Here is a 57,671-nt window from a genome sequence, read left to right as displayed (position 1 = left end):
TTCTCATGAAGCATTCCTTCGGCGTCAAGCCGGTCATTTTCTTGAACAGGCTGTAAAATTGCGATTTTCGAAGCTTACAGAGCTCGAGCCATTGCTCATAAGGCGGATTGATGCCGGGGTATTGTTCCATCAGATCGATAATACGCTGGATGCGGAAATCCGGCATGTTTTCGGCCGCCTTTAGATTCGCCCATTGGAGAAGCCAACTGTAGAGCAGGCTGTTGACGATTTCCGACTTGTACTCGATATCGGTCCGGTTTAGACGAATGATTTGTTTGAAGGTCTGAATCAGCTCGGGATATTGCGATAGCGAAGCGATGCCGGACAAGGGCGTTGGATCGAATCCTTCAGCGACTGAAGTCAGCAGTTCGGGTCGGTAATCCGAAGGCGGATTGAAGCTGAGATGAACATGCGTCGGGATAGGGATATACGGATCGCAGTAGAGATCGTACGCGGAGATCGGCTGATCAACAGATTGACGGAATGAGTGAGTGACGCCGGGCGGGATGAACAACAGCGTTCCCTTTTGGAGCGGGTAGGAGCGCTCGCCGATCACGGCTGCTCCTTCTCCTTTATCGATCAGATGGAAGGCGAAACAATAGCCCTTCCTGTTTTGTTCTTTTGGCGTGCCTGAATATCGGTGATAATGGGCGGCTCTGATCGACGGCTTCATAGAGAGCATTATAGAATAGTCTGTCTTTGGTGTCATAAGGGGGTCACCTGTCTTGTCAGTAAGTATATGAGTTAAGGGTAAACTTGCGTTTTTAGCCTGTCAACGCAGATTGTACGTCCCTATGCGACAGATTTGCCGGAATTCCTTGCAAGGCCCGGAATCGCGGCTAAATACAACAGTCTTTGTTCGATGGAAAATAAGAAAACGAACCGGCACAAGTAGACGAAGGGAAGGCGTATTTTCAAATGGATGAATTAAACTTAATCGACCGGTTGAAGGCAGCCCCGCGCGGCGGCGGTTTTGCCATGGAGGGATACTGGGTCTGGTGCGGATCCGTCGCGCAGGGAGAGGATGGCAGATATCATATGTTCGCTTCAAGGTGGCCCAAGACGCTGCCGATGCACCCCGGTTGGCTCGTTCAATCGGAAATCGTGCGGGCGGTCTCCGACACGCCGGAAGGACCCTATGCGTTTCAGGAGATCGTGCTGCCGGCCAGAGGCGCGGAATATTGGGACGGACGATGTACGCACAACCCGCATATCGTCAAGTTTCAAGATCAGTACCTGCTTTACTATATGGGCACGACGCATCCGTTCGCGGACATCAATCCCGACGATAATCTCACGCTTTCTCGTCCGGAGGTCGTCGTGGCCCGCTCCAACAAGCGGATTGGACTGGCGACTGCATCAAGCGTTAAAGGACCGTGGCGACGGTTGGACTCGCCGATTCTGGGCGTGCGTCCCGGCAGGTTCGACAGCTACCTGACCTCAAATCCCGCGCCATGCATCAATGAGGACGGTTCCGTGCTCCTCATCTACAAGTCGAGGCGATACGAAGGACATCGGTATAGCGATATGTTTCTCGGCGCGGCCTGGGCGGAACGTCCGGAGGGACCGTATCGACCGATGGCCGATGAACCGATTTTCGACCCATCCGAGGTTCATTTGGAAGACCCTTTTATCTGGCGAACGGCCGACGGATACCGCATGATAGCAAAGGATATGGACGGTCGGATCGGCGGCGAGCGTCACGGCGGCATAGCCGCCGTATCGATCGACGGTCTGCACTGGTCAATCTCGAGCGAGGCCAAGTCGTATTCCAGACGGGTCTTATGGGATGACGGCAAGACAGTTACGATGGGCAATTTTGAGCGGCCATTCCTGCTGTTTCAAGACGGGCGTCCGACGCATCTGATTGCGGCGACCGCGGATGGGGAAGGGGAGTTCAGCGGCAGCAATACGTGGAATATGGTCATCCCGTTGCAAACATAGGAACGCCGCGCGGTTATAGGAATGGCATCCAATATTTAGTGTGGGTTTTGAGCGCTTTTTTTAAAATCTGAAGATTGTCCATGCCGAGCTCACAATTTTCCATACTTCCCGATCTGGTTCGACACCTATAATGAGGGCACCAAAGCCAAGGAGGGAAAGTGTGTGAGGAATCGCAAACGGTTATGGCTTCTTGCAATGGCACTCCTGGTATTCGTATCATCCGTGCCGGCATACGCGGCACAAAATGACGGGGAGCGGCGGGCTCCCGTCATTGTATCAAACGAATATGCGGACATCGACTTTAATACGTACACGCCTTCGGTGTCGAACGCTACCTACACGATCGACACGAAGATATTCGGCACAGTTGCGACTGGCGCCGGCAAATACGCCGATCTCGTTCAAGACAGTGAAGCTGGCCGCATTTTTCTAATGGAAGCGATATCATCCGATGTCGACATGTACAAAGGCAGCATTAACCGAACGGAGCGCATAGGCCTGGAAGCCAAGGTGAAGTTCGGCGATACGGGCACGAGGCGAGACTTGTTTGAAGTCAAGAGCATGACGCCGCCTTCGGGAAGTCCGGCCTGGCCGACGCTTATCATTTTTGACCAGGACGGTCAGATCAAAAATTCGCAGAACCAAGCGATCGGCACATACGCGGCCGATCAATGGTACGATGTCATCGTCGATCTGGACACGCCTAATAAGCAGTATAGCGTCTGGATCAACGGAGAGCTGGCGATCGACCGGTTAAGTCTGGGCAATTGGGTCGGATGGACGCAAGGTCGTATCAAGCAAAGAAAAAATGCGGCCAATCAGCTGAGCCAGATGAAGATCGCTCGATTAAAGGCAGGTACCGTCCAAGAGCCGGCAGTTCAATCGGAGTTGACGGGGCTGACCTTGGCGCCCTTGGACACCCCATTGTATGCCGGCCGGACCGCACAACTTCAAGTATCCAAGACACCGTCCGATGCCCCGGACGTCCCGCTGATCTGGACGTCGGACGACGAGCGCATCGTGCAGGTAGATGCGCAAGGGATCGTGACAGGGGTTAGCGCCGGTACTGCCACGGTTACTGTGGCAACTGCGGACGATCTCTCTATCGCGGGGCAGGTCTCGTTGACGGTGCTGCCGAGCGCCAGTCCGCCCATCTTGGTCGGAGGTTCGCTCATCGATATCGACTTCAGCCGATTTACGCTATCTGCGAGCAACAACCGGTATACGATCGACTCCAAGTTCATGGGGTACATCGATATCGTACCTGGTTCAACCTCCGTTGGACTTGCGGATCTGAATGGCGGCAAAGGGCTCTACATGGAGGCGGTCGGCGGCAACGTCGGCGCATATAAAAGCGCGATCAACCGAACCGATCGAATCGGGATTCAGACTCGCGTCCAATTCAGCGATACGGCGACCCGGCGGGACCTGTTCGAGGTCAAGAGCACGACGCCTCCTTCGGGCAGCCCGGCCTGGCCGACGTTGGTCGTTTTCGATCAGGACGGCAGCATTAAAGACTACAAAAACAACGTGCTTGGTGTCTATGAGGCGAATCGCTGGTACGACATCGTGATCGATCTGGATACGCCAAACCATCGGTACAGCGCCTGGATTGACGGTGTGCGGAAGATCGACGATATGGATCTGGGCAATTGGGCGGGGCTTGCCCAGAGCAAGATTACCCAAAGAAAAAACGCCGGCAGTTCTCCAAGCCGGATGACGATGGCCATGATCAGAGCCGGCAATCTATTGACTCCGATCGAATCGCTGACAGTGCCTGGCGATTCGACGCTCGCTCGAGGCGACGCGATCGTGCTGTCGTACGAGACATTGCCGTCGAAAGCTTATGTTGAGCAAGTATCCTGGACCTCTTCCAATCCTGCTGTCGCCAAGATCGTGGGAAGCAACGGACTGTTGGCGACGGGAACGGGGGAAGCGACGATCACGGCATCAGAGGCGGCTTCGGGTCTCAGCCGCTCCTTCGTTGTCACCGTACGGGAGACGGAGCATATTTGGAATTCTCGCGACATCGGCGGCGATCTGGCTTCGGTTTTGAGCTCATCGCTGCGCGCCGAGCTCGGCTACACGGCCGAGCAGTTGAACACGACCGAAATCCAGCATTATATGAGCATGAGCGAGAGCGAGCTGATCGCCGCAGTTCGGGCGGAGACGGCCAAGTTGACGCTGCCCAACACGCACACGCAGTTCGAGACCTATGCCAGAAAAATGGTCCAGCTCTACGACTTGACCGACGACGCGGACTATGCGCGCCGAGCGGCGCTGATCCTCTATCATCTCGCGCAGGATTATCCGCGGCTTGTCGTGAACAAAAGCTACGATTCGTTTAAAGGCGCGGATGAGGTGTTTCCATCTAATGCAATCTACGCCTATGGCAGGTTGATCGAATCGGATATATGGGGACAGCTCGTACCCGGCCTGACTGCCGGAGAGGCGAAGCAGACGATCGAGCGGTTGTGGTTCAGGCCTGCGGCATACGAGAGCATTCGATTCATCAACAGCAAGCGGCTGAACAACATCGATCCGTACGGCGCGCGATCTGCGACCGTGACAGCTATGCTGCTGAACGATCCGAATTTAATCCGTGAAGTCATCAAAATTTTCGACGAGCTGTTCAGCGGCGAATATTACTATCTGGACGGCATGTGGGAAGAGGGCACGGTCGATTACGGCGATCAGGTAACGAATAACGTCAACACCAGCGTCGACGCCTTGAAACGTTGGACCGATCCGGAAGGCTACGCGGATACGGAGCTGGGACTCGTCCTGGACAAGACGGATTTGTCCGGCCGATGGCCCTTGCTGCGGATGAGCACCGGATATGCGAAAAAGCTGATCTACCCCGACGGCGTCAAGGTGCCGGTCAACGACTCGTATGGCCGAACGGGCGATGCTCAGCCGTTGCCGATCGTCGGTCAGGGGCTGAACAACATCGAGACGCCCGGCTTCGGTTACTTCGGACTCGTGCAAGGCGACTTGAGCGACGCTACCCATGCCGGGTTGCTGTATCCTGCGCAATTGCTGGGATTCGAAGGTTCGCACCGGCACGCAGGCTATTTATCGCTGACGCTCTGGGGAGCAGGGACGGAACTGTTGCCCGATACGGGTTATATCAACCGCACGACCTATGCCGACGGTTCCGGCTCGACACTGCGCTACCCATCCATGCGGCCGTACTTCCACAATATGCCCTGGGTATGGAGAGCGGACGGAGCGAACGAACGCGGCACTGGCGATTGGCAAAAGCCCGCGCTGCTGGCCTACGATCCGGGCACAGATCATAACAAGCAGGTACAGGTGCTGGAGGCGTCGAGCCCGGGGCCGGAAGGACTGGGCGCGGAGATGGAACGAAGGCTATTGATGATGATCCGCCTGGACGGTAACCGCAGCTATACATTCGATCTGACGCGTCTGCAGGGCGGGCAGGCGCATGAGATCTACCAGCGCGGCGAAGAGATCGAGGATATGAGCGTTCAGACGAAAGGTATCGAGCTTACGGCGACCGGCGCCGACAATCTGCAGGCGTATTTGACATCGATTGGGCGTACGGAAGGCTTGTCCGATGACCGCGAGCAGTTGAGGCATCCGAAGGCGGGGTCCGGCTCGAACAGCTTTTCCATGACCCTGACCGGCGAGGCGACGGGTTCATCGATCCGTTCGTTCTATAACGGGATTGAAGGATCTGACGTATTTCTTTCGGAGCTGCCGACTGCGCGCAGAGTCACGACCAAGGCGGAAGAGACGCAGTACACGACGCCGCAGCTCGTCCGCAGAAAAATCGTCGCGGACAGCGGCGAGATTACACAGTTTGGCGCGGTGCACGAGACATACCGAGCAGGACAAGAGGGCGGAGTTCAAAGCGTTCGGTGGTCTAAGCCCGATGACGGGGATCCGATGACGAGCATAGCGGTCGTGACCAGCGAAGCATACAAGGATATTATTTATTCGAGCGGCGACCTGAAGGCGCGAAACTTCGATGGATTCACCTTCGTCGGCCGGATCGCGTTGGTTCGCGAAAATGCGAAGACGGGTGAGTTGATCTACAGTTACGTGTACGGCCAAGGAAGCGTAAAACGTCAGGGCGAGGCACTGACGGAAGCCGGCACGCAGACGCTGGCAATCACGGACACGACGACAGCTTCGGTCAACCTGGCGCTAGATCCGATCGCAAGAGAAAACACCATTACCGTACAAGGCGCGGTCTATCATCCCGAAGCGACGGTCGGACATTGGTTGAAGGTCCGGTTCGGGGACGGATCCGGATACGGACTTAAGGTAAAGGATGCGCGGACGAGCGGCGGAAGTACCGTCTTCACCGTGGAGCAATACACCCCGTTCAGACTGACAGACGGGGGCGTACAACTGTTATTCAGTCCGAATATCGAGATCTCCGGAAGTGCCTATGTCGAGCTGGATACATCCGCTTTTGCGCTTGCACAGGCCAGTGGCGGGGACGAAGATTCGAGCGGCAGCGGGAACGACGGGGATACCGGGGGCACCGGTAATACTGATGGCAATACCGGAGAGAACGAAGATCCATCCGATAACGAAAATACCGATAACGGTAACGTTACGGAAATCGATGGTACACCGGGTGATGCGGTCGGCGGCGAGTCTGTCGTCGCCGTGCTGCCGGCGTCCGTGACAATCGATGTCTCGGCTGCGGATCTTGTCGGGCAGCCGGACGGATCAGTAGTCATCTCCTTGCCTAAAAGCGCCGAACAGATGGAGATTCCGGCAGCGGTAGCGATGCGGCTAGCGAATCGTGCGCTAACGATTCGCGGCGATGGGCTGTCGTTGGACATTCCGCAGCGGACGATGGATCAATTGCTGCAGCTGGTCGATTCCACGGCGGGAGAAGACGGCAAGCTTATATTTGGAATGAACCCATTGCCTGACGAAGAAGCCGCTCTGTTGCTGGGGAGCGGAACGCCGGCGGCGAGGAGCCGGCTGAAGCCTGTAAGCGACGTAATGGAATTTGCGGTGTCGTTCGTCAGTGCGAATGGCGCAAGCAAGGTCAGCCAATTCGTTGAGCCTATCAAGCTTCATATGAAGCTTCGAGCCGGAGCCGACCCGGACCTGACAGGGCTGTATTTTATAGCCGATGATGGCGCTCGCGAATATGTGGGCGGCGCGTACGAAGACGGAATACTGACGGCTGCAGTACGTCACTTCAGCAAGTATGCGGCATTAGAGTCCGACAAGACCTTCGAGGACTTGCCAAAGGCGCACTGGGCCTACGATACGGTGCGGCGCTTGGCGGCCAGGCAGATTGTGTCTGGCGTGGACGAGGTACGCTTCGCGCCAGATCGCAGCGTTACGCGGGCCGAATTCGCAGCGATGATCGTGCTCGCGCTCGGTTTGACGACGGCGGATGCAGGTGCTGCCGCTTCTGCAGACGTTGCACCCGCTGCTTGGTACGCCGAGTCGATGTCGATCGCAGCGGCGGCAGGGATCGTCACGGGCCGCGGCGGAGGCATATTCGATCCGGGCGGGCAGATTACGCGGGAGGAAATGACCGCCATGACAATGCGTGCCTACGCTGCCGCAGGCGGCAGGATGTCCGAAGCTGCCGGACCCGGCGTTTATCGGGATGCAGCCGATATCTCTCAATGGGCGAGATCGGCAATCGACTCAGCTACGTCGCTTGGCATCGTCTCGGGCAGGGGCGGCGCCTTCGCTCCGCATGATCGATCGACGAGAGCGGATGCGGCGATGATCGTCGGCAATCTTCTCCGGAAAATATAATCTTTAGACAGGGTCAGCTCGTAAGAGCTGGCTCTTTTTTACCCTAAAACAAAGTAAGCGCTTAAAGCTTACATAGTATTCGCATTCCATTAAAGCGAGCCATCTTAAAATTCTCCATACGGTATTCTTAAACGCTTCCATACTCGGATAAGTTAGATTACCTTACAATTAAAACAACGGAGGCCGTTACAAAGAAAGGGGATTATCGCGATGTCGCTAATCAAATCGGGGATCGCACAGGCGTCGCCGATGCCGGGAGAAGCATCCAATAAAAAACTTCGGGTATTAAAAAAACATATATGGGCTGCCAGATACCTTTATGTGTTATTGATGCCTTTGTTGGCGTATCTGATTTTATTTCAGTACGTGCCCATGTATGGCTTGATTCTTTCGTTCAAGGAATTCGATTACCACTCCGTGACCGGCAGTCCGTGGGTAGGGCTGCAGCATTTCCGCGAGATGTTCGAGCTGCCGGATTTCCAGCGGGTATTCACGAATACGCTCGTGATTGCAATGGGCCGGCTCATCTTCGAATTTCCGGTGCCGATCTTGTTCGCGCTTCTCATCAATGAAGTGCGCAAGAAGAGGAGTCGTACCTTTTATCAAATCGTGTATACATTCCCGCATTTTTTATCTTGGGTCATCATCTCCGGCATCATGATTAATTTTCTTGGCGACATGGGCGTTTTCAATATGATTCTGGATTCGCTCGGCCTGCCGAAAACGGATTTGCTCACCGATGCCGACACGTTCAAGGGCTTGTTATTCGGCACCAGCATCTGGAAGGAAATGGGCTGGGGCACGATCATCTATCTGGCAACGATCTCGGGCATCAATCCGGAGATGTACGAAGCAGCCGAGATAGACGGCGCGGGACGATTCAAAAAAATGACTACCATTACGTGGCCAGCGTTAAAAGGGACCGTGCTTGTCCTGTTCATTCTGGCCCTCGGCAATGTCATGGGCGGCGCGGGCTTCGATCAGATCTTCAACATGGACAATGCCGCCGTCCGGGATTCTTCCGATATTCTGGATACGTACATTTACCGGGCGACCTTCCTGCAGGGCGCGAGCTTCGGCTTCACGACAGCGGTCGGTCTTTTCAAATCCCTGATCAACTGCGCATTGTTGCTCGTCGCGCATTATTCAGTCAAATCGCGGGGGCATGGGGGACTGTTCTAAATGAGACAAAAGACGACGATCGCCGACTATGCCGTTCATTTCGTTCTGCTGCTGACGGCGCTGATCATGATCTTGCCGTTTTACAACGTCGTGATCCAGTCCTTCGCCACGCCCGCCGCCATCGCAAAACAGCCGCTTTATCTGATCCCCACCGTCGTGGATTTCAGCTCATACAGCTTGATATTTAAAGGCCATGAAGTTTGGGATTCGCTTCAGGTGTCGCTTATTGTCACGCTGGTAGGGACACTGGCGAACATGCTGATCACCGTGACAGGCGCGTATGCCTTGACCAAAAAAAACGTGCCCGGCAACAAAATTTTTATTTTCCTTGTCATCTTCCAAATGCTGTTCCACGGCGGGATCGTGCCGACATATCTGGCCATCAAGGATTATCATTTGCTCGACAATGTATTTGCCATGATCCTGCCCGTCGCGGTCAATACTTATTACCTTATCATCATGATGAGTTATTTTCGCAATGTGCCGGAAGCGCTGGAGGAAGCCGGCCGGATCGACGGGGCGAACGATATACAAATTTTGCTTCGCATCATTTTGCCGATATCGGTCCCTACCTTAGCCGCCATCACCTTGTTCTATGCGGTTGACCGCTGGAACGAATGGTGGAATGCAATGATCTATATCCAGGATTCGGCCAAGTTCCCGTTGCAACTCTTCCTGCGGCAGATGCTGTCGGATGTCAGCCAGGCCATGAACAGCGAGTTGGCGGCTGATTTTACCTCGTCGGCCAACGTATTCACCAACGGCGTCAAGATGGCCATGGTCATTATCTCCGCGGTGCCCATCATGATCGTCTATCCCTGGCTCCAGCGCTACTTTACTTCGGGCGTGATGCTGGGTGCCGTGAAGGAATAATGACTTCGTTTTTAAGGCTTGTCCTTAAAATATAAAAAATGCATCCTAATTCATGGAGGGGTTATCAATGAAAAAAGGCTTGCGTAAAATCACTGCAGTTACATCAGTTCTGGCGGTATCCGGCGCGTTACTGGCCGGTTGCGGCGGCTCCAACGAGTCGTCCGAAAACGGTGGCGCAGCCTCGGCGACCGCGAGTCCGACGGGGGCGGCCGCTTCGGCTTCCGCATCGCCATCGGTCACCGCGGCTTACGATGTATCCGTCGCTCTGTGGGATGTCGGCAAAAACCTGACAGATCCCGCTGCGGACAAGCTGCTCAAGACAGTCGAGGACAAAACGAATCTCACGTTTAAGGCAAAGGCCGTTACATGGAACGATTATAAGGAAAAGTTTAATCTGTGGGCGGCTTCCGGAGAGCTGCCGGATATGTTCGTCACCGACTTCCGTCTAACGCCTACGGTAGATACATGGATCAAGCAAGGACTTATCCGCGCGCTGCCCGACGATCTGAGCGCCTATCCGAACCTGCATAAGGTAATGGAGCTGGAAGACGTCAAGCCGCTGGCGATTGACGGCAAGTTCTACTTCGTCCCGCGTCTTTCCAAGCTGAAGCCGGACGAGTACGCGACCGAGCGCGGATTCATCGTACGCAAAGACTGGATGGACACGCTCGGTATTCAGAAGCCCGCCACGTTTGAACAATACGACGCCATGTTTCAGGCATTCGCGAAGAACGATCCGGACAAGAACGGGAAGAACGATACGATCGGCTTGACGCACAACTTCAACGACGTGCTGGGTACAACCCTGGCGCTTGGGTCCGCCGTACCGAATATCAAAGGCTGGGTGCAGGAGAACGGACAGTGGATACCGTCGTTGGCTTCGCAGGGCATGTACGATTATTTGACCAAGTTCAAAAAGCTGTATGACGATGGCGCACTGGACAAGGACTTCGCGATTCTGAAAACGAACGACGGTTCTGACAAGTTCGCGACGGGCAACGTCGGCGCGCTGGCGATCCAGACCGGCGACAATACGCTGAAGATGGTGAAGGATAAATGGGACAAAGCGAATCCGGGCAAATCGTTCGAAGATTCGATCACGATATTGCCGGTATGGCCCGCCCCGGACGGCAATACGTACCGCTTCTACAGCGCGACCGCCTATTCGGACATTTACTTCAGCGCCAAAGTCGACGATCAAAAAATGGACGCGATTCTGAAGTTCATTGACTTTAACCTTTCGGAAGAAGGAAAAGACTTGTACGCCTACGGCTTCGAAGGCGAGGATTATAAAAAAGAAGGCAACAAGATCGTGCCTGTAGCGGCGACGCGCGTCAATTATCCGTCCTACAACTTCTTCTTCTATTTAAATGGTATCGGACACGGCATGGAGACGGCGCGCGAGGCGAAGTATGCCGTTAACGGTCAGAAGCTGGTCGATATGGCTTATGATAATTACGACAAAATGTTGCAAAACGCAAAACCGATTCCGATCAATTTTGGAGTTGAATTCATCAGCACGCCAGCCAAAAACAAGTTCCAGTCAGTAATCGCTACTTACATGGACGACATCACGAAAATCATCCTCGACAAAGGAGATACGAAAGCGGCTTGGGATAAGCAGATCAAGACATATAAGAGTCTAGGCTTGGACGACGCGATCAAGGAAGTGAATGCAGCGGTTGCCCAACAAGGCATTCAATAACAAGGCAGCCTGTTCGCATAGAAATGCGCGAGCAGGCTAGTTTACTTCTTGCTAGAATGGAGGGAATATAAACGCACAGATGGGGTGGGGAATCTGCTCGCTTTTTTCAGAACCATTGCGATAAAAAACCAGCTGCTGCTCCTGCTGCTTGGAACGATGATCGGCATATTTATACTGGATGCCGTGTTCTTTAATCAGATCTCCCGCATTATTTACAACAAAAACAGCGACTACAAAGCCGAGATCATGACCAATGTCGAGTCCAACATGATCGACCAAATCGATCTCATTAATCGCATTTCTAACGCGGTCGCCTACAGCGACGCTGTCCAGAACTACCTGGTCGAAGAGGATCGGCTGCGGCAATACAAGCTATTCGGCGAGACGACGGCTTACCTGGAAAAAATGAAATCGATCAAACAAGGAATCATCGACTTTACGCTGATCGGAACGAATGGCAGTCGTTTCAATCTGAATTATGATGCGCAGACGGAAGCGACGTATCGTGCGATCATTGAAGATCTGCTTAAGCAAGGCGTCACGGGCACCAACGCTTCCCGCATCGGTTTGCGAAGCATGGCACATGATGGCACTGTGGGCAAGTACGTGGTATCGATCGCGCAAATCCGCGGCATCCAGCCTGGTGCGCACTACGGAGACGTTATCGGTTATTTCTTTATGCTGCTGGATCCTGCGTCGATCAGCTCCCGCGTTGAGGAACTGTCGAAGAAAACGACGGGCTACTTCTATATTCTCGACTCCGATCGTGTCATCCTGGCCAGCAACGAAGCGGGCAGCATCGGCCTGAAAGAAGACGATTTGGATAAAAAGGGATATATTGCGACAGCCAAGCAAATTCCCGAAATCGGCTTTACGTTGCTGAGCTACCTTCCCAAGGATGAATTGTTCAAAGGAATGGACATCGTTCGCACGAACAGTCTGTTCTTGCTCGGCTTGCTGATGGCTATCCTCTTTATGCTTTATTTGGTCATCGCAAGAAATTTGGTTCGGCCTCTCGGGCAGTTGCTCAGCTTCATTAATACGATGAAGGTCAAGCATGAGACGATGTTAACAGAGCGAGTCAATCTTGAGGGATATGCCGAGATCAACATTCTGGCCTCCAAGTTTAATCAGTTGCTTGATGAGATCGCGCTTTTGACGACGGAGCTGGTGGATTCGAACTCACGTATATACGAGCTGCAGCTGCTTCGCAAGCAGGCGGAGATTGCTTTTTTAAACAGCCAGATCAACCCGCATTTCTTGTACAACACGCTGGAGTGCATTCAAGGGATTGCCGCGGCGAGAAACGTAGAAGAGATCAACCGAATGACCGCTGCGCTTAGCCGTATATTTCGTTATAGTATCAAAGAAAAGGAAACGGTGGAGGTCAAGGAAGAGCTGCAGATCGTAAAACATTACTTGGAGATCCAGCAGATTCGTTTCGAGGACCGATTCGAGGTCGAGCTGGATATCGATGAGTCGCTGCTTCATTTGAAGCTGAAGAAGATGCTTGTCCAGCCCATTGTGGAGAATGCGATCTTCCATGGCCTCGAGCTTAAGCTCGAAAAGGGCCACCTGCGGATACGCGTAATGGAAGAGGAAGGGAACCTGCTGATCATCGTTCAAGACGATGGAGCCGGAATCGAGGCAGGCAAGCTTGCGGAGCTGCAGAGGCTGCTGGCCGGAGCCGAGGATAGCCAAAGGGCGAAGGAAGGCGAGGGAGGAATCGGCATTCTGAACGTCAACCGACGGTTGAAAGGTGCGTATGGCGAGCCTTACGGGCTGTTCATCGAGAGCAAAGAAAACCGGGGCACAAAAGTCACCTTGAAATTGCCGGGAAGGGAGGACTCCGATGTTTTCAGTGATGCTGGTTGATGACGAGAAGTGGATCGTGCAAAGCATAATGGCAAAAGGCAAATGGCAGAAGTACGGATTAAATGTCGTCGCCGTCGCATACAACGGACTTGAGGCGTTGGCGAAAATCGAATCCGAGCGCCCGGATGTCGTGCTGACCGATATTCGAATGCCAGGGATGAGCGGGCTTGAGGTGATGGCCCAGGCCAGGGAGAAAGGGCTGCATACCGAGTTTGTCGTCATCAGCGGTTATTCGGATTTCGACTACGTGAAAAAGGCGCTTCAACTGGGCGCCATCGATTATATGCTCAAGTCGGTGGATGAAGAGGAATTGAATGATGTGCTGGCGCGGCTCGCAGACAAGCTGCGCTTGGCCAAGCGTTCATCAGGGCAATATCTGGCTGCCTTGCTGCAGAACGGGTTGCCGGAGGATTGCGCGGAAATCGAAAAAATTTTGCAGCAAAACGGACTGCCTCCCGTCGTCAATCGGCTTTCGGTGCTCTGTGTCATCGGAGACCGCGAAATTCCGCGACTGGCCGATCTTCCGTGTATCGCGATCAAAATAGGCAGTCGAATGCATGCCATGTTCATTCGCGCAGAAGACCAGCCGTCTTGGCTCACGCTCTTGACCGGCGGAGACTTCTCCTGCGACGGCATCGGAATCGGCAAGCCTGCCGAAGAGCTTCATCAACTTGAAGCGGCCATTCAGACTGCGACACTCGCAGCCGCCCGCTTTTTCCTGACCGGAAGAAAAGGAGAGGCGCATGCTTATCGACGCGGCAAGGATACGAGCCACGAACTCCATGCGCGGCTATATGCTTCCATTCATAATCGTAAGTCGCAGGAGACGGCTTATATATTCGCGCGACTGCGGGAGCTTTTGAAGGAGGATGGCGCCGATTTTCGTCAAGCGCTGCAGCTGTATGCGTTCGTCCTCTCCATCGCGCAGCAGGGTACGGATACAGGCGGGGACGTGCCGGCCCAATCACCCTCCGCCTTATTGGCTGCCTTTACGGATGTCGACGGGATGATCGATTATCTTGAAGGGCTAGCAGTCTCCGACATGGAGGAGTCCTCGGAGCCCATGTCCGAAGGGACACGCCACGAGGTATTAAAGCAGATCGTCGCTGATATCGAGACGGACTTCGCGAAGGACTTGTCTCTGCAGACGATCGCCCGGCGGTTTAAACTGCATCCGAATTATGTCAGCCAGCTTTTTCAAAAGGAATTGCGAACGACCTTCACCAAGCTGCTTACAAGCGTCCGGCTCGAGCAGGCGTGCAGCCTGCTCCGCGATACGAATCTGAGCATTAATGAAGTCGCGGAGCGGATCGGCTACTCGGATTATTTTTATTTCGCCAAAGTGTTCAAAAAGCAGTTTGAGGTAACGCCGACGCAGTACCGAATTGCGGAGAAAGGAGAACGATAATGCTGGATCGGCCCCGGATACCGGATCGAACGGCGATCGGAAAGCCAAATTTATTGTTTGTATTTCCCGATCAGTGGCGTAAGCAAGCGATAGGTATACGAGGTGAAGATGCTGTCCTTACTCCTCATATTGACCGATTCGCCACACAGAGCGTTGATTTGCTAAACGCAATCAGCTGTTTTCCGCTCTGCTCCCCCAACCGCTCGGCGATGCTGACAGGGCGCTACCCTTTGTCCACGGGCGTCACGACCAACTGCAAGCTCGGCCTGCCAATCAAGCTGCGAGACGATGAAGTTACGATGGGCAACCTCTTGCAAATGCAGGGCTACCGAACGGGATATATCGGCAAATGGCATTTGGATCTGCCGGAGTTGTCCACGAATCCTGCGCCTGTGTCAGGCGCCGTGCATTGGGACTCGTATATACCGCCCGGACCCCGGCGGTTCGGATTCGACTTCTGGTATGCGTATAATGCGTATGATCGCCATATGGCTCCGCATTATTGGATGGATTCGCACGAGAAAATCGAAATTGACGAATGGTCGACGAAGCACGAAACCGATGTCGCCATTCGTTTTATCACGGAGAGTCGAGACGACCGGCCGTTCTGTCTTTACTTGTCATGGAATCCGCCGCATCAACCGTTCGAAGAAGTTCCGGAAGCCTACAAAGCCGTGTATTCCGGCAAATCTCTCCAAGCGCGGCCCAATGTGACGGGTCGAGGTTTAGAGCAGGCGAAGCGGCATCTGAGCGATTATTACGCCGCAGTGACGGGGACGGATCAAGAGTTCGGAAGGCTGATGTCCGCATTGGAAGAGGCGGGAATTGCCGAGAATACGATCGTAGTATTGACATCCGATCATGGCGAGACTATGGGCGCACACGGATGGATGGAGCATAAAAATATATGGTATGAGGAATCGATAGGAATACCTTGTTTCATCAGATATCCTGGCGTTCTGATACCGCGCCGAGAATCGTTGCTGTTCAATAGCGTCGATCTGGTTCCTACGCTGCTCGGATTGATGGGTATGCCCTTGCCGGACAGTGTCGAAGGCACCGATTTTTCAAGCACCCTTCGCGGCGACGAAGGCAATCATGGAATAGATACTCCTTCGACGTTTATTTGCCATTATCCGGGTGATCTTGAATCGCACGGGCTGGCAGCAGAAGAAGGCTGGGAAATCAACTCGTACGGATGGAGAGGCGTGCGAACGAAGCGCCACACATACGTCGTGCAACGAAATGTTGGAGCTTCAAATCCGATCAGGTTTTTGTACGATCTTGAATCTGACCCTTATCAACTGTCGCCGAAGATCTACGACGAAGCTCCGGGCGATGTTATCGGGTTTGAATTGGAGCGAAAGCTTGCGACATGGCTTAAAAAAATAAACGATCCATTTATCTTATATTAATTCTAGAGGAAGACATGACTAAATGCGGTCATCTCGCATCGGATATGGCCAGCCCCTAGACTACGATACGGGACATTTCCCCGGATCGTTCGATGGCGCTCTTTTGTCGAGACAGAGAAGACCTTCAGATTAAAACAGTTCGCAAGTCGAACTGTTTTTTATTATGGCGTAGTGAATGATCGAATTAGAGGAAGGAAAGGAGGGATGGGGACTCTCTCGTTTTTTACTTTTGGGGTATTTTCTCTTGTCACTAATGAGTATATTTTCTTGTCGTTGTACTAAAAAGTATGAATCGATAAATTAGGCTTGCAAAAACTAATGCAATTAGTTATATTAAAACTAATAAGATTAGTTTACCAAACGGAGGTTAAATACAATGCGAATGACGACGCGCGCGAACGTGCACCAATTATCCTTCATGCCGCGGTTATTTCCGGTTAATGCATACTTGGTGGAGGAGCAGGACGGTCTTACGTTGATCGACGCCGCTCTCCCCTACAGCGCGAAAGGCATGATCGACGCGGCGGCCCGAATCGGCAAGCCGATTCGGCGCATCTTGCTAACGCATGCGCATGGCGACCATATCGGCGCGCTTGACCGGCTGAAGTCGGCGCTGCCCGATGCCGAGGTGCTCATCTCCGCGAGGGATTCCAGGCTGCTCGCCGGAGACAAGACGCTGGATGCGATCGAGATCCAATCTCCCATCCGAGGCGCCGTGCCGAAGCCAGGCGCCATTCGTACCCGGCCGGATACGCTGATCGCCGACGGCGACCGCGTAGGCTCGCTGCTCGCGGTAGCGACGCCCGGGCACACGCCCGGCTCGATGTCTTTTCTCGATACGCGCACGGGCTCGCTGATCGCGGGGGACGCCTTCCAGGTGCGCGGCGGCATGGCCGTGTCCGGGAAGATGCAGCCGCTGTTCCCTTTCCCGGCGATGGCGACTTGGAGCCCTGCCGAGGCGCTCCGTTCGGCCAAGCGGCTAATCGGACTGAAGCCGACGCTTCTCGCGGTCGGGCACGGCCGGATGGTCGCGGACCCGCTCGAGGCGATGACCGCTTCTGCGCGCGACGCGGAGCGCAGCCTGGAATCCCAAGGCAAAGGAGGGGCCAGCCATGTCACCGCGAATCGGCCTTGATCGGGCGACGCTGCTGCAGGCTGCCACGGAGATGGCCGACGAGCACGGCCTGGAGTCCGTGACGTTAGCATCCCTCGCGCAAAAGCTGAAGATTCGTTCGCCTTCCCTTTACAATCACGTGAACGGCCTACCCGATTTGCGGAGGGAGCTGGCGTTGTCCGGCCTCGGCAAAATGGCGGAAAGCTTCGAAGCCGTGCTGGACGAAGCCGAGGGCGACGAGGCGCTGCGCGCCTTCAGCCGCGCGTATCTCGCATTTGCGCGGCTGCACCCGGGATTGTACGAAGCGGTGCAGCGCGCGCCCGATCCCGACGACGCCGTTCTCGCGGAAGCCGGCGGCCGGGTCGTTTCCCTCGTCGTCCGCGTCATCGAGACCTACGGCCTGCGCGGAGACGCGGCCATCCACGCCGTGCGCGGCATTCGCAGCGTTCTGCACGGCTTCGTCTCGATCGAGCGCCAGGGAGGCTTCGGCATGCCGCTGGATCTGGACGTCACGTTTCGTCTGCTGGTGGATACTTTTATTGCCGGCGTCAAAACGTTGAGAGCGCAGGGAGGCGAGCGAGCATGAGCTTTCTAATATTCGTGGCGCTGTTCGCCGGTTTGTGCGGCTGGCTGGATCATCAGGCGCGGCATCGCGCGGGAAAGAGGAGGGGTTAGCATGTTCGCTGGACACTTCGGATTGGCGGCGGCGGTCAAGGGGCGCACGTCGTCGCGCGTGCCGCTCTGGGCGCTGATGTTGGCGACGCAATTGTTGGATATCCTATTCGTGCCCTTGCTGTTGGCCGGCGCGGAGAAGATCGAAGAGATACCGGGAAAAGAAAGCTACGGCGGAGCGCTCATCCACGCGGATTATACGCACTCGCTTGCCGGCGCGCTGCTCGTCGCGGCGATCGCAGGCTGGCTGGCCGGTCGCCGATGGGGGAAAAACGGCGGCTGGACGATCGGAGCGGTCGTTTTCAGCCACTGGCTCCTCGACCTGATCGTTCACAGGCCGGACCTGCCGATTCTGCCGGCGAACGCAGGCGGACTGCCGCTGCTCGGCTTAGGCATGTGGCATTACCCGGCTGTCTGCGCTGGCGTTGAGGCGCTGATCCTCGTCGTAGGCGCGATTTTCTATATCCGATCGCTGCCCCGATCGTCGGTGAACCGGCCGGGCGCGCGATCGGTCGCGGCAGGCGCCGCGATGGTCCTCACGCTGGCTGCATCGCTCGCGACGGATCTGCTCGGCGCTTGACAGACGGTAAGGGATCGGATAAAGTTAGCTTACAAAAAGTAATTTACTTTATATAATGATAGAGAGGACGGTCCTTATGACGCGTTCCATCCATCCCGATACCGATCTCGGCACCGTTTATTTGAAGGTTTCTGAGCTTGATCGTTCCATCCGTTTTTATGAGGAAATCATCGGCCTGAAGCTCATCTCCCGCGAGGGCGCGACGGCTCGCATGGGCGAAGGTGGACCTGCCGCCTTGCTGCAGCTCGAGCAGCTGTCCGAGGGCGCGGTTCCGGCGCCGCGCAGGCGCACGGGCCTTTACCACTTCGCGATTCTCGTGCCGACGCGCGAGGCGCTCGGGCTTGTGGTCCGCAACTTTTTGCTTCGCCGCGTCCCCATCGGACAGGGAGATCATCTCGTCAGCGAGGCAATCTATCTCAGCGATCCCGACGATAACGGCATCGAGGTGTACGCCGACCGTCCGCGGGACACGTGGTCCTATACCCCGCAGGGAGAGGTCGTCATGGCGACGGACCCGGTCGACATCGACGGACTCCTCGCCTTGGCTGGCGACAAGCCTTGGACGGGACTGCCCGCTGGCACCGTCATGGGGCACGTGCATCTGCATGTCCGGGACCTGCAGGAGGCCCGGCGGTTCTACGTGGATACGCTCGGCTTCGATGTCGTCGCCAATTACGGCGGGCAGGCGTTGTTCGTGTCCGCGGGAGGATACCATCACCATGTCGGCTTGAATACGTGGGCCGGCGTAGGCGCGCCTCCGCCACCGGCGAATTCGCCCGGGCTTATTCACTTCACGGTCCGGCTGCCTGACGCCGCGGAGCTCGAACGGATCTTAGCCGAGCTGCGCGAGCAAGGCATTCCGACGGAACCGCACGGGGCCGGCTATCTTGCCGCCGATCCGTCGTCCAACCGCGTGCTGCTGACCGTCCGCGATTGATCCGCTTCCTATTAATGAAGCCTTCGGCAACGCCGCGCGCGGTGCTACCGAAGGCTTTTTCCATTTGACGATATTAATCGTCCTGCGACGTCAGGATGACCGGACCGTCCTTCGTGATCGCGATCGTGTGCTCGAACTGCGCGGACAGCTTGCCGTCCATCGTGCGCGCGGTCCAGCCGTCCTCGTCGATCTTCATTCGCCAGGTTCCTTCGTTGATCATCGGCTCGATCGTGAGGACCATGCCTTCCTTGAATCGGAAGCCTTTGCCGGGGATGCCGACATGAATGAAGCTGGGCTCCTCGTGCAGCTCCCGGCCGATCCCGTGCGCGGCAAGCTCGCGAACGCAAGAGAAGCCGTTCGCCGCCGCATGCTTGTGGAGCGGATACATCGCGTCGCCGATCCGATTGCCGATGACTGCGTGCTGGATGCCGATATCCAGACACTCCTCCGTCACGCGCATCAGCTTCTCCGCCGTCGGCGACAGCTCGCCCACGGCATACGTCCAAGCGGAATCGCCGAGCCAGCCGTTCAGCTCCGCGACCGTGTCGATCGTGACGAGATCCCCGTTTTTAAGCGGCGTATGATTGGGAAAACCGTGCGCGATGACGTCGTTAACGGAAGCGCAGGTCGCGAATTTATAGTCCTTGTACGTCTTCGTGAACGGCCTGGCGCCATAACTCGCCATGACGTCCTCGACGAGCTCTTCGATCTGCCACGTCGTCACGCCCGGACGGATCATCTTGCGGATCTCTTTGTGACAAGCGGCTACGACGGCTCCCGCCGCTCTAATCTGCTCGATCTCCTGCGGAGACTTAAGCGTCACCATGGCTTGCAGGCTCCTCTCTTCTCTACGGTCACGATACACCTTTTAACCGAGGGGCGTCAATTCGCCCGGTATAGGCACAGTATGCGCGAGCAGACGCCGTCGTGCGAAGGACAAAAAATCGAACATCTTTCGCACCAACGATTGAATTGCGCGGGGCGCGCCGGCATGCTAAAGTATTGCACGCGCGGCGTGGCGCCAATTTCGCGCACGTCCGGTATGCCGAAAGCCTTCGACGGCTCTAAGACGGACAGGCCAAGCACGGCAGCTGACGAGCGGATGACAGGAGCGGGATATTCATGCTGAGATGGCTGTTCGTTAATCGGAGCATTCGGACCAAAATCGTATGGAGCAGCGCCGTGATCTCTCTGATTCCGATGCTGATCCTGTCTTTCTTATTCTACCGGTCGAGCACGAGATCGCTGGAGCGGACGCTGGTCAGAAGCGCCGAGCAGAACGCCGATTATATGTACGGCTCGCTCGACGAATATTTTCACAACTTCACGGCTTCGGCCCTGCAGCTCTACGGGAACAGCTTCAGCCGCGTCCTGAATCTGATGGCCCACGGCGCGGATTACAACGACGGCGAGATTCTGTACCTGCGCGAGACGCTCGCGAATTATTACTCGCTCGTCATCAACAAAAACAAAGACATCATCAAGATCATGGTATACGGCGCGGACGACAAGCTGAAGGACTCCTGGTCCCGCGCGACCAGCTACGATGCCATCCGCCTGGGGGCGGGCGAGCCCCATTACCCGGAGCTGCTCGATCTTCCGTTTCAGCATACGCTGATGTTCGCTTACCGGGATCCCGCGATCCAGGAAGAGCTGTTCGCTTACGCGATCGGCATCTACGATCCGTTCTACCGCAAGAAGTTCGGCACGCTCGTGTTCTTCCTGCGGCAGAAGGACCTGGCCAAGGAGATAGAGGCGGTGAACCGGACGCCGAACATTATCGCGCTGCAGAACGCGAACGGGGAAACGTTCTATCGGACGAGCGACGCTTACCCTTATTCGGAAGCCGAGTACCGAAGACCCGAATCGCCGCCCGCGGAGCAGGTTCGCTCCATGAAATTCGCGACGCCGCCCAACCTTCTGGTGAGCACCTCGACGCTCGATAACGCGAATATCGGCATGACGATCCTCTACCCGGCCTCCGAGCTGCAAGAGAACCGGCGGAATACGCTTCAATTGATCGTGGGCGCGATCCTGTTCGTCATGCTCGTCATCGTCGTTTGCTCGTACATGGTTCAGAGGTCGATTACGAAGCCCATTCAATTGCTGGGCAGCGCCATGAAATCCGTGCGCGGGGGCAACTTCCAGGTTACGCTGCGCCCCAGGAGCTATCGGGACGATCTCTCCGAGCTGATGCGCAACTTCAACTTCATGACGGACAAGCTTCGCGAGCTGGTCGAGCTGGAGTACCAGACGCAGCTCCGGAACAAGGAAGCGCAGCTGCTGGCGCTCCAAATGCAGATCAACCCGCATTTCCTGTACAATACGCTTCAGACGATCGGAGGCAAAGCCGTCCTGATCGGGGAATACGAGATTCACGAGATGTGCCGCGCGCTCGCCGATCTGTTCCGCTACAGCTTCTACGAAGGCAATACGGAATCGACGATCGGACAAGAGCTGGTGCACGTGAACAATTATCTCTACATACAGAAGCTGAGATTCGAGGAATCGCTGGCGACGGAGATCGACGTGGACGCCGGCTTCATGAACGTGCCGATCATCCGGTTCGTGCTGCAGCCGATCGTGGAGAACGTAGTCGTGCATGCGCTGGAAAAGAACGAAGGCCGAACGCTTCTCATTCGCGCGAGCGCCTACGAGGAGGGCGAAACGGCGGTGGTCGAACTGAGCGACGACGGACCGGGCATACCGGCGGACAGGCTGGCCGCGATCCGGCAAGGACTGGAGCGGCGGTCGCTGGAGGTGTTCTCCGGGGTGTCGATCGGACTCAAAAACGTGCACGAACGTCTTCGTCTCGTCTACGGGGAGGCGTACGGGCTCGAGATCGACAGCGCGCCGGGCCTCGGGACCGTCATCCGAATCCGAATTCCATACAAGAGGTGAGGCGAAGACGATGCTAAGGGTGATGGTGGTCGACGACGAGGCGCCGGGGCGCAAAGCGATCGTCAAGCTGATCGAGCAGCTGGAGCTGCCGGTCGAGGTCGTCGCGGAGGCGAAGAATGGGGAAGAGGCGCTTGACCTGATCCGGATGAACAAGCCGCATATCGTCGTCACGGACATGTTCATGCCGATCATGAACGGACAGCTGTTCCTGGAGCGTCTGCACCGCGATTACGAGGAGATCAAGGCGATCGTCATCAGCGGCTACTCGCAATTCGACTACCTGAAGGCGGCGCTCAAATATCAGGCCTGCGAATACGTGCTCAAGCCGGTCGCCTTGAGCGAGCTGCGGGAGGCCATGAACAAGGCGATCCGGGCGGTGAACGAGTTCTCGGACCGCCAGTTGGAGAGGAAGTCGTCGCTCGACATGGCGAAGCTCAGGACGGAGGTCTTCCTTCAGCACGTGGCGGAGCGTCGCATCGCGAACGCCGCGGATATCCGCAGGCAAGCCCGCGAGCTGGGGCTGCCCGCCGAGAGCGCCGGCTATCGCGTGGCCGTATGCCGGATTCGGCAATTTCAAGGCATCTCGGCTTCCCAATTTCGGGGCAACGCGGATTTATACATGTTCGGGTTGGAAAATGTGATGCGCGAGGTGCTGCGGGACGAAGGGACGCTGCTGTTCAAGACGGACGACCGGTCCCGCCTGTGCCTGATACTGCCGTGCTCGTCGTACCCGGACCTGCGCGCGGGGGAGGCTCTTGGCGCGTTTCAGCAAGCGGTCGCCCAAACGCTGGGCGGCGACGTCGCCGTCGGCCTCAGTTCCGCATTCGCGGGCTTGGAGGAACTCCCCGATGCGTTCCAGGCCGCCTTGTCCGCATTAAGCCGCTGCGAGTTCGCCTATACGGGGCTCACGATAAGTCCCGCGGACAAGGCGCCCGCCGCGCCGGCCGAGCTGCTGTCGTCGTTCGATTTGCGGCGGCTGTCCCATGCTTTCGGCGCCGGGAATGCCCGCGACGCGGGCCTGACGCTGGACGAGTTTGCCCGGAAGATCGCGAGCCGACCGTCGACGACGATCGGGGACGTCCAGCGGGAGCTGGCCAGGCTGGCGGAGCTCGCCAAGGCGTCGATGCCGGGAATGCCCGCGAAGCATGCGCCGCTGTTCGAAGCGACGGCGATCGGCGGCGTCATGGAAGCGGGAGGGCTGCAGTCGTACTTGAACGGCGTGACGCTTGCCGCGGAGGCGTATGCCGAGAGCCGCCGGGACGCGCCCGAATCCGTACGCACGGTTCAGGATATCGTCCGGTACCTCGACGAGCATTACTTCGAGGATGTCGGCCTGATCGACGTCGCGACCCGTTACCATATCGATCCGAGCTACCTGAGCAAGCTGTTCAAGACGGTGACGCAGGAGAACTTCATCGAATACGTGACCCGCAAACGGATGGAGAAGGCATGCGAGCTGCTGGCCTCGCCGGAGCGGAAGATCAACGAGATCGCCGAGCTGGTCGGCTACGAAAACCAGCGCTACTTCAGCCAAGTATTCAAAAAGCACACCTCGCAAACGCCATCCGAATACCGCGAATCGCTTGGGCATGCTTGATGCATGCCTCTTTGCATACGTTCGATTAACGCTGCGGCGGGCAAAAAAGTGAACACGAGTCCGCCAAATTATTGGATTCCGGGGCCCGCTGCCGGTCGGTAACATGAGAGCAGGAACAGGCCGCTGCCCGGCCGCGTTCGAAAATGACGATAAGGGGTTACAGAACATGAAAAAAGCGATAACGACAGGTATCGGCGCGGCTCTGCTCACGCTCTCGCTGTCCGCGTGCGGCAGCGGCGACAACGCCAAGAACGCGGAAGGCGCTTCAGACGCGGCAGCGTCGCCTACGGGGACGGCGAGCGCATCGGCGAGCGCTTCCGCTAGCGCTCCCGCATCGGAGCCCGCCGCGGACGGCAAGCCGGTGACGATCACGTTCATGCACTTCAAGAGCGACTTCACCGACGGCGTCGCCAAGATCGTCGAGCAGTTCGAGACCGAGAACCCGAACATCAAGGTCGACGTGCAGCCGGTCAAATACGACGATTATTACACGCTGCTCAAGACGAAGATGGCCGGCGGCGACGTCGTGGACGTCTTCACGCTGAACGCCGGCGCGCAGACGAAGCTGTTCGCGGACGGCGGATACCTCGAGGACCTGACCGGCAAGGACTTCCTGTCCGGCTTCGATAAGAGCGTCCTGGACTCGCAGTCGACCGACGGCAAGAACTACATTTTGCCGGTGAACGCGAACCCGATCGCCGTTTTCTACAACAAGAAAATATTCGGCGATCTCGGCATCGAGATCCCGCGGACGTACGACGCGCTGATCGCGGCCGCCAAAAAGATCAAGGACGCCGACAAGACGCCGTTCGCCCTCGGCTGGAAGGATCCATGGACGCTCAGCATGTGGCTCACCCGCGATATGCCGAGCAACTCCGCCCTGGTCTTCGGGCAGCCCGACTTCTTCGAGAAGCTCGAGACGGGAGCGGTTAAGTTCTCGGACAATCCGGCGACCAAGGTCATGATCGAGCACGCGCAGCAATTGTTCGATCTCGGCAACAAGGATCAGCTCGGCGTCGATTACAACGGCGCGGTCGACCTGTTCGCCAAGGGCGACGTCGGCATGATGTACATGGGCACCTGGCCGCTCGTCGACATTCAGAAGAAAAATCCGGAGCTTTACGACAATATGGGCTACTTCCCGTACCCGTTCAGCAACGACGAGAGCCTGAACAAGCTCGAATTCAATCCGGACGCCTCGCTGGCCGTCAGCAGCAAGTCGACGCATAAGGAAGCCGCCGAGAAGTTCCTGGCGTTCTTCGCCAGCAAGGAAGGCGGGGACCTGGTCGTTCAGAACATCAACACACTGAGCTACGTCAAGGGCACCGATACGAACATCGCGCCGGCCGTGAACGATCTGAAGCCGTACTTCGACAACGCCGAGCTCTATAATTCCCAGATGTATCTGGCGAAAACGACGATCGACTGGGGAACGCCGTTCACCCAGGCGCTGCAGAAGCTGTTCTTTAAAAAATCCACCGTCGATCAAGTCGTCAAAGAAATGGACGATTGGATCGCGAAGAACCACAACTAAGCTGCGGCATGACGACACGGCACGGGCCAACTGCCCGTGCCGTTCGTCCGCCGATAGAAAGGACGGCGCAACATGACGAACATAAGGCGACTCGCGCGCGGCGAGGCCTGGTATCTTCTTTTTCTTTTGCCCGCATTGTTCCTGTTCGTGACGGCCGTCGTCATCCCCCTCGCGACGGGCGTGCGCTACTCCTTTTCCGATTGGGACGGCGTGGCGCCGAAGCTGCACTACATTGGATGGGATAACTACGTGAAGGCCCTGCAGGACTCCGACCTGTGGAGCGCGCTGTGGCACACGTTCAAATACGCGATCGCGCTGACGATTCTGGTTAACGCGCTGTCGCTCGCGCTCGCGCTGCTGCTGGATGCGTACCTGCCCGGGCGTCATGCGTTCCGCACGATCTTTTTCCTGCCGAGCGTCATCTCCATCGTGCTGTCGGGATTCATCTGGGGCTACAACTACAGCCAAGGCTTCCCGAACCTGCTGAGCCATTTCGGCCTCGACGTGACCAGCCCGCTCGGCAATCCCGATCAAGCTTTGTACGGTCTCATCGTCGTCGCGGTCTGGCAAGGCATCGGCTCGCCGATGATCATTTACATCGCGGGCCTTCAAGGCATTCCCGGCGAGCTCGCCGAGAGCGCGAAGATCGACGGCGCCGGCGTATGGAAGTCGTTTCGGCATATTACGTTCCCGCTGCTTGCGCCCTCGGTGACGATCAATATGCTGCTCGTGCTGACCGGCGCGCTGAAAGTGTTCGACCTGGTCTACGTCACGACGAAGGGCGGCCCCGCCTTCTCGACCGAGGTGATGTCGACGTATATCTACCGGACATCGTTCGATAACTACAAGGCCGGCTACGGGATGGCGCTGTCGATGATCTTCTTCGTCGTGCTGGTGGTCGTCACGATCGTTCAGATCGGACTGTTCAGAAGACGGGAGGTCGATTTGTAATGAGAACTGCCCGAATCTCGACCTTCGCCGTCGTGACGCTGCTGGCCGTCCTCTTCCTTTTCCCGCTGTACGTCGCGGTGCTGATGGCGTTCAAATCCGCCAAGGAGACGTTCGATTCGTTCTACGCGCTGCCCGCCAGAATAGACTTCGCCAACTTCGTTCACGCCTGGCAGACCTCGGATTATCCGAAGGCGATCCTGAACAGCGCGATCGTCACCGCCCTGTCCGTGGCGCTCATCGTGACCGCGTCCTCGCTGGCCGGCTATGCGATCGCGAGGCGCAACAAGCCGTTCTATAACATCGTTTTTCTGCTGTTCCTCTCGGGCATGATGGTGCCGTTCCAGGTGACGATGCTGCCGCTCTACAAGCTGGGCAAGTCCCTCCACCTGATCAACAGCCACTGGGGCATCGCGCTTGTCTACGGCGGCTTCGGCGTGCAGATGGGCGTCCTGTTTTTCGCCGGCTTCGTTCGGGGCATCTCCCGGGAGATCGAGGAGGCTGCGCGGATCGACGGCTGTACGACCCCCGGCATCTTTTTCCGGATCGTCCTGCCGCTGCTGAAACCGGTGACCGCTACCGTCGCGGTGCTGAACGTGCTCTATATCTGGAACGACTTTCTGCTGCCGCTCCTCTACCTGCAGGACAAAAGCTTCCGGACGATCCCGCTGCAGCAGTATTACTTCTTCGGCCAATACAGCAGCGACCTGAACCTGGCGTTCGCGTACGCGGTCATGGGCATGATCCCGATCGTGGCGTTCTTCCTGTTCATGCAGCGGTTCATCGTCAAAGGGATCGCCGCCGGCGCGATCAAAGGGTAAACGCAAAGGAGACCGAGCAACCATGGCGATCATCTATCACGAAAACAAACGACTGTTCGAAATCCGCACCGCGCGTACGTGCTACCTGTTCGGCGTCAACGACGCAGGCACGCTTCAGCATCTCTATTGGGGCGAGCCGATCGAAGCCGAGGAAGCGGCCGACCTGCTGAAGAGCCGGTCGCACAGCTCCTTCGACGCGGCGGTCGACCGCGAGACCGAGGAGTACGGGGGCTGGGGCGGCGCGGGCTATGCGGAGCCGGGCCTGAAGGCGACGTTCGCGGACGGCGTCCGGGACGTGCGGCTCGTCTACTGCGGCTATACGATCGAAGGCGCGGAGGAGCTTGCCGTCCATCTCAAGGACGCGCATTACGCGCTGAACGTCGAGCTCCGCTACAAGCCGATCCACCGCCACGACCTCATCGAGCGCCGGGCGATCCTGCGGAACGGGGAGACGTCGCCCGTGCGAATCGAGCAGGTTATGGCCGCCCTCTGGTCGGTTGGCGGACTGCCCGACTATCGGCTGACCCATGTGACGGGACGTTGGGCCGGCGAATATCAATTGCGATCCGCCCCGTTGACCGAGGGCAAGAAGGTGCTCGAATCGCGCAGAGGCTTCACGGGCCCGCACGCCAACCCCTGGTTCGCGATCGACGACGGCGGCGCGAACGAGACAGGCGGCCGCGTGTGGTTCGGCGCGCTCGCCTGGAGCGGCAACTGGAAGCTCGTACTTGAGCGCACGACTTTCGGCGGCGTTCGCGTGACCGGCGGCGTGAACGACTTCGACGGCGCGTTCGCGCTCGCCCCCGGCGAGACGTACGAGTCGCCCATCTTCGTCGGCGGCTTCGCGGCAGGCGGCTTCGGCGACATGAGCCGCAAGCTCCATCGCTACCAGCGGGAGGAGATCCTGCCGGGCAGGGCGCCGCGGAAGGTGCTGTACAATTCGTGGGAGGCGACCGAATTCGCGGTGAACGTCCGCGACCAGCTGGCGCTCGCGGAGCGCGCCGCGAAGCTTGGCGTCGAGCGGTTCGTCGTCGACGACGGCTGGTTCGGCGAGCGTCACAGCGACCGGGCGGGCCTGGGCGACTGGCGCGTCAACGCCGATAAATTCCCGAACGGACTCGAGGAATTGATCGGTGCCGTTAAGGCTCGGGGCATGGAATTCGGCTTGTGGGTCGAGCCCGAATCGGTCAATCCGGACAGCGACCTGTTCCGAAGCCATCCGGATTGGATCTATCGCTTCCTTACGAGAGAGGGCACGCAGCTGCGGAACCAGTATCTGCTCAACCTGGGCAAGCCCGAGGTGAAGGCGTTCGTGCTGTCGTTCATGACCGAACTGTTGTCGAAGCACGGGATATCATTTATCAAATGGGACATGAACCGCACCGTCACCGAGCCGGGCGGCGAGTCGCGCGAGGGCGAAGGGAAGTCGGTATGGATCCGTCATGTCGAGCATCTGTACGAGATCTGGGCGGAGCTCCGGTCGCGGTTCCCGCATGTCGAATTCGAGACCTGCGCGGGCGGAGGCGCCCGGATCGACCTGGGCATCTTGAGATACGCAGACCAGGCGTGGATCAGCGACAATACCGACGCGAGGGACCGCTTGAGCATTCAGGAAGGTTTCACTTACGCTTACAGCCCTTCGATTATGATGTGCTGGGTGACGGAAGCGCCGAACGGGTTCAACGGCAGAAGCCTGCCGCTGTCTTACCGGTTCCATAGCGCGATGATGGGCGGACTCGGCATCGGCGCGGACATCGGACGTTGGTCCGACGAGGAGATGGAGGCTGCCGCCCGGTACGTGAGCGTATACAAGGAGATCCGGCATCTGATCGCGGAAGGCGACCTGCACAGGCTGTCGTCGCTGCGCGATGCCAACGTCGCCGCCTGCCAATATGTCGATGCCGAGGGCGGAGAGGCGGTCGTATTCGCCTTCCTCCAGGCGCAGAGCTTCGGCGGAACCGAGCGCAGTCTTCGCCTTCGCGGACTCGTCCCGGACGCGGTCTACGAAGTGCGGAGCGACGACGGATCGCCCGGCTTCGTCCGGCACGGCTCGACGCTGATGCATCTAGGCGTCCCGCTGGCGCTCCGCGGCGACGACGTCAGTTGGCTGCTGCGCGTCAAGCGGGTGGACGCGACCGCCGGCGCGTAAACAGGTCGTTCGCGAAATAGCGAGAGGGCCTGCGGGCTGTTTTCCTTTTGTATGCCGTTCCTAATCCGTCCCGCCCGATTGGTCCGGACGAACAACGATTTCTTCGGCGCATGGCGGCGCGCGCGTCCTTCTATTAGAATAGGGGAAACGCACGTGCCGCTCGTTCGCGTGCAAGACGCGAAAGCCCGTCCGAGGCGACGGGCGCGGCGACGGAGGAGCTGTTCATGATGATCAAGCAACTGGTGGATTTGTTTATCGCGTTCGGAAGGTCGACGATGCTCGGCTACGGCGGAGGTCCTTCGATCATCCCTTTGTATCAGAACGAAGTCGTAAACCGGTATCAGTGGATGGGCAACGAGGATTTCGGCAAGGCGCTGGCGTTCGGCAATGCGCTTCCCGGTCCGATCGCCACTAAGCTGGCGGCCTACATCGGATTCAAGGTCGCCGGCTGGCTGGGCGCGCTCATGGCCGTGACGGCGGTCGTGCTGCCGACCGCGCTGCTCATGGTGCTGCTCGTCGGACTGATGCACAGGCTCGAAGGCAATCCGTATATCAAAGGGATGATCAAAGGCGTACAGCCGGTCATCTTCGTCATGCTCGCGATGCTGGCCTACGACTTCGCCAAGTACGCGTTCCAGCGCAGCGGCGGACCGGTCGTTTTTCTGCCGTTCGCGCTTGCCGCGGTTTACTTTATCATGGTACAGTATCTCAAGATCAATGCGGTGTGGGGCATTCTCGGCGCGCTGGTCATCGGTGCCCTGTTCATGCGGGAAAACGCGGGCTGAAGCGAATAGCCGGGACGACTTGCGGTTCGAGCCGCCTCATCATTCCGTTAGGAAGCGCAGAGCGCTCCGGCATTGGCCGGGGCGCTTTGTCGCTGGCGGGCCTATCATGCGGGGCGATTAGGATCGAGAAGGGGAGTTGAAGATAGCGATGATCAAGGCGGTCGTGTTCGACTTTGACGGGACGATACTGGATACGGAAACCGTGACTTACGAGGCGATGAACGGGATCTTCAGGGAGCGGGGACACGAGCTGCCGATGGATAAATGGGCCGGCGCGATCGGTACGCTGCACGGCTTCGACGCATGCGCGGAGCTGTCCGCATTCACCGGAGAGGAGATCGACCGCGCGTGGTTCGACGCCCGGTTCGGGGAGCTTTACGCCGGGATGGTGCACCAGGTTCCGCTGCTGCCGGGCATTCTGGACGCGCTGGAGGAAGCGAAGCGGCTGGGGCTCGCGGTCGGTCTGGCTACCAGCTCTTACCGCGCGTGGATCGAACCGCATCTGGACCGGCTCGATCTTCGCAGGCATTTCGACGCGATCCACACGGCGGACGACGTGGAAAAAGTAAAGCCGGATCCCGCGCTGTACCGGCTGGCCGCGAGGTCGCTTGGCGTGGAGCCGGGCGAGGCGGTCGCCATCGAGGATTCGCTGAACGGGCTGAGAGCGGCGAAGGCTGCAGGCTTGTACGGCATCGCCGTGCCGAACGCCATGACGGCCGGGCTCGACTTTTCCGAAGCGGATCTCGTCGTGCCGACGCTGGACGGGCAAAAGCTCGAGATGCTCGTGGCGCGTTGGAACGGCTAACGGGTTTACCGCAAGTAGCTAGCGGCTTTTAAATGTACGTACAAGTACGCCGTTATGCTATAATAGCTGCTATACGTTTTGCGCGAGGTGAACGGGTTGAATCCGCAGTACCCGAAGTATCAGCGGTTAAAGGAAGAGATCGCCTCCTGGATCGCCGGCGGCAAGTACCGCCCGGGAGACAAGTTGCCGTCCGAGAACGAGCTGGCCGATCAGTTCGGCCTTAGCCGCCAGACGGTCAGGCAGTCGATCGGCGAGCTGGTCAGCGAAGGCTGGCTGTCCCGCGAGCAGGGCAAGGGCACGTTCGTGGCCAAGCTCCAGGGCGATCGAAGAGGGCCAGGCGCGAACCGAATGGTCGGCTTGATCACGACGCATATCTCCGATTATATTTTTCCGTCCATCGTGCGGGGCGTCGAAGCCGCGCTTAAGGAGAAGGGCTATCGGCTGCTGCTGTCCAGCACGGAGGGCAGCAAGGAGAAGGAGCGGGAAAGCCTGGAGACGATGCTGTCGCAGGGCGTGTGCGGGCTCATCGTCGAGCCGACGAAAAGCGCGGAGGGCAACCCGAATTACGAGACTTTTATGGCGCTGGAGTACCACGGCATCCCGATGCTCATGATTAACGAGCAGTATCCGGATCTGGATTGGCCCTGCGTGAAGGTGGACGACGAAGCGGGCGGGGCGGTCGCCACGGAGCATCTGCTCGCGGCGGGACACCGCGCGATCGCAGGGCTGTTCAAGACGGACGATCTGCAGGGCGTGCACCGGATGAAGGGATTCGTCCAAGCGCATCGCGAACGCCGCTTGTCCGTACCGCCCGACCTGCTGGTTCGCTACCGGACGGAAAATCGCGATTCCAGGCCGCAGGAGGCGCTGCGCGAGCTGCTCTCGCGGCCGGAGCCGCCGACGGCGATCGTCTGCTACAACGACCAGCTGGCCGTATCGCTGCTGGACGTCATCCGCGAGGAAGGGCTGCGGGTCCCCGAGGACCTGTCCATCGTCGGCTTCGACGACTCGTTCCTCGCGACCGCGACCGAGGTGAAGCTGACGACCGTCTCCCACCCGAAGGCGGAGCTGGGCGAGCTCGCCGCGAATCTGCTGGTGACGATGCTGGACAAGGATGCGCTCGGCCGCGGCGAGGGTCATGTATTCGCGCCGCAGCTCGTGCTGCGCACGTCGTCGGCACCGCTGCAGCGATTTTAAGGAAGCGTTCAGGGCGATTTTAAGGAATCGTTCAGCCGGCGCTCATTTTCATTTAATGAGAAGGGGATATGATGAATTCAACCCCCCCATTGATATATAGGAAGACTTGGCCCGCAGCGATGCGGGCTTTTTTTTGCCCGGCGTTGCGTGTTTCGCGAAATGACGTTCTCTCTCGACACACATGTACGTACAAGTTATAATGTAAACGAACCCAAAGCAGACAGACGTAAAGTCAACCGGACGCTTATATGGCGCGCGGTCCGCCCCTCGCCTTCCATAACGAGAGTCGCGAATCGGCGCGAGGATACTCGAGGATATTCATTTTTACCTTGCAAAGGATGTGTGCGCGCATGCTGGAACGATTAAAAGCGGAAGTATGCCAGGCAAACGCCGAGCTGCCGAAGTACGGGCTCGTCACGTTCACTTGGGGCAATGTCAGCGGCTTCGACCGCGAATCCGGCCTGATGGTCATCAAGCCGAGCGGCGTGCCGTACGAAGAGCTTCGGCCGGAGCAGATGGTCGTGCTCGATCTTGAAGGCAACGTCGTGGAAGGCGATCTGCGTCCGTCCTCGGATACGCCTACGCATCTCGTGTTGTACCGCTCGTTCCCCGGCATCGGCGGGATCGTGCATACGCATTCGCCTTGGGCGACGATCTGGTCGCAGGCCGGTCAAGGCATCCCGGCGCTGGGTACGACCCAGGCGGACTACTTTTACGGGACGATCCCTTGCACGCGGGCGATGACGCCGGCGGAGATCGAAGGCGCTTACGAACACGAGACGGGCAACGTCATCGTCGAGGCGTTCCGCGGGATCGACCCGCAGCAGGTGCCGGGCGTGCTGGTGTACAGCCATGCGCCGTTCGCTTGGGGCAAGAACGCCATGAACGCGCTGCACAATGCCGTCGTGCTCGAGGAGGTCGCCAAGATGGCGTACCATACGCGGCAGCTGAACGCCGGCATCCCGTCCATGCAGCAGGAGCTGCTCGACAAGCATTATTTGCGCAAGCACGGCGCGAACGCGTATTACGGTCAGCCGGGCGATCAGCATTGAGCTAGCGGTAAGATGAATCGGCAAAGTGAATCTAACGGCATTATTGAGCCATCATACGAGGAGGTTCTATCATGAGCGCAAAATACGCCATCGGCGTCGACTACGGCACGCAATCGGGCCGCGCGGTGCTCGTCGACTTATCGAACGGCCACGAGATCGCGGACCACGTCACGCCATACCCGCACGGCGTCATCGACGAGAAGCTGCCGGTCTCCGGCATCGAGCTGGGCCACGACTGGGCGCTGCAGCATCCCGACGACTACCTGGAGGTGCTGCGCCAGTCGGTACCGGCCGTCCTGAAGGCGTCGGGCGTCGCGCCGGAAGACGTCATCGGCCTCGGCATCGACTTCACGGCCTGCACGATGCTGCCCGTGGACGAGAGCGGCACGCCGCTGTGCTTCCTGTCCGAGTGGAAGGACAATCCGCACGGCTGGGTCAAGCTGTGGAAGCACCACGCCGCCCAGGACGAGGCGGATCGCCTGAACGCCATCGCGGCGGAGCGGGGCGAGAAGTTCCTGCCTCGTTACGGCGGCAAGATCTCGTCGGAGTGGATGATCGCCAAGGTGTGGCAGATCCTGAACGAGGCGCCTGAAGTGTACGAGGCGACGGACCTGTTCACCGAGGCGACGGACTGGGTCATCTCGCAGCTGACGGGCGAATTCGTCCGCAACAGCTGCACGGCGGGCTACAAGTCGATCTGGCACAAGCAGGAGGGCTATCCGAGCCCGGACTTCTTCAAGGCGCTCGATCCGCGCCTTGAGAACTTGACGGCGACCAAGCTGCGCGGCGACATCAAGCCGCTCGGCACGAAGGCCGGCGAGTTGACGGCCGAGATGGCTGCGCTGACGGGCCTCAAGGCAGGCACGGCGATCGCGGTCGGCAACGTGGACGCGCATGCGGCGGTACCGGCGGTCGGCGTCGTGGACGAAGGAAAGCTCGTCATGGCAATGGGCACCTCGATCTGCCATATGCTCCTGGGCAAGGAAGAGGTCGAAGTCGAAGGCATGTGCGGCGTCGTCGAGGACGGCATCATCGAAGGCTACATGGGCTACGAAGCCGGGCAGTCGGCGGTCGGCGACATCTTCGAATGGTTCGTCGACGAAGCGGTGCCGGCGTACGTGAAGGAAGCGGCGGAAAAAGAAGGCGTCGGCGTGCACCAGTGGCTGACGGAGCGCGCGGCGCAGTATAAGCCGGGCGAGACGGGCCTCGTAGCGCTCGACTGGTGGAACGGCAACCGCTCGGTGCTCGTGGACACGAACCTGACGGGCGTCGTCGTGGGCTATACGCTGCTGACGAAGCCGGAGGAAATGTACCGCACGCTGCTCGAAGCGACGGCGTTCGGGACGCGGACGATCATCGACGCGTTCCACGACAACGGGGTGCCGGTCCATGAAGTGTACGCGTGCGGCGGACTGCCGCAGAAGAACGCGCTGCTCATGCAAATCTACGCGGACGTGACGAACCGCGAGATCAAGGTGGCGGACTCCAAGCAGACGCCGGCGGTCGGCGCGGCGATGTTCGGCGCGGTAGCGGCCGGCGCGGCGAAGGGCGGCTACGACAGCGTGGTCGACGCGGCGAAGGCGATGGCGCGCGTGCGCGAAGAGACGTTCAAGCCGATCCCCGAGCACGTGGCGGTGTACGAGCGGCTGTACGCGGAGTACCGGACGCTGCACGACTACTTCGGCCGCGGGGCGAACGACGTCATGAAGCGCCTGAAGGCGCTGAAGGAAGAAGCGTCGAAGTAAAGCGAGGCGCTCGGCAAAAACCGTATTCTCGGCCCCCCCTGGGGACGCGCGAATACGGTTCTTTCTTTATTTACGAGATTTTCGCGTGCCGGATCGCGGCTTCGATATAGTTTCGCAGCGTCTTGATAAAGGTCCGCATCGCATAGCCGACGTATCTGTCGCTGCGGTAGACGAGGCAGATGTCCTGGCTCGGCGTGGGCTGGATCAGTCGCAAGGTTCGTATGCCGTCTCGATCCAAGTTTTCCAAAAGCAATCGCGGAAGGACGCATGCGCCGAAGCCCTGTTCGACCATTTGCAGCAGGGAGGCCAGGGTGGTCGTTTCCAGATGCGGCTTCACGCGAAATCCCTGCTCCAGGCAGTATTGCTCGAGGAGCCTGCGGCATTGATGCTCGCCCGGGAACAGCACGAGCTTGAGCGACGACAGCTTGGCCAGCGGAACGGCGCTCTCGTCCGCCCATGGATGCTGCTTGTTCACGGCCAACGCGAATTCCTCGCGGAACAAGGGGATCGCCGTCAGGCGCTCGTCGGCGATCGGGCCGATCGCCACGCCGATATCAATGCTGCGGTCGAGCACTTGCTCGGTCACCTTCATCGTTTCCAGCAGCGACACCGAGACCTGCGGGTAGGTACGGTGAAAATCGAGCAGCAGCGCGTTGAACAGCAGGTCCGCGTCTCCTGGCAAAACGCCGATGGAGATCGCCCCGCCTTGCTTGTGCTTCAGGTCGGCGATGGCGTCGCCCGCCTGCCGCAGATGCCCCAGGACGGCCGTGCCATGCTCCCGCAGGATCGCGCCGGCGTCGGTGAGCGCGATTTTTCTGCCGACGCGGTCGAACAGCAGCATGCCGAGCTCCTCTTCCAACGCTCGAATTTGCTGGCTGATATTCGGCGCGCTCACGCCCATCCGCTCGGCTGCCCGAGAGAAGTGAAGCTCCTCGCAGACAGCCATAAAATATTGAAGCTGCTTCAGCTCCATCCCCGTTCCCGCCTTCCGGTCGCAGTAATCGATCTCGCAGTCCGTCATTTTATTTTCAACCGTGAACTTCGCTGATGTCAACGCCAGATCGTTAAGTTTCGCTTAACGATTCGATAAGGGCGGCTGCATTGATGGCGAAGGAGAACGGACGTAAACTGAGGTCAGATTCAGCCCCCACCCATTAAGCCGAGGAGGTATGATCCATGTCCCAGATTATCGTCGATTCCGCCAAGACCGTTCGCCGGTTGTCCATGGATGCGATCGAAGCCATTCCCGAATCGCTGTTCGACGTACGTCCCGAAGGCTTCAACAACACGATACGTTGGAACGTCGGCCATCTGATCTACTGGATGGATGCTTATCAATCGCTCTGCTTCTCAGCCGAGACGGCCATCCCGTCCTCCTACGCCGCTTTCTTTAACTCCGGCACGAAGCCCGCGGATTGGACCGGGACGCCCCCGGACAAAGAGGAACTCCTCGCGACGATGGCGCGTCAGCTAGCGTCCATCGACGAGATCGCTCCTGAAAGGTTGAACGAGCCGCTGCCGGCGCCGCTTCAGTTCGGACCGCTTACGTTCCACCTCGCCGGCGAGCTGTTCAACTTCGGCCTGATGCACGAGGCGATGCATTTGGCGACCTGCGGCAGCCTGGCCAAGGCATCGTCCGTCCAATAGCCGTCGTAGCGCGAGCCCGGACAAAAAAAACGGCAAACCCGCATGGGTTGCCGTTTTTTTTGTCCGATCGAGTGCTCCGAATCAACGTCCGCGCTCGTACCAATACCCCGTGACGCCGCGTTCCAGACGGAGGAGCGCCTCCAAGTAGTAATAGTCGCCCCAGATCGTGTAGTCGTCCGGCGAGATGCCGCCGCGCACGTGATAGGAGCCGCGGCGGATGAAGCCTTCGGCTTCGCCGTCGTCGCGCTCGGCGTAGCCTTCGCGCAGCGCGACGACGGTCGCCTTCGCCGCGTCGATGAAGCGCTGGCGCTCGGGATCGCTCTCGTCCAGCTGGCTCGCGATCTCAAGCAAACCGCATGCCGTGATGGCGGAGGCCGAGCTGTCGCGATACGTGGAAGGCACCTGCGGCACCTCGAAGTCCCAGTACACGACGCCGTCCTCCGGCACCCTGGCGAGGAAGTGGCGCGCCATGCGCTTCGCCGTTTCCAGCAGGTCGGCATTGCCGAGATAGCGGCTGTTCAGCGCGAAGCCGTATATGCCCCAGGCTTGGCCGCGCGTCCAGGTGCTGCCGTCCGTGTTGCCCTGATGCGTGCCGCCGCGGATGGCGTTGCCGTTCGCCGGATCGAAGTAGAACGTATGATAGCTGGAATCGTCGCCGCGCACGAGGAAGCGTCGGCTCTTCAGCGCGTGCGCTTCGGCGACGCGGCGGTATTCGGCGTCGCCCGTCTGTTCGCCCGCCCAGAGCAGGAGCGGCAGGTTCAGCAGGCAGTCGATGATGATGCGGCCGCCGTTGTCCGGATCGCCCTTCGGTCCCCAGGCTTGGATGATGCCGGCATCCTCGCGCCAGCGGCGCATGAGTACGTCGGCGGCTTCGAGCGCCAGCTTGCGCGCGGACTCGTCCTTTTCCACGATCCATTGGGCCTTGGCCGACAGCGAGTAAAGGAAGCCGATATCGTGATGATCCAGATTCGCGAATTGCGCCAGCCGGTCGCGGAAGCTCGCGACGGTCCGCACGGCGCCTTCGCGATATTGCTTGTCTCCCGTGTATTCGTAGCAGAGCCATAAAATGCCGGACCAGAAGCCGTCGGTCCAGTCGGTATTGTCGTTCAGCACGTACTTGTTGGAGCCGTCGCTGACATGGGGGAACCGGTCCCCGAACCGCTCGAGGTTGCGGGCGGTGATGCCGAGCGCGTCATTGATCGCTTGCTGCCACATATCGTATTGCCTCCCTGATCCGAAGTTCTTTTCAACCCCATTATATAGAGGAGACCTTCGGGCGAGTTGCGGGAGTATATGGCTAAGTTGCGGTCAAGGGGCCGCGCTGAAGCCCTGCTGCACGGTCCGGCGGAACGTCTCGGGACTCATCCCCTTGCACTTCTTGAACAGCTGGCAAAAGTGCGAGGCGCCGAAGCCTCCGACCTGCTCCGCGATCGACCGGATCGAATCCGAGGTCGAGCTGAGCAGCCTGCAGGCCTCGCGGATCCGGCGGGCGGTGATGTAGTCCCGGATGCTGCTGCCCGTGTGCTCCTTGAACAGGTGCGACAGGTAATAAGGCGACAGGTGCAGCTCGCCGGAGAGCGATTGAAGGTCGAACGGGCGCGCGTACCGCTCTTCGATCCAATCCATCATCCGGTCGATATGGAGAGAGCGTCCTTCTGCCTCGGGAGAGCCGTCGCGGCTGATATCCGGGAATGCCCGGTGCCGCAGCTCATGGAGCAGCGAGACGAGGAACAGCGAACGCTCTTCCTCCTTGTCCGGACCGGAAGCGCCGTAGAGCTCGTGGAAGTCTCGCAGCAAACCGGGCAGACGCTCCGACGTTCCGAGATCGCAGAAGGAGCGGGACAACAGGCCGCGCTTCAGCATCAGAAACCAGCGGGCGAGCCCGGGGTAAGGCGCAAGATAAGGTTCGACGATCCTAGGATCGAACTTCACCAGCGATCGGACGTAAGGCGCGCCGGGCACGGAGGGCACTTCGACCTTGTGGAGCTGGTAGGGCAGGAAAAGCAGCAACGTGCCGGGGCGGATCGGATAGCGGGCATCCTCTGTCATGGCTTCTCCCTGTCCTTGGTGGACATAGAGCAGCTCGATGCCTTGGTGGGCGTGATAGGCCAGCCAGTCCTGATCGTCCGTCGTCTGCCGATAGGAAGAAAAAAAAGCGTCCGGTCCCAGGTTTAACGTCACAATTCGATTCAAACGGCCCATCCCCCGTTTCCGCATTCATGATAGATTATACCATGTAAGGGTGAATAGGTTACGAAGCGCCGCGATTGATTACATAAGCGTATAGACCCGGAGGGAGTGCGAGAGATGACCGCGTCCAAACGAAAGCTAAGCGCCATTACCGGATTTTTATTGTCTTCCGCGCTGTTGTTGGCTTCCTCTGTGTGGCCGTACCGGGATACGGCCGTCGCCGCCGTCACGGCGGAAGAAGCGACGATTCTTCAGAGCAGCCTGAAGCAGAAGCTCGGCGCCCGCAGCGAGTCCTTTACCGTCGCGCTCAAGGGCAAGCTGACGACCGCCGAAGTGTCCAAGGCGTTCGACAGCGTCTTCGCCGCCGACGATTACCTGAAGTACGCCATCCGTTCTTATCGCTATACCGTCAGCTCCAACGGCACGACCTCCACGCTAAGCGTGAACATGAAGTATTGGGAAACCGCGGAACAAACCGCATACGTGAATACGCGTTCGAAGCAGATTCTCGCGTCCATCGTCACCAAGAGCATGAACGCGCACCAAAAGGTAAAAGCGATCCACGATTGGGTGCTGCTTCACGTCGCCTACGACCGCTCGCTGGTCCGGCATTCGGCTTACGACGCGCTGAAGAACGGGCTGACGGTCTGCCAGGGCTACGCCTCGCTTACCTATCGGCTGCTGACGGACGCGGGGATCCCCGCACGCATCGTCGAAGGCACCGTGAGCACGGGCGCGCACACGTGGAACCTCGTCAAGCTGGACGGCGTCTGGTACCAGCTGGACACGACGTTCGACGACCCGGTGCCGGACGTCAAGGGACGGACGACATACGGCTATTATCTCGTGACGGACACCGCCTTGAAGAAGGACCATATCTGGAAAGCCCTATATCCGCAAGCCGTCACCTCATACAAGAACACGCTTGACGCGCTGATGGCGAAGGACAAGACGCGCGCCGCGTTTTACGAAGACCTTCGCGAAGATATGGGGCTCGACTACCTGGATCCGTCCAAGTCCGTATCAACGGTCAAGGAAATCGCCGCGAAGCTTCGCGCAGCCGCCGCGGCCGGCCAGACGACGGCCAAGATGCGCTATACGTCCGAAGCGAAGCCCGATCTGGACGCGCTGCTCAAGCTCATGCCCGAGCTGTCGTCGGTCAGCTATACGATGGAATCGCTCGCGGGCGGAGAGGACGGAGACAGCATGCTGACCGTGAAGTTCAAGCTTCGTCAGTGAGGGCCCTCCGATTTGGAAAAAAGCTTGCCGATCCTGTATGATGCTTGCATGAGACGCTAGACGGGAGTGTTCATGTGAGTCGCAAGGTCGTTCTGCTGTCGCTAGCCATCGCCGCGGTCGCGTGCGCGCTGCTGTGGGTTAACTTTCACTATTTGAAAATCACGCCTAACACGCTGCGCGACTGGATACTTTCGTTCGGCTGGATCGCGCCGGTCGTCTACATCGGCCTATTCGTCGCCAGGCCGTTCGTGCTGTTTCCCGCATCGGTGCTGACGCTGGCTGGCGGGCTTGCCTTCGGCACTTGGCACGGTATGTTATACACGTTTTTAGGCGAGCTCCCCGGGGCGGTGCTGTCGTTTCTGCTGGCTCGCCAGGTGGGGATCGGCTTCTTCAAAGGACGGGACGATCCGCGCCTACGCAAGCTCGAGGCCGCCATGCAGCGCCGCGGCTTCCCGATGGTGCTCATGCTGCGGATCGCGCCGTTCGTGCCGTTCGATCTCGTCAGCTACGCGGCCGGCGTCGCACGAGTGCCGCTGCGGGCATACGTGCCAGCGACGGCGATCGGCACGCTGCCGGGCACCTTCGCCTTCTGTTTTCTCGGCGCCAGCCTGACGCGAGGCGACTGGCGGGAGATCGCGCTGGCCGTCGCGGCGTTCGGCGTCGCGATGCTCGTCCCGCTATTGCTGAAGCGCCGAGTAGGGCGCGAAGTCGGTTAAACGCGGGTCGCCGCAGTGTTTAGCTCATAACAAAAGGAATCGCACCCGTTAAGGTGCGGTTCCTTTTGCGTTGGCAGGGCTATTAAAAGTAAAAGAGACTAAGCGTGATCGTGCTGCCCGGGGTAATCGGCTGATCGAGCAAGGTCTGCGGAATGACGCGGCCATTGTAGCGAACCGTCAGTCCGATCGGTCCGCCGACCGGGATGCCGGCGACGCTGACGATGAAGCCGTTCGGTCCGAACTGTACCCTGCCGGTCGCGAACAGCGCCTGGCGCAGCGTCATGCCAGGGTAGAAGGTCACGTAGCTGGTGCCGGATATGTTCGGGAATCCGACGCCGCCCTGGACCGTTACGGCTACGAAGCTGGTCGGCTCAGGCAGCGGAACAGGAACGGGAATCGGCAGCGGAATTGGAATCGGAAAGGGGAACGGCCCCGGTCCAGGCGGGAACGGCGGTCTAGGAGGCGGAAACGGACCTGGTCCTGGCGGAAAGGGTCCAGGCGGAAACGGACCTGGTCCCGGCGGAAAGGGCCCAGGCGGAAACGGCCCTGGTCCAGGCGGAAAAGGTCCGGGCGGGAACGGCCCAGGTCCAGGCGGGAACGGCCCCGGTCCAGGCGGGAATGGTCCGGGTCCTGGAGGAAACGGTCCGGGCCCTGGGTGCGGTCCAGTTCCGGGACCCGGGTGAAACCCCTGTCCCGGCGGCCTCGGCGGCAGCAAGCCGCCTAAGTGAGCGCCGCCACCCGGTCCGTGCGCCCGCTGGTGTTCGGGCGTGAACCACCATGGGATTTGTCTCGCCGGGATATCCGGCTCGAAAGATTCCGATTGCGGGCTTTGCTTGACGGCGATGCCCGTCTTTTTCTTCGCGGGCGCCTTGGCGTGAAGCGTCGCTTCGCTCTTCGCTCCTTGCTGCCGTCGGGCTTGCTTGGCTGCCGGCTGCCCACGGTTCTGCCCTTTATTTGTCATGCACGTATTCCTCCTCGGCTGGGCGAATGTCGCTAAGGTACGATATGCGCCTGCCCAGAAGAAGGTGCGGAGGAACCCGGGGCAAAAAAAAGCGGGCCTGCAGCCGAAGCTGCAAGCCCAAAAGATATATTATTGAAAAGGGGGGTCATGTCTGTATTGTAACCGCCGAAGATGAAGGTAAGATGAAAGCTATATTACGATTGCGTTACAATCGATCCGACAGGCTGCAGAATCAGATCCGGCAGATCTCCTTGGGGCAGCCGGGACAGGTCGGACAATGACAGATTTCGCGCAGCGCGTTCAGTTGAAGCACGTAGATTCGGCCTTGTCGGATATCGATGATGCCTTCCTCTTTAAACCCGTTAAGCATGCGGTTCACGCTTTCGCGCGAAGTGCCGATCAAGTCGGCGATCTCCGTATGCGTCAGCTTGAGCGTGATTTTAATGCCTTCATCTGTGGCAATGCCGTACGTGTTGGCCATCCTGATCAAGGTCGAGGCGAGGGCTCCGGGCTTGCCGAACAGCAGCAGGTCGCGGAATTTGGATTCGCTCACGCGCTGCGCGATCGCCATCCAGTTCATGAATTTGACGGCGAAGTCCCCGTAGCGATACAGCAGAATCTCGAGATCTTTCCATTGCACGACGCCGAGCTCGGCTTCTTCCAGCACCTCTGCGCTGAACGTATGGACCGACGACAGCCCGTTCTCGGGCTCCCAGATCAAATCCCCCGCTTGCATGATCGACAGCGTGAAGTCCTTGCCTTCGTCCGTCGACTTCCGCAGCTTCACTTTGCCTGAGCGCAAGTAATAAAGCTTCCCGGCCGAGTCGCCCTCCCAGAACAGGGAGCTTCCTTTTTCCGCGCGTTTCGGATACATCAGCTCTTCGAGGCGGCCGAACTGATCCTCCGAAAAAAAGCGTCGAATGCCGAGCCCATTGTCCTGCTGCCGTTCCCCGGCCGCCTTCTTCTTTAATGCTTCTCCCATGACCGCATCCCCCATCCGATTCCCTTTGATGACTCCATCATAACGCAACCCCCGTCGGCCTTATATCGGGGAACCTCCTGATCTTGCGGCGGGAATTCCCTTATCTTTTTGTGATTATCGTCACAGCGCGGGGCGGAATCAGGAGATTCCCCCTGACGAATTCAGGGAATTCCCCGAATTACGGGGAGCCGACGCTCCGGTAAACTGGTTGTAGGAGCATGGGTGTAGGGTTTGGAGGGATGAGAGATGGTCGAATTGGGCACCCGCGAAGCGATCCAGGCGATCTTGGCACTGTTGCGCGAGGAGATCGGATGCGACCTGAGCGCGGTCGGTTTGACAGAACCGGCTTCAAATACCTTGAGATGGCCGGTCGCGTCCGGCAACGCGAACGATCGGTTGTCCGGCATCTCGGAGAAACCGGGCAGGGGTCTATCAGGTACTGTAATGAAGGTAGGCAGGCCGATGACGATCAGCATGGCGGAACTGGTCTATACGCGCCAGCTTCAGGAGTATCCGCTCCTGCTCGCAGAGAACTTGCGATCTGTCTACGCCGTTCCGCTGTATCGGGGAGGAGCGCCGGCGGGCGTGCTGGTCGCGGGAGATCGCAAAAAAAGGGTGTACCGCACAGAGGAACGCCGCCTGATCGCGAACGCGGGAGAACGGATCGCATCGTTGCTTAACGGCTTGCCTGCAGCCCGTTCGGTGTAGGCTCTGTGTGCAGCGCTCCGCCGGACGTTTTGCTATGATAGAATAGGTAAAAAAGAGCGGAGCACACGCTGTTGGGGGGAAAGGGATGATTAGGATCATGGTGGTGGACGATCATGCCATCGTCCGTTCCGGACTCATGATGCTGCTGAACGGAAGGCAAGGCATGGAAGTCGTAGGCGAAGCCGCTGACGGCGACGAAGCGATCGCGCTGGCCGGGGCGCTTCGTCCCGATGTCGTACTGATGGACCTCAGCATGCCGCATGGCAAGGATGGGCTTACCGCGGCAGCCGAGCTCAAAAAGTCGCTTCCGGACACGAACGTACTGATCTTGACCATGCACGACGACGAAGGCTATCTGTTCAGGGCGATCCAGTCGGGCGCGTCGGGCTATATCCTCAAGAGCGCGCCGCACGAGGAGCTCCTATCCGCGATTCGGCACGTGGCGGAGGGGCAGGCCTATCTCTACCCGTCCGCGACCAAGCGGCTGATGGGCGACTACCTCGACAAGCTCAAGCATGGCGAGCACGCCGGAACCTACGAATCCCTGTCCGACCGGGAGAAGGAGATTCTGGCGAAGGTCGCGCAAGGATACTCCAACAAGGAAATCGCCGAACAGCTCGTCATTAGCGTCAAGACCGTGGAGTCGCACAAGAGCAACCTGATGGAAAAGCTGGAGCTTCGAACCCGTCCGGATCTCGTTAAATTCGCGATGAAAAAGGGGCTGCTGACCTTTGACTGAACATGAGCATGTTGGAAGGTCCGAATATCATGCAGAGGTGCTCGCCGCGCAGGTTGAAGAGCTGCTGTCGGGACTGGACGATGGCGTGACGGATCCGGTCTATCGGGAAGAGCTCCGCCGTTCGCTCAAGCAGCTCGCGGACGTCAAGTTCGCGCTCGACGAATCCGCGATCGTCGCCATCACGGACCGTCGGGGCAAGATCCGCTACGTCAACGAAAAGTTCTGCGAGATCTCGGGATACAACCGCGGGGAACTGATCGGAAAAGATCACCGCCTCGTCAATTCGGGACACCATGGCAAGACGTTCATGAAGGAGCTGTGGGCCACGATCTCGTCCGGCCGCGTCTGGCGCGGGGAGATTAAAAACCGTTCCAAAAGTGGTCGGGAATATTGGGTGGATACGACAATCGTTCCGTTCGCGGACGGAGACGGTCAGCCTTATCAATACCTTGCGATCCGCCACGAAGTGACGCGCCTTAAGGAGACGGAAGCCGAACTGCAATCGATGCTGGCGCAGATGATGCAAATCCAGGAGGAGGAGCGTCGGCGTTTTTCCCGGGATTTGCACGACGGGATCGGGCAAAGTCTGTTTTTCTTCAAGATCACGATCGACCGGCTGTTGGCCGAACGCGAGGACGAGGGGCTGACGATGCTCGGCCAGCAAGTATCGCAGTTGATGTCCGAGGTGCGCGGTCTCGCCTGGGAGTTGCGCCCGTCCGTGCTCGACGATCTCGGCATCGTGCCGGCGCTCCGTACCTACATCGAGCATTTCGAGAGCCACTACGGAATCCGCGTGAGCTTCGATTGCAACCTGAAGCGCCGTCCGCAGCTGTTGGCGGAGACGACCATCTACCGCGTCGTGCAAGAAGCGCTGACGAACGTCGGCAAGTACGCGGGCGTATCCGAAGCGTTCGTCTCGCTCGAGGAGGCGGACGGGCAGGTGCGAGCCGTCATCGAAGACAAGGGCGCCGGCTTCTCCCGCGCGACCGCGGGCTCGGGCGTCGGTCTGTTCAGCATGGAAGAGCGCGCCCGCGCGGTAGCCGGAGAGCTGCGGATCGCGTCCGATCCGGGGCGCGGGACGACCGTGACGCTTGCGGTGCCGGCGGTTCAGGCTTAATCATGCAAGCTTGAACATGAACAAATGTCCATTCTCCGTACAGACCACTACGCTACCGCGCGTTTGAACAATATCCCCCTCGCTCAGGAAGCAATCCGCTCGATCGGCGAGCAATCCGCTCGATCGGCGAGCAATCCCGCTCGATCAGCAAGCAATCCCGCTCGATCGGCAAGCAATCCCGTTCGAACAGGATGCGTTGCGGTCCGTCCCTACCCGGCGCAGAGAGTCATGCCATCGGTTAGGGGCCTCGTTCGCTTCCCGGACGGGTCCCCGTGCCTCGGTATTCCTGATGGTCTAGTCTAATCGACTAACCTACTAACCTACATATCGCTTGCTTCGGGCAGGGCGCCGGAATGTCCAACGGATGGGCCGGATGCCGGACCGGGCGCCGACCAATCCCCGATAGGTGATCGTATCCGTCGTTCCGCAGCAATCGATGAGCTCGGCAAGCATACTGCTGCCGCGAACGCGGCGAAAGCAGAACTCGTTCAAATAGGCTTGCAGATGCTTGGGCCCGATCCCGCCGAACGTCCAGGCCAGCCAGCGCACGACCTCCCGCCAAGCGTGATGAGGCGCTTTCCGGCCGCGATGGCTTCGCTCGAGCACCTCCCATTGTCCGGGCGCCACGCCGGCTGAGGTATGTTTTTGCACAAACAGCTCTATCGCTTCCTCATCCTCTGAATCGCCGCTGCCGGGCGCAGCGTTTCCTTCCGGTCCGTCGACGGCTTTCATTTTGAGATGAACGATATCACCCGTCTCGTCGAGCGAGGCGCCGACCACGATCGGTTGCGGCTTCAGTTCGCCATGCGCGAGCCGATCGCTGAAGTAGCGATGATAATCGTAGCCGTAATATTCCCCCAACAACTGCAGGCTCCCTTCGAGCGGAATGACGCGATCCCGCTCTCCGACGGCATGGCGCAGCTTGTGATTGATGAGCCATGCGGTCTTGTACGTAACGTAGATAATCTCGGCGAGCAGCACGGCACTGATACCGTATTGCATCAGGTACATAGCCTGAAACCACTTGGTCAGCGGCGTGCGCGTACCTTCGAGCACGGTGCCGGCCGTAAGCGATGTCTGATGGGAACAGGAGCGGCATTCAAATAGCCGGCGTCCGCGCGACGACACTTCATAGGGGCGCGAGTGCGCGCAGCGGGGGCAACGGAAACCGTCCGGCCACTTGGCAGCAAACAAAGCGTCTGCGCATTCCTCTTCGGTATATTGAGGTAAGGAATCGCGAATCGAAAAGCGGCCGGGCATAATTAACTCTCCCTCAAAAGAGAACTTATGTTCCCATTATAGCAAAAAATGGATGAGGATGCACGTTTTTTTTGATGGAACGGCAGGGTATCTGAAGGCATGAATATAGTTCTCTCCCTGATCGAAGGGGATATCGTTAAAACGGAAAAAAGGCATAGGAACGTAGGGAGCAGCGCTGCTTATAGTGAACTCCATGTCTATTTCGTGACGAACCCCTAATTGTGATTTTTTTCACATTAAAAGACGTCCATTCGCTGTATATTGAACTCATCAAAAGAAGCAACGCCCCGAAAACGAAGGAGGCACAATCAGATGAATACGTTAGACGAAACGAACAAAGCGCAGCTGCCTTGCGAAGGAGACGATGAACGGTACGCCCACTTGAGCGTCGCCGTCGTCAGAGCCCGGCAGGAGCACGACGCGCTGGAAGAAGAGCTGGCGGACCTGTACGCGCAAGTCTGCACCGTCCGTAAGGACGAAGACATCGTTCATCTGAACGCCAACGTCCGGATTCTGAACGAGCGCGTGAAGCACTTCATGAGGGAATGGAGCGCGCACATCGCCTGGGAGAAGACGGAGCTGTTCCCATACGCAGTATGGTATTTGGAGACCGAGCCCGATTTGTTCACGCTCATGGAACAGGATTACGGTCTCGCAGAGCGGTTCATCGGCTCCTTCCTGAACACGCTGGAGCAGTCGGTGCTGCCGATCTCGCCGGAGGAAGCGAAGGCGCTGTCGTCGTACCTTCTCCAAGCCTACGCTTTTTTAAAAAACCGGCTGAACGAGGAGGAGGAGATCATTGACACGCTGGAGGACCACTCAAACGTTTATAGCTATTAAGCTTCAGCTTCTTGGGTCGGAGTCGTCCTCGCGCTCCACCTGAAGACGATCCGCCTTTCTTCGCCCAATCAAGTGAAAATATTCACAAGGAATTATCGCAAAGCGTGAGATTCATCACATTCGAAAGTCGCAACATCCCTCATACTGAGGATGCAAGGCGAGCAAGACCAACGAAAGTCACCAATAAACGCCGTAACGGCGAAAAGGGAGATGGCCTTTATGGTCACCAAGTGGTTCAAAGAAAATGTATGGGCGGCAGTCGCAGTCACGCTTCTTCGTATCTATGTCGGCTGGCAGTGGATCGACGCAGGCTGGCACAAGCTGACGGGCGGCTTCACCGCCAAGGGCTTCTTGCAAGGCGCGATCGCCAAGCCTGTCGCCGATCACGCGACGAACGAAGTGATCTACCCGAACTACACGTACTTCATCCAGCACTTCGCGCTGCCGAACATCAAGCTCATTGACGTCCTGATCCCGCTCGGCGAGTTCCTGATCGGCGTAGGACTGATCGTCGGGGGACTCACGGTCACCGCCGCCTTCTTCGGAATGATGCTCAACACGATGTTCCTCTTGGCCGGTACCGTCAGCACGAACCCTTGGCTGCTCGTTCTCGCCTTCATCGTCTTCACGGCGGGCGCCAATGCCGGACGCTTCGGACTCGACTATTACCTGCTCCCGCTTATCCGCAAGGGCTTCGGCAAGATCAATCATGCGATCGTGGATAAAAAGCATCATGACGGTACGAAGGGCACGCCGGTCGCGCACTGACCGATTGTTTCAAAGGGTTGATACGGCGGCCGGCATCGCCCGGCCGCCGTCAATCTTAGTACGGGCACCTTGCCCGGTCAGGTCAGACCCTATCTGAATGGAGGCCATTCGCATGGCAACGAAGGAAAAAGCGCAAGTCGAAATCATCTCTGCGCAGGACGAGGTGAACCTGCTCGCAGAGCGCGCCAAAAAGGCGCTCGACGCTTACATGAAGCTGGATCAGGAGCAGGTCGACCGGATCGTTCAGGCCATGGCGCTAGCGGGACTCGACAAGCATATGCCGCTTGCCAAGCTCGCGGTCGAGGAGACCGGCCGGGGCGTCTACGAAGACAAGATCACGAAAAACATTTTTGCGACGGAATACATCTATCACAGCATTAAAGCAGAAAAAACGGTCGGCGTCATCGAAGAAAACGTGTACGAGAACTATCGCATGGTCGCGGAGCCCGTCGGCGTCATCGCCGGCATCACGCCGGTCACGAACCCGACGTCCACGACGATGTTTAAGTCGCTGATCGCCGCCAAGACGCGCAATCCGATCATATTCGCCTTCCACCCGTCGGCGCAGAAGTCGAGCTCGGCGGCGGCGAGCACGCTCCTCGATGCTGCAGTCGCTGCGGGCGCTCCTGAGCATTGCATCCAATGGATCGAGCATCCTTCCGTTGAAGCGACGGGCCTGCTGATCAACCACAAGGACATCGCGCTCGTGCTGGCGACCGGCGGCTCCGCGATGGTGAAGGCGGCTTACAGCACCGGCAAGCCGGCCCTCGGCGTCGGTCCCGGCAACGTTCCCTGCTTCATCGAGCGCACCGCCGACCTGGAGCAGGCGGTCACGGACCTGATCCTGTCCAAGACGTTCGACAACGGCATGATTTGCGCGTCCGAGCAGGCCGTCATTCTTGAAGAGCCGATCTACGAGCAGGCGAAGGCGCTCATGTCGCGTCAGGGCTGTTATTTCCTCAATAAAGAGGAGGTCGAGGCCGTATCGCGGCTCGTCATTAATCCCGAGAAATGCGCGGTCAATGCCGTCATCGTCGGGCAGCCGGCCGCCAAGATCGCAGAGATGGCGGGCATTCAGGTGCCGCCGGCGACAAAAGTGCTGGTAGCCGAACTGCTGGGCGTCGGAGACAAGTTCCCGCTGTCCGCCGAGAAGCTGAGTCCCGTGCTCGCCTGCTACAAGGTCAAGACGGCCGAGCAGGGCATCGAGCGCGCCGCGCAGGTCATCGCCTTCGGCGGCATGGGTCACTCGTCGGTCATTCACTCGAACGACCAGGCGGTCATCGCCGCATTCTCGGCGCGCCTGCAAACCGGACGAATCATCGTCAACGCGCCGTCGACGCACGGAGCGATCGGCGACATTTACAACACGAACCTGCCTTCGCTTACGCTTGGCTGCGGCTCGTACGGCCACAACTCGACGACCTCGAACGTGACCGCCGTCAACCTCATCAACGTGAAGCGCGTGGCATACCGCACGGTTAACATGCAGTGGTTCAAGGTGCCGCCGAAGATTTACTTCGAAAAGGGCGCTACGCAGTATCTCGAGAAGATGCCGGACATCAGCCGCGTCATGATCGTCACCGACGAAGCGATGGTGAAGCTCGGTTACGTAGAGAAGGTGGCGTACTACCTCCGCAAGCGCAAGGAGCCCGTGTCGGTCGAGATCTTCAGCGATGTCGAGCCCGATCCGTCGGTCGACACGGTCGAACGAGGCACCCGCATGATGGCGCAGTTCAAGCCGGACTGCATCATCGCGCTCGGCGGCGGCTCGCCGATGGACGCGGCGAAGGCGATGTGGCTGTTTTACGAATATCCGGACTCCAGCTTCGACTCGCTCAAACAGAAGTTCATGGATATCCGCAAACGGATATACAAATACCCGCGCCTCGGCAAAAACGCCAAATTCGTCGCGATCCCGACGACTTCTGGCACAGGTTCGGAAGTGACGTCGTTCGCGGTCATCACCGACAAGAACAAAGGCAACACGAAGTATCCGCTCGCCGACTACGAGCTGACGCCGGACGTCGCGATCGTCGACCCGGATTATGTCTACAGCCTGCCTAAGACCGCGGTCGCCGACACCGGCATGGACGTGCTGACGCATGCGATCGAAGCGTATGTCTCGGTCATGGCCAACGACTTCACCGACGGACTCGCGCTCAAGGCGATCCAGCTCGTGTTCGACAACCTGGAAGCCTCGTACCACAAGGCTGATCCGGTTGCCAGGGAAAAGATGCACAACGCCTCGACCATCGCCGGCATGGCGTTCGCCAACGCGTTCCTCGGCATCAACCACAGCCTTGCGCATAAATGGGGCGGACAGTATCACACGGCGCACGGACGCACCAACGCGATTCTGCTGCCGCACGTCATCCGCTACAACGCGCAGCAGCCGACGAAGTTCGCTTCGTTCCCGAAGTACAGCCACTTCGTCGCCGACAAGCGCTATGCGGACATCGCGCGGCTGCTCGGACTGCAGGCACGTACGACGGAAGAGGGCGTCACGAGCCTGATCAACGCCATCCGCCAGCTGAACTTGTCGCTGCAGATTCCGGAGTCGTTCCAGGCGCTCGGCTTCGACGCCGCCGACTTCGAATCGCGCGTCGATCAGCTCGCCGATCGGGCGTTCGAGGATCAGTGCACGACCGCGAATCCGCGCATGCCGCTCGTTACCGAGCTCGCTGACGTGTACCGCAACGCTTTCTACGGCAAGTTCTAAGCGGAGATCGATCATAGGAGGGCAACGCACATGAGCATTCTGAACAAGACGATCGGCGAATCCGCCGGCCGGTTGGACGGCTGGAGAGGCTTTCAAGCGGGCGCTTGGCAAACGGCAGTGGACGTGAACGACTTCTTGGCGCATAACCTTACGCCATTTAAAGGCTCCGCCGCGTTCCTGGCCGAACCGACGGATGCGACCCGCCAGTTGTGGACGCAAGTGCTGGCATTGATGAAGCGGGAGCGAGAAAACGGGGGCGTGCTGGACGTCGATACCGAAACGGTGTCCACGATCGTCTCGCACCGACCGGGCTACATCGACAAAGCGCTGGAAAAGATCGTCGGCCTGCAGACCGATGCGCCGCTGAAGCGTTCGATCCAACCGTTCGGCGGCATCCGGATGGCGCAGGACGCTTGCGAGGCGTACGGCTACAAGCTGCCTGACGAGATGGTCCGCACCTTCACCGACGTCCGCAAGACGCACAACCAGGGCGTATTCGACGCCTACACCGCCGAGATGCGCCTCGCCCGCAAGGCGGCGATTATCACCGGCCTGCCCGACGCGTACGGCCGCGGCCGAATCATCGGGGACTACCGCAGGGCGGCGCTGTACGGCGTCGACAAGCTGATCTCGGCCAAGCAAGCCGACCTGACCGCGTTGGAAAAGGATATTATGGGCGAAGACCTCATCCGTCTGCGCGAGGAAGTGTCCGAGCAGATTCGGGCGCTCGGCGAGCTCAAAGCGATGGCGGCCTCCTACGGCTACGACATATCGGGACCTGCGACGAACGCGACGGAAGCGGTACAGTGGCTGTACTTTGCCTACCTGGCCGCGATCAAGGAGCAGAACGGCGCGGCGATGAGTCTCGGACGCGTATCGAGCTTCCTCGACGTCTATATCGAACGCGACCTGCGAGAAGGCACGCTCGACGAAGAGCAGGCGCAGGAGCTGATCGACCATCTGGTCATGAAGCTGAGGCTGGTCAAATTCCTGCGGACGCCGGATTACAACGAGCTGTTCAGCGGCGATCCGACGTGGGTCACCGAATCGATCGGCGGTATGGGCAAGGACGGCACGACGCGCGTCACCAAGAACTCTTTCCGCTTCCTGCACACGCTGTATAATCTCGGACCCGCGCCGGAGCCGAACCTGACGGTGCTGTGGTCGACGGAGCTGCCGGAGGGCTTCAAAGACTACTGCGCCAAGGTATCCGTCGACACGAGCTCGATCCAGTACGAAAACGACGACCTGATGCGCCCGATCTACGGCGACGACTACGGCATTGCCTGCTGCGTATCCGCGATGCGGATCGGCAAGCAGATGCAGTTCTTCGGCGCGCGTGCCAACCTCGCCAAGGCGTTGCTGTATGCGATCAACGGCGGCAAGGATGAAAAGCTGGGCGTGCAGGTCGGGCCCGAGCTTGCGCCGCTGACCGGCGACTATCTCGACTACGATCAGGTGATGGAGCGGTACGACGAGGTGCTGGAATGGCTGTCGAAGCTTTATATCAACACGCTGAACGTCATTCACTACATGCATGACAAGTACAGCTACGAACGCATCGAGATGGCGCTGCACGATACGGAAATCCTGCGCACGATGGCAACCGGCATCGCCGGCCTCTCGGTCGTCGCCGATTCGCTGTCCGCGATCAAGTACGCCAAGGTCAAGCCGATTCGCAACGACAAGGGCCTTGCGGTCGACTTTGAGATCGAAGGCGAATATCCGCAATTCGGCAACAACGATTCGCGGGTCGACGATATCGCGGTCGACCTGACGGACGCGTTTATGTCGAAGCTGCGCAAGCGCCAGACGTACCGCGGCTCGATGCCGACGCTGTCGGTGCTGACGATTACGTCGAACGTCGTCTACGGCAAGAAGACCGGCAGCACGCCTGACGGCCGCAAGGCCGGCGAGCCGTTCGCGCCGGGGGCGAATCCGATGCACGGCCGCGACCGCAAGGGAGCGCTCGCCTCGCTGAGCTCGGTCGCCAAGCTGCCGTACCACAACTGCCTCGACGGCATCTCGAACACGTTTTCGATCATTCCGAAGGCGCTCGGCCGCGAAGAGGACACCCGCGTAGGCAACCTGGTGTCGCTGCTTGACGGCTACGCCGACAAGGGCGGCCATCATCTGAACATCAACGTGTTCAACCGCGAGCAGCTGCTTGACGCGATGGAGCATCCGGAGCAATATCCGCAGCTGACGATTCGCGTCTCGGGATACGCCGTCAACTTCATCAAGCTGACGCGCGAGCAACAGCTAGACGTCATTAACCGAACGTTCCACGGCTCGATCTGACGAAAGCGGGGATCGCCGACCGCGTATTCGAATAACGGAGAGGAGACTTGACGATGCATCATGCCGGGAGAATTCACTCTCTGGAAACGTTCGGGACGGTCGACGGTCCGGGCATCCGCTTCGTGCTCTTCATGCAAGGCTGCGCGCTTCAATGCGCGTACTGCCATAATCCGGATTCCTGGGATACCAAGAGCGGGCAACTGCGCACGGTCGACGACATATTGGCCGAGATCGAACCGTACGTTCCCTTCTATAAAAGGTCCGGCGGCGGCATCACCGTCACGGGCGGCGAGCCGACGCTGCAGGCCCCTTTTGTCGCGGAGCTATTCGAGAAATGCAAGGAACGCTGGGGCCTGCATACCGCGCTCGACTCGTCCGGCTTCTGCGATCCGCATCACGCCGAACGGCTGCTCGCGGCGACCGACCTGGTGCTGCTCGATCTGAAAATGATCGATCGCGACGGGCACGAGCATCTCACGACGCAGCCGAACGACCGTATCCTTGCCTTTGCCAGGCATCTGTCGGACGCCGGCATCCCGATGTGGATCCGGCGGGTGCTCGTACCCGGCTGGACCGACGGGATGTCGGAGCTTATGGCGCTGGGCGAATTCATCGGCGAGCTTCGCGGCGTCGACAAGGTCGAGGTGCTGCCGTACCATCGGATGGGCGTGTACAAGTGGGAGCAGCTCGGCAGAGCCTACAGGCTGGACGGTGTGCCGGAGCCGTCGCCGGAGGAAGTGAATCGGGCGAATCGGCTGATCGAGCAAGGCATGCGGGCATCGAAGGCTGCGCGGTAGGACGCAAGGACGCTTCTCCCGGGCATCGACGGCGGGGAAGCGTCTTGCGCGTCTCTTCGTGCAGGAAAATCCGAGCCGTTATTTATCGCATCTGCGGAGATTTACCGCAACCTTTGAAAGGAGAGAACGACATGTCCACCGCATCCGTTACAGGCGCGATTCTCGCCGGCGGCCCGAAAGCGCTCCTTGCAGGAACGCTGAAAGCGCTTCTGCCGCTGCAGGACGAACCGGCGGTCGTCAGACAAGTGCGGGAAATGCGCAAGTTGTGCAAAGAAATCATCGTCGTCACCGATACGCCGAGGCCGTTTTTCGACGTGCTGGATTCTTCCGTGCGCATCATCACGGATTACTTTCCCGGACGCGGACCGCTTGGCGGCATGCATTCGGCGCTTCGTCTCGCCCGGAATCCCCTGGTATGGATCGCGGGCTCCGATATGCCTTTTGTTTCGGCCGAAGAGGCGCGCCGCTTGATGACCGGCTTCTCGGACGGCGCGCAGGCCGTCATCCCGATCGTGCGCGAGAGGCCGGTCCCGCTGCACGGGCTGTACGACAGCCGGTGCTCGGAGGTCGTCGCCGCGCTGCTCATGGCCGGGAGCGAGAGCATGGAAGCGCTGCTCGGCCGCGTGCAATGGCTGGGCGTACCGGCCGAGACCGGGCGGGAGCCGGGCGCGCCGGACTTTTCGTTCGAGATCCATAGCCAGGCGGAATATGAGCAAGCCTTGAGCCTGCTGGTTGCTGCCCGCTCTACCGGCTGACTCCGTTTTTTATTTGCGCATAGCTCTGCATTTCTCCCATGTACGCAACGTCCTTCGGCCGCTATGCAGGAAATTGTCGTTTCATGTTGAAATAGCTATGTACAGTCCGACTCCGGGGGAAAGTCATCCATGCGTTCAACCCAATCGATTCCTGTCTCCGCCAAAAAAGCAGCGCTCGGCATTTGGGCGCTGCTGCTTGTTGTTTTCGCCGTTCTCGTCATTTTGATCGCCTGGAGCACGTCGCTTTACGAGGAACGGCTCGTTCGGCAGGCCGACCAGGACGCTTCCTCGGAGCTGGCTTCCCAAGCCAATTCGCTGCGCCTGGCGGTCGAGCGGCGCCTGCTGCTGTCGGAGAGCCTCCAAGCGTTCGCCGACATCGAGCTCATGAACGGCGGGAACATCGACGTCTCGCGATTCAACGCGTTCGCCGCCCACTTCGTGCCCGCTTTTCCGGACGTGCGCAATTTATCCCTTTACCCGAACGGCATCGCCAGCTATGTATACCCGCTCAAGGGCAACGAGGCGATGCTCGGGCTCGATTTGTTCAAGCATGCGGATCCGGAAGTGCGGGACAACGCGAGGCGTACGATGAAGACCAAATCGGTTACCCTGATGGGACCCCTCGAGCTGGCTCAGGGCGGATTGGGGTTGCTGACGCGCCAGTCGATCTTCGTGGACGGCCGCTTCTGGGGCTTTTCCTCGGTCGTGCTCGACGTTCCGGCACTGGTCAATGAAGGTATTCAGTCCTCCGATACCGGCGTGCTGGAGCTTGCGCTGCGTGCGAACGGCCGTCTGCTGCTCGGCGACGAAGAGACGTTCGAAGGCGACAATCTGAGAGAGACGGTAAAGCTGCCGGAAGGCGAGTGGGCGCTCGTTGGCAAGCTGAAGGAGGGCCGGCTGCGGGAGATCGCGGGCAAGGTGCTAACGATTCGCATCTTCAGCCTGATCTCCGTGGCGCTGATCCTATACCTGCTGTACGTGCAGCTAACCGGGAAAGCAAAGCTCGACGTCAAGGTCCGCGAACGGACGCGCGAGCTTCAACAGGCGAACGAGACGATCGAAGCGTCCAACGAGGAGCTGCTCGCGATCGAGGAAGAGCTCCGTGAGCAGAATCGGGTACTAGAGAGCAAGGAGCAGGCGCTGCGGCATATGGCATACCACGATGCGGTGACCGGCGTGTACAACCGAACGTATTTTAATATCAGTCTCGAGGAGCAGACGGCGGCCGCCCGGCGTCTGGGGTGCAAGCTGGCGCTGTTGTATCTCGATTTGGACCAGTTCAAGCTGGTTAACGATACCCTCGGCCACATGTATGGGGATATGCTGCTCAAGGAAGCCGCCCAACGGCTGCAGAGCGTTCAAGGCGACCAGCATCCCGGCCTTGCTCTTTTTCGGATCGGAGGAGACGAATTCACGATTATCCTGCCGAACGTGGAAGATCCCGACGAAGGGAAACGTCTTGCGGAGCAGGTCATCGAGCTTTTTCGCCAGCCTTTCCATCTCAAGGGGGCCGAGTATTACTTGACTGCGAGCGTCGGCATCGCCCTATATCCCGATCAGGGCGAGGACGCGCCTACGCTGATCCGGCACGCGGACAAGGCGATGTACGCCGCGAAGGAAGCCGGCAAAAACCGTTACAAATGGTACGACGGCTCCGCGCCTGCCGGCGCGGACGAGCAGATGGAGCTGCGGAGCTATCTGCGCAAGGCGCTGTCCCGGGGAGAGTTCGAGCTGCACTACCAGCCGCAGATTCAAGCGGGGAGCGGACGCCTCGTAGGCATGGAGGCGCTGCTGCGCTGGAATCATCCGAAGCTCGGCCCGGTCTCGCCGCAGCGCTTCATCCCGCTCGCCGAGGAGACGGGGCTCATCGTAGAGATCGGGGAATGGGTGCTGCGCGTTGCCTGCACGCAGAACAAAGCTTGGCAGGAAGCCGGATTTCCGGAGCTGCGCATGGCGGTCAACCTGTCCGCCCGCCAGTTCGCGTCCAGCGATGTGGCGGCGTCCGTGCGCGGCGTATTGGAGGAGACCGGCGTTGATCCGCGCAGCCTCGAGCTGGAGATCACTGAGAACATGGCGATGAAAAACGAGAATCTGCCGGCGCTCGAGCAGCTGCGAGACATGGGCATCACGCTGTCGATCGACGACTTCGGCACTCAGCATTCCTCGCTGGGCTATCTTAAGCGTCTGCCGATCAGCCGCATCAAAATCGACCGGTCGTTCGTGAGCGGTATCGGCAAGGACGACCGGGACGAGGCGATCATACACGCGATGATGCTCGTCGCCCGTCGCTTGAATCTATCCGTCGTGGCGGAAGGCGTCGAGACCGAGGCGCAGTACGACTTCCTCGCCGAGCACGATTGCGACGATATCCAGGGCTTCCTGTTCTACCGCCCGCAGCCGGCGGAGCTGATCCGCAAAGTGCTGCTGGAACATTGGAAGACCTAATCGGCCGGTCGAGTAAACAAAAAGAGGCCGAAGGCCGCTGACTCCCTTTAACGGAGAGCGGCGGCCTTCGGCCTCTTTGGCGTCGGGGCGTCCGGGTTACGAAGGGTCTTCTTCTACAAGATGCTTCAAAATCGCCAGCTTGTTGTCCCAGAATTGTTCGAAGTAGGACAGCCAGTCTTTAAGCTCCGCCAGCGGCTCGGGTCGGAAAGCGTAACGTGTCTCGCGCCCCGCGCGTCGCTCGGTAACGAGGCCGGCCTCCCGGAGGACGCGCAGATGCTTCGAGACGGCGGTCCGGCTCATGTCGAACTTGCTGCTGAGCGCCGACAGCGGCTGCTCGCCTTGCGTCAGCAGGCGAAGCAGCCGCCGACGGCTCGGATCGGCGATCGCCTGGTAGACGTCGTGCTGCGGCAGCGCTTGTCCCATCAGGCTTCGACCAGCCTTTGAAGCTTGGCCACGATGCCGGTCCAGCCTTCGCTCATGTG

Annotated in this window: 46 protein-coding genes and 1 pseudogene (2 of these 47 cut by a window edge); 36 read left to right on the top strand and 11 right to left on the bottom strand. The window is 59.0% G+C overall.

Going from position 1 to position 57,671, the window contains the following annotated elements; all coding sequences use genetic code 11:
• Positions 1-709, bottom strand: the 5' portion of a protein-coding gene (locus BM235_RS07155; RefSeq protein ID WP_090110981.1) for an AraC family transcriptional regulator. 185 nt of this gene lie to the left of the window's left edge; only the first 709 of its 894 coding nucleotides appear in the window; the start codon lies at positions 707-709; its stop codon lies off the left edge, out of view.
• Between the two features lie 209 nt (positions 710-918).
• On the opposite strand from BM235_RS07155, the gene BM235_RS07150 reads away from it, so the two are divergent.
• From BM235_RS07150 to BM235_RS07095, 12 genes are all read left to right on the top strand, one after another.
• On the top strand, positions 919-1,944 hold the full coding sequence (locus BM235_RS07150; protein ID WP_177244199.1) for a glycoside hydrolase family protein: 1,026 nt from the start codon (positions 919-921) through the stop codon (positions 1,942-1,944).
• A 162-nt stretch (positions 1,945-2,106) separates the two neighbouring features.
• Positions 2,107-7,710, top strand: a complete 5,604-nt coding sequence (locus BM235_RS07145) for an S-layer homology domain-containing protein (RefSeq protein ID WP_090110979.1) — start codon at positions 2,107-2,109, stop codon at positions 7,708-7,710.
• 330 nt (positions 7,711-8,040) lie between these two features.
• Positions 8,041-8,892, top strand: a complete 852-nt coding sequence (locus BM235_RS07140; RefSeq protein ID WP_255374133.1) for an ABC transporter permease — start codon at positions 8,041-8,043, stop codon at positions 8,890-8,892.
• Positions 8,893-9,765, top strand: coding sequence for a carbohydrate ABC transporter permease (locus tag BM235_RS07135; RefSeq protein ID WP_090110977.1), 873 nt, complete (start codon positions 8,893-8,895; stop codon positions 9,763-9,765).
• A 67-nt stretch (positions 9,766-9,832) separates the two neighbouring features.
• Complete coding sequence (locus BM235_RS07130; protein ID WP_158543876.1) at positions 9,833-11,470, top strand: type 2 periplasmic-binding domain-containing protein; 1,638 nt, start codon at positions 9,833-9,835, stop codon at positions 11,468-11,470.
• A gap of 48 nt (positions 11,471-11,518) precedes the next feature.
• Positions 11,519-13,345 carry a cache domain-containing sensor histidine kinase gene (locus tag BM235_RS07125; RefSeq protein ID WP_143106642.1) on the top strand — a complete coding sequence of 609 codons (1,827 nt, stop codon included), beginning with the start codon at positions 11,519-11,521 and terminating at the stop codon, positions 13,343-13,345.
• Positions 13,323-14,753 carry a response regulator gene (locus tag BM235_RS07120; protein WP_090110970.1) on the top strand — a complete coding sequence of 477 codons (1,431 nt, stop codon included), beginning with the start codon at positions 13,323-13,325 and terminating at the stop codon, positions 14,751-14,753. The genes BM235_RS07125 and BM235_RS07120 overlap by 23 nt, the downstream gene beginning before the upstream one ends.
• Positions 14,753-16,168 carry a sulfatase family protein gene (locus BM235_RS07115; RefSeq protein ID WP_090110967.1) on the top strand — a complete coding sequence of 472 codons (1,416 nt, stop codon included), beginning with the start codon at positions 14,753-14,755 and terminating at the stop codon, positions 16,166-16,168. The genes BM235_RS07120 and BM235_RS07115 overlap by 1 nt, the downstream gene beginning before the upstream one ends.
• 376 nt (positions 16,169-16,544) lie before the next feature.
• Positions 16,545-17,303 carry an MBL fold metallo-hydrolase gene (locus BM235_RS07110; RefSeq protein ID WP_090110965.1) on the top strand — a complete coding sequence of 253 codons (759 nt, stop codon included), beginning with the start codon at positions 16,545-16,547 and terminating at the stop codon, positions 17,301-17,303.
• Positions 17,281-17,868: a TetR/AcrR family transcriptional regulator gene (locus tag BM235_RS07105; RefSeq protein ID WP_090110962.1), complete on the top strand. Its 588-nt coding sequence runs from the start codon at positions 17,281-17,283 to the stop codon at positions 17,866-17,868. Before BM235_RS07110 ends, BM235_RS07105 begins: the two co-directional genes overlap by 23 nt.
• A 90-nt stretch (positions 17,869-17,958) precedes the next feature.
• Complete coding sequence (locus tag BM235_RS07100) at positions 17,959-18,534, top strand: metal-dependent hydrolase (RefSeq protein WP_090110960.1); 576 nt, start codon at positions 17,959-17,961, stop codon at positions 18,532-18,534.
• A gap of 76 nt (positions 18,535-18,610) precedes the next feature.
• Entirely contained in the window at positions 18,611-19,471 is an 861-nt protein-coding gene (locus BM235_RS07095) for a VOC family protein (protein WP_090110958.1), read from the top strand.
• A gap of 73 nt (positions 19,472-19,544) precedes the next feature.
• On the opposite strand, the gene map is transcribed toward BM235_RS07095, so the two are convergent.
• Complete coding sequence (map, locus tag BM235_RS07090; protein ID WP_090110956.1) at positions 19,545-20,297, bottom strand: type I methionyl aminopeptidase; 753 nt, start codon at positions 20,295-20,297, stop codon at positions 19,545-19,547.
• A gap of 296 nt (positions 20,298-20,593) precedes the next feature.
• On the opposite strand from map, the gene BM235_RS07085 reads away from it, so the two are divergent.
• The 11 genes from BM235_RS07085 to BM235_RS07035 all read left to right on the top strand — a co-directional run bounded on the left by BM235_RS07085 (position 20,594) and on the right by BM235_RS07035 (position 35,005).
• A complete protein-coding gene (locus BM235_RS07085; protein ID WP_090110954.1) occupies positions 20,594-22,372 on the top strand; it encodes a sensor histidine kinase in 1,779 nt (592 codons plus the stop codon).
• Positions 22,373-22,382: 10 nt separating this feature from the next.
• A complete protein-coding gene (locus BM235_RS07080) occupies positions 22,383-23,969 on the top strand; it encodes a helix-turn-helix domain-containing protein (RefSeq protein WP_090110951.1) in 1,587 nt (528 codons plus the stop codon).
• Positions 23,970-24,135: 166 nt separating this feature from the next.
• A complete protein-coding gene (locus tag BM235_RS07075) occupies positions 24,136-25,503 on the top strand; it encodes an ABC transporter substrate-binding protein (RefSeq protein ID WP_090110949.1) in 1,368 nt (455 codons plus the stop codon).
• A 72-nt stretch (positions 25,504-25,575) separates the two neighbouring features.
• Complete coding sequence (locus BM235_RS07070; protein ID WP_090110947.1) at positions 25,576-26,454, top strand: carbohydrate ABC transporter permease; 879 nt, start codon at positions 25,576-25,578, stop codon at positions 26,452-26,454.
• Positions 26,454-27,272 carry a carbohydrate ABC transporter permease gene (locus BM235_RS07065; RefSeq protein WP_090110945.1) on the top strand — a complete coding sequence of 273 codons (819 nt, stop codon included), beginning with the start codon at positions 26,454-26,456 and terminating at the stop codon, positions 27,270-27,272. Before BM235_RS07070 ends, BM235_RS07065 begins: the two co-directional genes overlap by 1 nt.
• Before the next feature lie 22 nt (positions 27,273-27,294).
• Positions 27,295-29,421 (top strand): alpha-galactosidase, encoded by a 2,127-nt coding sequence (locus tag BM235_RS07060; RefSeq protein ID WP_090110943.1) that lies wholly within the window; start codon positions 27,295-27,297, stop codon positions 29,419-29,421.
• Positions 29,422-29,645: 224 nt separating this feature from the next.
• The gene (locus BM235_RS07055; protein WP_090110941.1) at positions 29,646-30,206 is read left to right on the top strand and encodes a chromate transporter; all 561 of its coding nucleotides are present in this window, start codon (positions 29,646-29,648) and stop codon (positions 30,204-30,206) included.
• Positions 30,207-30,342: 136 nt separating this feature from the next.
• The gene (locus tag BM235_RS07050) at positions 30,343-31,011 is read left to right on the top strand and encodes an HAD family hydrolase (RefSeq protein ID WP_143106641.1); all 669 of its coding nucleotides are present in this window, start codon (positions 30,343-30,345) and stop codon (positions 31,009-31,011) included.
• Between the two features lie 96 nt (positions 31,012-31,107).
• Positions 31,108-32,208, top strand: a complete 1,101-nt coding sequence (locus BM235_RS07045; RefSeq protein WP_090110937.1) for a GntR family transcriptional regulator — start codon at positions 31,108-31,110, stop codon at positions 32,206-32,208.
• A 350-nt stretch (positions 32,209-32,558) separates the two neighbouring features.
• The gene (gene araD / locus BM235_RS07040) at positions 32,559-33,260 is read left to right on the top strand and encodes an L-ribulose-5-phosphate 4-epimerase (protein WP_090110935.1); all 702 of its coding nucleotides are present in this window, start codon (positions 32,559-32,561) and stop codon (positions 33,258-33,260) included.
• Between the two features lie 71 nt (positions 33,261-33,331).
• Entirely contained in the window at positions 33,332-35,005 is a 1,674-nt protein-coding gene (locus BM235_RS07035) for a ribulokinase (RefSeq protein WP_090110932.1), read from the top strand.
• 70 nt (positions 35,006-35,075) lie between these two features.
• On the opposite strand, the gene BM235_RS07030 is transcribed toward BM235_RS07035, so the two are convergent.
• Positions 35,076-35,978 carry a LysR family transcriptional regulator gene (locus BM235_RS07030; protein WP_090110930.1) on the bottom strand — a complete coding sequence of 301 codons (903 nt, stop codon included), beginning with the start codon at positions 35,976-35,978 and terminating at the stop codon, positions 35,076-35,078.
• A 203-nt stretch (positions 35,979-36,181) separates the two neighbouring features.
• Between BM235_RS07030 and BM235_RS07025 the strand changes: the two genes are divergently transcribed.
• On the top strand, positions 36,182-36,652 hold the full coding sequence (locus BM235_RS07025) for a DinB family protein (protein ID WP_090110928.1): 471 nt from the start codon (positions 36,182-36,184) through the stop codon (positions 36,650-36,652).
• Positions 36,653-36,733: 81 nt separating this feature from the next.
• Here BM235_RS07025 and BM235_RS07020 read toward each other — a convergent pair whose 3' ends face one another.
• Together BM235_RS07020 and BM235_RS07015 are read right to left on the bottom strand one after the other, a co-directional pair.
• Positions 36,734-37,867, bottom strand: coding sequence for a glycoside hydrolase family 88 protein (locus tag BM235_RS07020; protein ID WP_090110926.1), 1,134 nt, complete (start codon positions 37,865-37,867; stop codon positions 36,734-36,736).
• 93 nt (positions 37,868-37,960) lie between these two features.
• Complete coding sequence (locus BM235_RS07015; protein ID WP_158543877.1) at positions 37,961-38,845, bottom strand: helix-turn-helix transcriptional regulator; 885 nt, start codon at positions 38,843-38,845, stop codon at positions 37,961-37,963.
• A 114-nt stretch (positions 38,846-38,959) separates the two neighbouring features.
• On the opposite strand from BM235_RS07015, the gene BM235_RS07010 reads away from it, so the two are divergent.
• Both BM235_RS07010 and BM235_RS07005 read left to right on the top strand, forming a co-directional pair.
• Positions 38,960-40,081: a transglutaminase domain-containing protein gene (locus BM235_RS07010; RefSeq protein ID WP_090110923.1), complete on the top strand. Its 1,122-nt coding sequence runs from the start codon at positions 38,960-38,962 to the stop codon at positions 40,079-40,081.
• A gap of 74 nt (positions 40,082-40,155) precedes the next feature.
• On the top strand, positions 40,156-40,797 hold the full coding sequence (locus BM235_RS07005) for a TVP38/TMEM64 family protein (RefSeq protein ID WP_158543878.1): 642 nt from the start codon (positions 40,156-40,158) through the stop codon (positions 40,795-40,797).
• An 82-nt stretch (positions 40,798-40,879) separates the two neighbouring features.
• Here the strand turns inward: BM235_RS07005 and BM235_RS31980 are convergent, their stop codons facing one another.
• Both BM235_RS31980 and BM235_RS06990 read right to left on the bottom strand, forming a co-directional pair.
• Positions 40,880-41,098 (bottom strand): hypothetical protein, encoded by a 219-nt coding sequence (locus BM235_RS31980; RefSeq protein WP_158543879.1) that lies wholly within the window; start codon positions 41,096-41,098, stop codon positions 40,880-40,882.
• 892 nt (positions 41,099-41,990) lie between these two features.
• Positions 41,991-42,740: a Crp/Fnr family transcriptional regulator gene (locus BM235_RS06990; RefSeq protein ID WP_090111112.1), complete on the bottom strand. Its 750-nt coding sequence runs from the start codon at positions 42,738-42,740 to the stop codon at positions 41,991-41,993.
• Between the two features lie 246 nt (positions 42,741-42,986).
• Between BM235_RS06990 and BM235_RS06985 the strand changes: the two genes are divergently transcribed.
• The 3 genes from BM235_RS06985 (at position 42,987) to BM235_RS06975 (ending at position 45,304) form a co-directional block, all read left to right on the top strand.
• On the top strand, positions 42,987-43,448 hold the full coding sequence (locus BM235_RS06985; RefSeq protein WP_090110919.1) for a GAF domain-containing protein: 462 nt from the start codon (positions 42,987-42,989) through the stop codon (positions 43,446-43,448).
• Between the two features lie 85 nt (positions 43,449-43,533).
• Positions 43,534-44,187 carry a response regulator transcription factor gene (locus BM235_RS06980; RefSeq protein WP_090110917.1) on the top strand — a complete coding sequence of 218 codons (654 nt, stop codon included), beginning with the start codon at positions 43,534-43,536 and terminating at the stop codon, positions 44,185-44,187.
• Positions 44,188-44,224: 37 nt separating this feature from the next.
• Complete coding sequence (locus tag BM235_RS06975) at positions 44,225-45,304, top strand: PAS domain-containing sensor histidine kinase (protein WP_177244206.1); 1,080 nt, start codon at positions 44,225-44,227, stop codon at positions 45,302-45,304.
• A 315-nt stretch (positions 45,305-45,619) separates the two neighbouring features.
• On the opposite strand, the gene BM235_RS06970 is transcribed toward BM235_RS06975, so the two are convergent.
• Entirely contained in the window at positions 45,620-46,315 is a 696-nt protein-coding gene (locus BM235_RS06970; protein WP_255374115.1) for a hypothetical protein, read from the bottom strand.
• 78 nt (positions 46,316-46,393) lie between these two features.
• Positions 46,394-46,564: pseudogene (locus tag BM235_RS32905) on the bottom strand (transposase); the annotation flags it as partial.
• Positions 46,565-46,876: 312 nt separating this feature from the next.
• Here BM235_RS32905 and BM235_RS06965 point away from each other — a divergent pair.
• The 7 genes from BM235_RS06965 to BM235_RS06935 all read left to right on the top strand — a co-directional run bounded on the left by BM235_RS06965 (position 46,877) and on the right by BM235_RS06935 (position 57,189).
• Positions 46,877-47,404: a hemerythrin domain-containing protein gene (locus BM235_RS06965; RefSeq protein ID WP_090110900.1), complete on the top strand. Its 528-nt coding sequence runs from the start codon at positions 46,877-46,879 to the stop codon at positions 47,402-47,404.
• A gap of 219 nt (positions 47,405-47,623) precedes the next feature.
• Positions 47,624-48,172 carry a DoxX family protein gene (locus BM235_RS06960; RefSeq protein WP_090110898.1) on the top strand — a complete coding sequence of 183 codons (549 nt, stop codon included), beginning with the start codon at positions 47,624-47,626 and terminating at the stop codon, positions 48,170-48,172.
• Between the two features lie 112 nt (positions 48,173-48,284).
• Positions 48,285-50,891, top strand: a complete 2,607-nt coding sequence (gene adhE / locus BM235_RS06955) for a bifunctional acetaldehyde-CoA/alcohol dehydrogenase (protein WP_090110896.1) — start codon at positions 48,285-48,287, stop codon at positions 50,889-50,891.
• Positions 50,892-50,921: 30 nt separating this feature from the next.
• On the top strand, positions 50,922-53,192 hold the full coding sequence (pflB, locus tag BM235_RS06950; RefSeq protein WP_090110894.1) for a formate C-acetyltransferase: 2,271 nt from the start codon (positions 50,922-50,924) through the stop codon (positions 53,190-53,192).
• A gap of 53 nt (positions 53,193-53,245) precedes the next feature.
• Complete coding sequence (gene pflA / locus BM235_RS06945) at positions 53,246-53,989, top strand: pyruvate formate-lyase-activating protein (protein WP_090110892.1); 744 nt, start codon at positions 53,246-53,248, stop codon at positions 53,987-53,989.
• Between the two features lie 131 nt (positions 53,990-54,120).
• Positions 54,121-54,744 carry a molybdenum cofactor guanylyltransferase gene (locus BM235_RS06940; protein WP_090110890.1) on the top strand — a complete coding sequence of 208 codons (624 nt, stop codon included), beginning with the start codon at positions 54,121-54,123 and terminating at the stop codon, positions 54,742-54,744.
• 129 nt (positions 54,745-54,873) lie between these two features.
• Positions 54,874-57,189, top strand: a complete 2,316-nt coding sequence (locus BM235_RS06935; protein ID WP_090110888.1) for a putative bifunctional diguanylate cyclase/phosphodiesterase — start codon at positions 54,874-54,876, stop codon at positions 57,187-57,189.
• A 96-nt stretch (positions 57,190-57,285) separates the two neighbouring features.
• Here BM235_RS06935 and BM235_RS06930 read toward each other — a convergent pair whose 3' ends face one another.
• Both BM235_RS06930 and BM235_RS06925 read right to left on the bottom strand, forming a co-directional pair.
• A complete protein-coding gene (locus BM235_RS06930) occupies positions 57,286-57,612 on the bottom strand; it encodes an ArsR/SmtB family transcription factor (protein ID WP_090110886.1) in 327 nt (108 codons plus the stop codon).
• Positions 57,612-57,671 carry the end of an SRPBCC family protein gene (locus BM235_RS06925; protein WP_090110884.1) on the bottom strand. It continues 366 nt past the right edge of the window, so 60 of the gene's 426 nt are visible here — the last part of the coding sequence; its start codon lies beyond the right edge, outside the window — the gene reads right to left on this strand; it ends in the stop codon at positions 57,612-57,614. Before BM235_RS06925 ends, BM235_RS06930 begins: the two co-directional genes overlap by 1 nt.

This window comes from Cohnella sp. OV330, from assembly GCF_900112065.1.
Lineage (GTDB): Bacteria > Bacillota > Bacilli > Paenibacillales > Paenibacillaceae > Cohnella.
This window is presented reverse-complemented; position numbering and strand designations above follow the sequence as displayed.

Excerpts from the sequence above, each read along its gene's own strand:
- BM235_RS07150 (WP_177244199.1), top strand. The coding sequence starts at position 919 with ATGGATGAATTAAACTTAATCGACCGGTTGAAGGCAGCCCCGCGCGGC.
- BM235_RS07140 (WP_255374133.1), top strand. The coding sequence starts at position 8,041 with ATGCCTTTGTTGGCGTATCTGATTTTATTTCAGTACGTGCCCATGTAT.
- BM235_RS07135 (WP_090110977.1), top strand. The coding sequence starts at position 8,893 with ATGAGACAAAAGACGACGATCGCCGACTATGCCGTTCATTTCGTTCTG.
- BM235_RS07130 (WP_158543876.1), top strand. The coding sequence starts at position 9,833 with ATGAAAAAAGGCTTGCGTAAAATCACTGCAGTTACATCAGTTCTGGCG.
- BM235_RS07120 (WP_090110970.1), top strand. The coding sequence starts at position 13,323 with ATGTTTTCAGTGATGCTGGTTGATGACGAGAAGTGGATCGTGCAAAGC.
- BM235_RS07115 (WP_090110967.1), top strand. The coding sequence starts at position 14,753 with ATGCTGGATCGGCCCCGGATACCGGATCGAACGGCGATCGGAAAGCCA.
- BM235_RS07110 (WP_090110965.1), top strand. The coding sequence starts at position 16,545 with ATGCGAATGACGACGCGCGCGAACGTGCACCAATTATCCTTCATGCCG.
- BM235_RS07105 (WP_090110962.1), top strand. The coding sequence starts at position 17,281 with ATGTCACCGCGAATCGGCCTTGATCGGGCGACGCTGCTGCAGGCTGCC.
- BM235_RS07100 (WP_090110960.1), top strand. The coding sequence starts at position 17,959 with ATGTTCGCTGGACACTTCGGATTGGCGGCGGCGGTCAAGGGGCGCACG.
- BM235_RS07095 (WP_090110958.1), top strand. The coding sequence starts at position 18,611 with ATGACGCGTTCCATCCATCCCGATACCGATCTCGGCACCGTTTATTTG.
- map (WP_090110956.1), bottom strand. The coding sequence starts at position 20,297 with ATGGTGACGCTTAAGTCTCCGCAGGAGATCGAGCAGATTAGAGCGGCG.
- BM235_RS07085 (WP_090110954.1), top strand. The coding sequence starts at position 20,594 with ATGCTGAGATGGCTGTTCGTTAATCGGAGCATTCGGACCAAAATCGTA.
- BM235_RS07080 (WP_090110951.1), top strand. The coding sequence starts at position 22,383 with ATGCTAAGGGTGATGGTGGTCGACGACGAGGCGCCGGGGCGCAAAGCG.
- BM235_RS07075 (WP_090110949.1), top strand. The coding sequence starts at position 24,136 with ATGAAAAAAGCGATAACGACAGGTATCGGCGCGGCTCTGCTCACGCTC.
- BM235_RS07070 (WP_090110947.1), top strand. The coding sequence starts at position 25,576 with ATGACGAACATAAGGCGACTCGCGCGCGGCGAGGCCTGGTATCTTCTT.
- BM235_RS07065 (WP_090110945.1), top strand. The coding sequence starts at position 26,454 with ATGAGAACTGCCCGAATCTCGACCTTCGCCGTCGTGACGCTGCTGGCC.
- BM235_RS07060 (WP_090110943.1), top strand. The coding sequence starts at position 27,295 with ATGGCGATCATCTATCACGAAAACAAACGACTGTTCGAAATCCGCACC.
- BM235_RS07055 (WP_090110941.1), top strand. The coding sequence starts at position 29,646 with ATGATGATCAAGCAACTGGTGGATTTGTTTATCGCGTTCGGAAGGTCG.
- araD (WP_090110935.1), top strand. The coding sequence starts at position 32,559 with ATGCTGGAACGATTAAAAGCGGAAGTATGCCAGGCAAACGCCGAGCTG.
- BM235_RS07035 (WP_090110932.1), top strand. The coding sequence starts at position 33,332 with ATGAGCGCAAAATACGCCATCGGCGTCGACTACGGCACGCAATCGGGC.
- BM235_RS07030 (WP_090110930.1), bottom strand. The coding sequence starts at position 35,978 with ATGGAGCTGAAGCAGCTTCAATATTTTATGGCTGTCTGCGAGGAGCTT.
- BM235_RS07025 (WP_090110928.1), top strand. The coding sequence starts at position 36,182 with ATGTCCCAGATTATCGTCGATTCCGCCAAGACCGTTCGCCGGTTGTCC.
- BM235_RS07020 (WP_090110926.1), bottom strand. The coding sequence starts at position 37,867 with ATGTGGCAGCAAGCGATCAATGACGCGCTCGGCATCACCGCCCGCAAC.
- BM235_RS07010 (WP_090110923.1), top strand. The coding sequence starts at position 38,960 with ATGACCGCGTCCAAACGAAAGCTAAGCGCCATTACCGGATTTTTATTG.
- BM235_RS06990 (WP_090111112.1), bottom strand. The coding sequence starts at position 42,740 with ATGGGAGAAGCATTAAAGAAGAAGGCGGCCGGGGAACGGCAGCAGGAC.
- BM235_RS06985 (WP_090110919.1), top strand. The coding sequence starts at position 42,987 with ATGGTCGAATTGGGCACCCGCGAAGCGATCCAGGCGATCTTGGCACTG.
- BM235_RS06980 (WP_090110917.1), top strand. The coding sequence starts at position 43,534 with ATGATTAGGATCATGGTGGTGGACGATCATGCCATCGTCCGTTCCGGA.
- BM235_RS06970 (WP_255374115.1), bottom strand. The coding sequence starts at position 46,315 with ATGTACCTGATGCAATACGGTATCAGTGCCGTGCTGCTCGCCGAGATT.
- BM235_RS06965 (WP_090110900.1), top strand. The coding sequence starts at position 46,877 with ATGAATACGTTAGACGAAACGAACAAAGCGCAGCTGCCTTGCGAAGGA.
- BM235_RS06960 (WP_090110898.1), top strand. The coding sequence starts at position 47,624 with ATGGTCACCAAGTGGTTCAAAGAAAATGTATGGGCGGCAGTCGCAGTC.
- adhE (WP_090110896.1), top strand. The coding sequence starts at position 48,285 with ATGGCAACGAAGGAAAAAGCGCAAGTCGAAATCATCTCTGCGCAGGAC.
- pflB (WP_090110894.1), top strand. The coding sequence starts at position 50,922 with ATGAGCATTCTGAACAAGACGATCGGCGAATCCGCCGGCCGGTTGGAC.
- pflA (WP_090110892.1), top strand. The coding sequence starts at position 53,246 with ATGCATCATGCCGGGAGAATTCACTCTCTGGAAACGTTCGGGACGGTC.
- BM235_RS06940 (WP_090110890.1), top strand. The coding sequence starts at position 54,121 with ATGTCCACCGCATCCGTTACAGGCGCGATTCTCGCCGGCGGCCCGAAA.
- BM235_RS06935 (WP_090110888.1), top strand. The coding sequence starts at position 54,874 with ATGCGTTCAACCCAATCGATTCCTGTCTCCGCCAAAAAAGCAGCGCTC.
- BM235_RS06930 (WP_090110886.1), bottom strand. The coding sequence starts at position 57,612 with ATGGGACAAGCGCTGCCGCAGCACGACGTCTACCAGGCGATCGCCGAT.